General features: G+C 53.3%; 49 protein-coding genes (2 of these 49 only partly in view). 25 read left to right on the forward strand and 24 right to left on the reverse strand.

All coding sequences use genetic code 11. The annotated features are described in order from the left end of the window. A protein-coding gene (gene kefG, locus SBG_RS15930; protein ID WP_015703037.1) for a glutathione-regulated potassium-efflux system ancillary protein KefG crosses the window boundary here: on the reverse strand, positions 1–321 show its 5' portion. It extends 231 nt beyond the left edge of the window; the window shows 321 of its 552 coding nt (coding positions 1–321); it begins with the start codon at positions 319–321; its stop codon lies off the left edge, out of view. Between the two features lie 263 nt (positions 322–584). Here kefG and SBG_RS15935 point away from each other — a divergent pair, with 263 nt between their 5' ends. Continuing rightward, positions 585–2,489, forward strand: a complete 1,905-nt coding sequence (locus tag SBG_RS15935; RefSeq protein ID WP_000634750.1) for an ABC transporter ATP-binding protein — start codon at positions 585–587, stop codon at positions 2,487–2,489. 44 nt (positions 2,490–2,533) lie between these two features. On the opposite strand, the gene SBG_RS15940 is transcribed toward SBG_RS15935, so the two are convergent. Next, on the reverse strand, positions 2,534–2,845 hold the full coding sequence (locus SBG_RS15940; protein WP_000047692.1) for a monooxygenase: 312 nt from the start codon (positions 2,843–2,845) through the stop codon (positions 2,534–2,536). Between the two features lie 197 nt (positions 2,846–3,042). On the opposite strand from SBG_RS15940, the gene SBG_RS15945 reads away from it, so the two are divergent. The 3 genes from SBG_RS15945 to SBG_RS15955 are packed head-to-tail and all read left to right on the forward strand — an operon-like array spanning position 3,043 to position 5,246. Beyond that, positions 3,043–4,107, forward strand: coding sequence for a hydrolase (locus tag SBG_RS15945; RefSeq protein ID WP_001214119.1), 1,065 nt, complete (start codon positions 3,043–3,045; stop codon positions 4,105–4,107). Continuing rightward, positions 4,107–4,325 carry a YheU family protein gene (locus SBG_RS15950; RefSeq protein WP_000586565.1) on the forward strand — a complete coding sequence of 73 codons (219 nt, stop codon included), beginning with the start codon at positions 4,107–4,109 and terminating at the stop codon, positions 4,323–4,325. Before SBG_RS15945 ends, SBG_RS15950 begins: the two co-directional genes overlap by 1 nt. Before the next feature lie 51 nt (positions 4,326–4,376). Then, the gene (locus SBG_RS15955) at positions 4,377–5,246 is read left to right on the forward strand and encodes a phosphoribulokinase (protein ID WP_001274692.1); all 870 of its coding nucleotides are present in this window, start codon (positions 4,377–4,379) and stop codon (positions 5,244–5,246) included. A 43-nt stretch (positions 5,247–5,289) separates the two neighbouring features. Here SBG_RS15955 and SBG_RS15960 read toward each other — a convergent pair whose 3' ends face one another. Further along, entirely contained in the window at positions 5,290–5,694 is a 405-nt protein-coding gene (locus SBG_RS15960; protein WP_001148914.1) for an OsmC family protein, read from the reverse strand. Positions 5,695–5,999: 305 nt separating this feature from the next. On the opposite strand from SBG_RS15960, the gene crp reads away from it, so the two are divergent. Both crp and SBG_RS15970 read left to right on the forward strand, forming a co-directional pair. After that, entirely contained in the window at positions 6,000–6,632 is a 633-nt protein-coding gene (gene crp, locus SBG_RS15965; protein WP_000242758.1) for a cAMP-activated global transcriptional regulator CRP, read from the forward strand. A gap of 48 nt (positions 6,633–6,680) precedes the next feature. Further along, a complete protein-coding gene (locus SBG_RS15970; RefSeq protein ID WP_000269304.1) occupies positions 6,681–8,777 on the forward strand; it encodes a YccS/YhfK family putative transporter in 2,097 nt (698 codons plus the stop codon). 40 nt (positions 8,778–8,817) lie between these two features. Here the strand turns inward: SBG_RS15970 and argD are convergent, their stop codons facing one another. The 5 genes from argD to ppiA form a co-directional block, all read right to left on the reverse strand. Beyond that, positions 8,818–10,035: a bifunctional acetylornithine/succinyldiaminopimelate transaminase gene (gene argD / locus SBG_RS15975; RefSeq protein WP_000190018.1), complete on the reverse strand. Its 1,218-nt coding sequence runs from the start codon at positions 10,033–10,035 to the stop codon at positions 8,818–8,820. 85 nt (positions 10,036–10,120) lie between these two features. After that, positions 10,121–10,684 (reverse strand): aminodeoxychorismate synthase component 2, encoded by a 564-nt coding sequence (gene pabA / locus SBG_RS15980; protein ID WP_000601885.1) that lies wholly within the window; start codon positions 10,682–10,684, stop codon positions 10,121–10,123. 31 nt (positions 10,685–10,715) lie between these two features. Then, positions 10,716–11,318 carry a putative adenosine monophosphate-protein transferase Fic gene (locus SBG_RS15985; protein ID WP_001280610.1) on the reverse strand — a complete coding sequence of 201 codons (603 nt, stop codon included), beginning with the start codon at positions 11,316–11,318 and terminating at the stop codon, positions 10,716–10,718. Next, positions 11,308–11,475, reverse strand: coding sequence for a YhfG family protein (locus SBG_RS15990; RefSeq protein ID WP_000736850.1), 168 nt, complete (start codon positions 11,473–11,475; stop codon positions 11,308–11,310). Before SBG_RS15990 ends, SBG_RS15985 begins: the two co-directional genes overlap by 11 nt. A gap of 107 nt (positions 11,476–11,582) precedes the next feature. Beyond that, positions 11,583–12,155: a peptidylprolyl isomerase A gene (gene ppiA / locus SBG_RS15995; protein ID WP_000920479.1), complete on the reverse strand. Its 573-nt coding sequence runs from the start codon at positions 12,153–12,155 to the stop codon at positions 11,583–11,585. A gap of 274 nt (positions 12,156–12,429) precedes the next feature. Between ppiA and tsgA the strand changes: the two genes are divergently transcribed. From tsgA to SBG_RS16030, 7 genes are all read left to right on the forward strand, one after another. After that, positions 12,430–13,611: an MFS transporter TsgA gene (tsgA, locus tag SBG_RS16000; RefSeq protein WP_000185222.1), complete on the forward strand. Its 1,182-nt coding sequence runs from the start codon at positions 12,430–12,432 to the stop codon at positions 13,609–13,611. Positions 13,612–13,956: 345 nt separating this feature from the next. Further along, positions 13,957–16,500, forward strand: a complete 2,544-nt coding sequence (gene nirB / locus SBG_RS16005) for an NADPH-nitrite reductase large subunit (RefSeq protein ID WP_000049239.1) — start codon at positions 13,957–13,959, stop codon at positions 16,498–16,500. After that, on the forward strand, positions 16,497–16,823 hold the full coding sequence (gene nirD / locus SBG_RS16010) for a nitrite reductase small subunit NirD (RefSeq protein ID WP_000084767.1): 327 nt from the start codon (positions 16,497–16,499) through the stop codon (positions 16,821–16,823). Before nirB ends, nirD begins: the two co-directional genes overlap by 4 nt. 271 nt (positions 16,824–17,094) lie before the next feature. Beyond that, positions 17,095–17,904 carry a nitrite transporter NirC gene (gene nirC / locus SBG_RS16015; RefSeq protein WP_000493582.1) on the forward strand — a complete coding sequence of 270 codons (810 nt, stop codon included), beginning with the start codon at positions 17,095–17,097 and terminating at the stop codon, positions 17,902–17,904. 11 nt (positions 17,905–17,915) lie between these two features. After that, the gene (gene cysG / locus SBG_RS16020) at positions 17,916–19,289 is read left to right on the forward strand and encodes a siroheme synthase CysG (RefSeq protein ID WP_000349910.1); all 1,374 of its coding nucleotides are present in this window, start codon (positions 17,916–17,918) and stop codon (positions 19,287–19,289) included. A 297-nt stretch (positions 19,290–19,586) separates the two neighbouring features. Beyond that, entirely contained in the window at positions 19,587–25,637 is a 6,051-nt protein-coding gene (locus SBG_RS16025; protein WP_001189072.1) for a BigA/YdbA N-terminal beta-barrel domain-containing protein, read from the forward strand. A 194-nt stretch (positions 25,638–25,831) separates the two neighbouring features. Continuing rightward, complete coding sequence (locus tag SBG_RS16030; protein ID WP_000472322.1) at positions 25,832–26,002, forward strand: YhfL family protein; 171 nt, start codon at positions 25,832–25,834, stop codon at positions 26,000–26,002. A 146-nt stretch (positions 26,003–26,148) separates the two neighbouring features. Here the strand turns inward: SBG_RS16030 and trpS are convergent, their stop codons facing one another. From trpS to SBG_RS16090, 12 genes are all read right to left on the reverse strand, one after another. Next, a complete protein-coding gene (trpS, locus tag SBG_RS16035) occupies positions 26,149–27,153 on the reverse strand; it encodes a tryptophan--tRNA ligase (protein ID WP_000165557.1) in 1,005 nt (334 codons plus the stop codon). After that, complete coding sequence (gph, locus tag SBG_RS16040; protein ID WP_001038044.1) at positions 27,146–27,904, reverse strand: phosphoglycolate phosphatase; 759 nt, start codon at positions 27,902–27,904, stop codon at positions 27,146–27,148. The genes trpS and gph overlap by 8 nt, the downstream gene beginning before the upstream one ends. Then, a complete protein-coding gene (gene rpe / locus SBG_RS16045; RefSeq protein ID WP_000816288.1) occupies positions 27,897–28,574 on the reverse strand; it encodes a ribulose-phosphate 3-epimerase in 678 nt (225 codons plus the stop codon). Before rpe ends, gph begins: the two co-directional genes overlap by 8 nt. Before the next feature lie 17 nt (positions 28,575–28,591). Continuing rightward, entirely contained in the window at positions 28,592–29,428 is an 837-nt protein-coding gene (gene dam / locus SBG_RS16050; protein ID WP_000742130.1) for an adenine-specific DNA-methyltransferase, read from the reverse strand. Between the two features lie 180 nt (positions 29,429–29,608). Continuing rightward, complete coding sequence (damX, locus tag SBG_RS16055) at positions 29,609–30,898, reverse strand: cell division protein DamX (RefSeq protein ID WP_000343154.1); 1,290 nt, start codon at positions 30,896–30,898, stop codon at positions 29,609–29,611. 98 nt (positions 30,899–30,996) lie between these two features. After that, a complete protein-coding gene (gene aroB / locus SBG_RS16060; RefSeq protein ID WP_000439831.1) occupies positions 30,997–32,085 on the reverse strand; it encodes a 3-dehydroquinate synthase in 1,089 nt (362 codons plus the stop codon). A gap of 56 nt (positions 32,086–32,141) precedes the next feature. Then, positions 32,142–32,663, reverse strand: coding sequence for a shikimate kinase AroK (aroK, locus tag SBG_RS16065; RefSeq protein WP_000818621.1), 522 nt, complete (start codon positions 32,661–32,663; stop codon positions 32,142–32,144). A gap of 464 nt (positions 32,664–33,127) precedes the next feature. Further along, on the reverse strand, positions 33,128–34,366 hold the full coding sequence (gene hofQ / locus SBG_RS16070) for a DNA uptake porin HofQ (RefSeq protein ID WP_000832847.1): 1,239 nt from the start codon (positions 34,364–34,366) through the stop codon (positions 33,128–33,130). Continuing rightward, positions 34,281–34,682: a HofP DNA utilization family protein gene (locus tag SBG_RS16075; RefSeq protein WP_000646745.1), complete on the reverse strand. Its 402-nt coding sequence runs from the start codon at positions 34,680–34,682 to the stop codon at positions 34,281–34,283. Before SBG_RS16075 ends, hofQ begins: the two co-directional genes overlap by 86 nt. Further along, a complete protein-coding gene (locus SBG_RS16080) occupies positions 34,672–35,145 on the reverse strand; it encodes a HofO family protein (protein ID WP_001022984.1) in 474 nt (157 codons plus the stop codon). Before SBG_RS16080 ends, SBG_RS16075 begins: the two co-directional genes overlap by 11 nt. After that, entirely contained in the window at positions 35,129–35,665 is a 537-nt protein-coding gene (locus SBG_RS16085) for a PilN domain-containing protein (protein WP_000124355.1), read from the reverse strand. Before SBG_RS16085 ends, SBG_RS16080 begins: the two co-directional genes overlap by 17 nt. Further along, positions 35,665–36,444: a hypothetical protein gene (locus SBG_RS16090; protein ID WP_000874756.1), complete on the reverse strand. Its 780-nt coding sequence runs from the start codon at positions 36,442–36,444 to the stop codon at positions 35,665–35,667. Before SBG_RS16090 ends, SBG_RS16085 begins: the two co-directional genes overlap by 1 nt. A gap of 120 nt (positions 36,445–36,564) precedes the next feature. On the opposite strand from SBG_RS16090, the gene mrcA reads away from it, so the two are divergent. Further along, complete coding sequence (mrcA, locus tag SBG_RS16095) at positions 36,565–39,117, forward strand: peptidoglycan glycosyltransferase/peptidoglycan DD-transpeptidase MrcA (RefSeq protein ID WP_000673827.1); 2,553 nt, start codon at positions 36,565–36,567, stop codon at positions 39,115–39,117. A gap of 94 nt (positions 39,118–39,211) precedes the next feature. Here the strand turns inward: mrcA and nudE are convergent, their stop codons facing one another. Then, entirely contained in the window at positions 39,212–39,775 is a 564-nt protein-coding gene (nudE, locus tag SBG_RS16100; protein ID WP_001232295.1) for an ADP compounds hydrolase NudE, read from the reverse strand. Between the two features lie 322 nt (positions 39,776–40,097). On the opposite strand from nudE, the gene igaA reads away from it, so the two are divergent. The 4 genes from igaA to hslO all read left to right on the forward strand — a co-directional run bounded on the left by igaA (position 40,098) and on the right by hslO (position 44,278). Then, positions 40,098–42,230 (forward strand): intracellular growth attenuator protein IgaA, encoded by a 2,133-nt coding sequence (gene igaA, locus SBG_RS16105; protein ID WP_000104103.1) that lies wholly within the window; start codon positions 40,098–40,100, stop codon positions 42,228–42,230. 64 nt (positions 42,231–42,294) lie between these two features. Then, a complete protein-coding gene (gene yrfG, locus SBG_RS16110; RefSeq protein WP_024135130.1) occupies positions 42,295–42,963 on the forward strand; it encodes a GMP/IMP nucleotidase in 669 nt (222 codons plus the stop codon). 10 nt (positions 42,964–42,973) lie between these two features. After that, the gene (hslR, locus tag SBG_RS16115) at positions 42,974–43,375 is read left to right on the forward strand and encodes a ribosome-associated heat shock protein Hsp15 (protein ID WP_000660716.1); all 402 of its coding nucleotides are present in this window, start codon (positions 42,974–42,976) and stop codon (positions 43,373–43,375) included. Between the two features lie 24 nt (positions 43,376–43,399). After that, positions 43,400–44,278, forward strand: coding sequence for an Hsp33 family molecular chaperone HslO (gene hslO, locus SBG_RS16120; RefSeq protein WP_015703040.1), 879 nt, complete (start codon positions 43,400–43,402; stop codon positions 44,276–44,278). Between the two features lie 110 nt (positions 44,279–44,388). Here hslO and SBG_RS16125 read toward each other — a convergent pair whose 3' ends face one another. Next, positions 44,389–46,092 carry a DUF4153 domain-containing protein gene (locus tag SBG_RS16125; protein ID WP_000378657.1) on the reverse strand — a complete coding sequence of 568 codons (1,704 nt, stop codon included), beginning with the start codon at positions 46,090–46,092 and terminating at the stop codon, positions 44,389–44,391. A 379-nt stretch (positions 46,093–46,471) separates the two neighbouring features. Between SBG_RS16125 and pckA the strand changes: the two genes are divergently transcribed. Beyond that, complete coding sequence (gene pckA / locus SBG_RS16130) at positions 46,472–48,091, forward strand: phosphoenolpyruvate carboxykinase (ATP) (RefSeq protein ID WP_001265683.1); 1,620 nt, start codon at positions 46,472–46,474, stop codon at positions 48,089–48,091. 116 nt (positions 48,092–48,207) lie between these two features. Here pckA and envZ read toward each other — a convergent pair whose 3' ends face one another. Continuing rightward, positions 48,208–49,560, reverse strand: coding sequence for a two-component system sensor histidine kinase EnvZ (envZ, locus tag SBG_RS16135; RefSeq protein ID WP_001253814.1), 1,353 nt, complete (start codon positions 49,558–49,560; stop codon positions 48,208–48,210). Next, positions 49,557–50,276, reverse strand: coding sequence for an osmolarity response regulator transcription factor OmpR (gene ompR, locus SBG_RS16140; protein WP_001157751.1), 720 nt, complete (start codon positions 50,274–50,276; stop codon positions 49,557–49,559). The genes envZ and ompR overlap by 4 nt, the downstream gene beginning before the upstream one ends. A gap of 226 nt (positions 50,277–50,502) precedes the next feature. On the opposite strand from ompR, the gene greB reads away from it, so the two are divergent. The 6 genes from greB to SBG_RS16170 form a co-directional block, all read left to right on the forward strand. Next, on the forward strand, positions 50,503–50,976 hold the full coding sequence (greB, locus tag SBG_RS16145) for a transcription elongation factor GreB (protein ID WP_000856698.1): 474 nt from the start codon (positions 50,503–50,505) through the stop codon (positions 50,974–50,976). Positions 50,977–51,075: 99 nt separating this feature from the next. After that, positions 51,076–53,397 (forward strand): Tex family protein, encoded by a 2,322-nt coding sequence (locus SBG_RS16150; RefSeq protein ID WP_000980652.1) that lies wholly within the window; start codon positions 51,076–51,078, stop codon positions 53,395–53,397. A 506-nt stretch (positions 53,398–53,903) separates the two neighbouring features. Beyond that, complete coding sequence (gene feoA, locus SBG_RS16155) at positions 53,904–54,131, forward strand: ferrous iron transporter A (RefSeq protein WP_001160955.1); 228 nt, start codon at positions 53,904–53,906, stop codon at positions 54,129–54,131. Between the two features lie 18 nt (positions 54,132–54,149). Beyond that, a complete protein-coding gene (gene feoB / locus SBG_RS16160) occupies positions 54,150–56,468 on the forward strand; it encodes a Fe(2+) transporter permease subunit FeoB (protein ID WP_000736967.1) in 2,319 nt (772 codons plus the stop codon). Between the two features lie 20 nt (positions 56,469–56,488). Next, complete coding sequence (gene feoC / locus SBG_RS16165; RefSeq protein WP_000157591.1) at positions 56,489–56,725, forward strand: [Fe-S]-dependent transcriptional repressor FeoC; 237 nt, start codon at positions 56,489–56,491, stop codon at positions 56,723–56,725. 223 nt (positions 56,726–56,948) lie between these two features. Then, positions 56,949–57,671, forward strand: the 5' portion of a protein-coding gene (locus SBG_RS16170) for an Rpn family recombination-promoting nuclease/putative transposase (protein WP_001140151.1). Its footprint extends 216 nt past the window's final position; 723 of the gene's 939 nt are visible here — the first part of the coding sequence; it begins with the start codon at positions 56,949–56,951; the stop codon falls past the right edge of the window.

Here is a 57,671-nt window from a genome sequence, read left to right on the forward strand (position 1 = left end):
GCTACGCCAGTATTTTCCCGCCAGTTGGTTTCCTCCCGGCCCGCTGGCGAACCCCCGGCTCAAAACGCGGTCAAACCATTCTTTCAGTAAAGCCGGACAGCTATAGGTGTAAAGGGGATGTTGAAAGACAATGACCTCGTGCGCGCGCAAAAGCGCTTGCTCATAAGGCGTATCGATAAAAAAATCAGGATAGTGCGCATAAAGATCGTGCACCGTCACATTGCTGCACTGCATAGCCGGCTTAAGCAGTACCCGATTAGCAACCGAGTCCTGTGATTCCGGATGGGCATACAACAGCAAGACTTTTGCTGGCTGAGACATCATCCCCCTCCCGGTTATTTTAGATAGATACGCTTCATTCTTCAGGCTGCTTCTACGTTGATGACGTTTGTTCCCCCCAGTCACGTACTCTATGTACGCGCCCGGGATTAATGAGAGATAACCTTGTCCCTCACTAAAGGCCGCCTGAAGGATTTTGTGTATCATTGTTGTTTTGGGCTACCATTGCGCCCCAGCACGGCAAAACAACCGCGCTCTACATTATCATAATGATAAATTAACATAGTCTGAACATACGGCGCCTTATGATTGTTTTTTCTTCGTTACAAATTCGTCGCGGCGTGCGCGTCCTGCTGGACAATGCCTCGGCCACCATCAATCCAGGCCAGAAAGTGGGTCTGGTGGGTAAAAACGGCTGCGGTAAATCGACTCTGCTGGCATTGCTGAAAAATGAAATCAGCGCCGATGCCGGGAATTTTACTGTACCCGGAACCTGGCAATTAGCGTGGGTTAATCAGGAAACGCCCGCATTGCCTCAACCCGCGATTGAGTATGTGATTGACGGCGACCGTGAGTACCGTCACCTGGAAGCGCAGCTCAATGACGCCAACGAACGTAACGACGGACATGCTATCGCCGCCATACATGGCAAGCTGGACGCTATCGACGCCTGGACCGTTCGCTCCCGCGCCGCCAGCCTACTTCACGGTCTCGGCTTCTCTAACGATCAGCTAGACCGTCCGGTCAGCGATTTTTCTGGCGGCTGGCGGATGCGCCTTAACCTGGCACAGGCGCTGATTTGCCGTTCCGATCTCCTGTTGCTCGACGAACCAACCAACCACCTTGATCTCGATGCCGTGATTTGGCTGGAAAAATGGCTGAAGAGTTATCCAGGGACTCTGATTCTGATCTCACACGATCGCGATTTTCTCGACCCGATAGTGGATAAAATTATCCATATCGAACAGCAGACTCTGTTCGAGTACACCGGTAACTACAGTGCGTTTGAAGTACAGCGTGCCACGCGTCTGGCGCAGCAACAGGCGATGTATGAAAGTCAGCAGGAGCGCGTGGCGCATCTGCAAAGTTATATAGACCGTTTCCGCGCCAAAGCAACAAAAGCGAAGCAGGCACAAAGTCGTATCAAAATGCTGGAGCGCATGGAGCTTATCGCCCCGGCCCACGTGGATAACCCGTTCCATTTCAGCTTCCGTACGCCGGAAAGCCTGCCTAACCCACTGCTGAAGATGGAAAAAGTCAGCGCTGGCTATGGTGATCGCATTATTCTGGACGCTATCAAGCTGAACCTGGTCCCCGGCTCGCGCATTGGTCTGCTGGGGCGTAACGGCGCGGGTAAATCAACGTTAATCAAATTACTGGCGGGCGAACTGGCATCGGCCAGTGGGGAAATTGGCCTCGCTAAAGGCATTAAGCTGGGCTACTTCGCCCAGCATCAACTGGAGTATTTACGCGCCGATGAGTCGCCGTTGCAGCATATGGCGCGTCTGGCGCCGCAGGAGTTCGAACAGAAGTTGCGTGATTATCTTGGCGGTTTTGGTTTCCAGGGCGACAAGGTGACGGAAGAGACGCGGCGTTTCTCTGGCGGCGAGAAAGCGCGTCTGGTACTGGCGCTGATTGTCTGGCAGCGACCGAACCTGTTGCTGCTTGATGAACCCACCAACCACCTTGATCTCGACATGCGGCAGGCGCTGACCGAAGCGCTCATTGATTTCGAAGGCGCTCTGGTGGTCGTCTCGCACGACCGTCATCTGATTCGCTCTACTACCGACGACCTCTATCTGGTACACGATAAAAAAGTCGAACCGTTCGATGGCGATTTAGAGGATTATCAGCAGTGGCTGAGCGACGTCCAAAAACAGGAAAGCCAGAGCGACAACGAACCAAAAGAGAACGCGAACAGCGCGCAGGCGCGTAAAGATCAGAAGCGTCGTGAGGCGGAACTGCGCACTCTGACACAACCGTTACGTAAAGAGATCGCTCGTCTGGAAAAAGAGATGGAGAAGCTCAACGCCCAGTTAGCGCAGGCAGAAGAGAAGCTTGGCGACAGCAGCCTGTACGACCCGAGCCGCAAAGCGGAGATGACCGAGTGTCTGCAATTGCAGGCCAGCGTCAAATCCGGGCTGGAGGAGTGCGAGATGGCATGGCTTGAAGCGCAGGAGCAGCTTGAACAGATGCTACAAGAGCGCTAATTTCACTGGCAGGCTTTGCGTATGTAAAGCCTGCTATCCGCTTTTTAGCGGCTAAGGTTGCCGTGATTTATTTTCGTCAGCGCATCATTCACGCCAAATAATTTAAACGTCACCTCATCAACGCCGAGATTTTTCAAACGCGCTGAGTGTTTTTTCATGTAGGCCAGTGCGGTTTCTTCAGATTCAAATAAATAAATACCGCCCGCCTGCTGATTTTGCTCGCTTTCCGTCCAGATCTTCCAGATAAAGCCCGGCTCCTCATTAATTGACTCGGCCAGCCCGAGCAGCTGCCGGGTCATCTCCTCGCCAAACGGGCCGCTAAAGTTAAAATGGATCTGTAAAAGTGTCTTTGACATGTCCTCTCCTTCAGTCACATAACCACCGTACTGCCACACTACCACGATTAATTCAGCCTATGTATGTATTCACGCCATTTCTGTAGGGGATTGCGCACGTATTGATTACCGCCCGGCCTGGCGAAACGCTGTGCAACTTTCGTCCCCCCCTTGCTCAATTGCACCTAAAATCACATATTGACTAATCTGTGAACCTTATGCGCGGTATAGTATTGCTTCCAATATTCAATTGTTCTGGTGCTATGGTTGAGATCACGCCTACAGAAATGACCCCGACTGCCGATGACTCGCATGAATTTATTCCCATGCGCGGTATTCGTAATCGCCATTTACAGACTATGCTTCCGCGTTTGATCCGTCGCAAAGTGAGGTTCAGTGCCCACTGGCAACGGCTGGAATTACCGGACGGCGACTTTGTCGATCTGGCCTGGAGTGAAGATCCAGGCCAGGCGAAGCATAAACCGCGACTGGTCGTCTTTCACGGTCTGGAAGGCAGCCTGAACAGCCCCTATGCTCATGGTCTCATTGAGGCGGCGCAGAAACGCGGCTGGCTGGGCGTGGTGATGCATTTTCGTGGCTGTAGCGGTGAACCAAACCGGCTGAATCGCATCTACCATTCCGGCGAAACGGAAGACGGCGCCTGGTTTCTACGTTGGCTGCAGCGTGAGTTTGGCGCCGTTCCGACAGCCGCCGTAGGCTATTCGCTCGGAGGGAATATGCTGGCGTGCCTGTTGGCGAAAGAAGGCCGTGATATTCCCATCGATGCTGCGGTAATTGTTTCAGCGCCCTTTGTGCTTGAGGCCTGTAGCTATCACATGGAAAAAGGGTTTTCTCGCGTTTATCAACGCTATTTACTCAATCTGTTAAAAGCTAATGCATCACGCAAACTGGCGGCGTATCCGGGGTCGCTACCGGTAAATCTGGCGCAGTTGAAGTCAATGCGCCGCATTCGCGAGTTTGACGATTTGATCACCGCGAAAATTCATGGTTTTGCCGACGCCATCGACTACTATCGTCAGTGTAGCGCTATGCCGTTGCTTAGCCAGATTGCCAAACCAACGCTGATTATTCATGCCAAAGACGATCCGTTCATGGATCATCATGTGATCCCGAATACAGAAGATCTTCCCCCGCACGTGGAGTATCAGCTTACCGAGCACGGCGGACACGTGGGATTTATCAGCGGTACACCGCTGCGTCCCGAAATGTGGCTGGAACGCCGAATTCCTGACTGGCTGACAACATATCTGGAGGCGTCATAATGATTATTCCCTGGCAGGAACTCTCCCCTGACACTCTGGATAATTTGATTGAAAGCTTTGTGTTGCGCGAAGGCACGGATTATGGTGAACATGAACGTTCGCTTGAACAAAAAGTCGCTGATGTAAAACGTCAACTGCAATCTGGCGAGGCCGTTCTGGTATGGTCTGAATTGCATGAAACGGTCAATATTATGCCGAAAAAGCAGTTTCGCGAATAAAACGGCTTTGACGGTAATACATTATAATTAAACCTACATCATGGAGTTACCATGTCTGCCAAACATCCGGTGATCGCAGTAACAGGGTCAAGCGGCGCGGGGACCACCACCACCAGCCTCGCGTTTCGTAAAATTTTCGCGCAGTTAAATCTGCATGCCGCCGAGGTGGAAGGCGACAGTTTTCATCGTTACACCCGCCCGGAAATGGACATGGCGATCCGCAAAGCGCGTGACGCCGGACGGCATATCAGCTATTTCGGGCCTGAAGCCAATGATTTCAGCCTGCTGGAACGCACCTTCATTGAGTACGGGCAGACGGGAAAAGGCCAGTCACGTAAATACCTGCATACCTATGATGAAGCCGTACCGTGGAACCAGGTTCCCGGCACGTTTACGCCCTGGCAGCCGCTTCCTGAACCTACCGATGTCCTGTTTTATGAAGGGTTGCACGGCGGCGTCGTGACCCCGCAGCATGATGTCGCATGTCATGTTGATCTCCTGGTTGGCGTAGTACCTATTGTCAACCTGGAGTGGATTCAAAAATTGATTCGCGACACCAGCGAGCGCGGGCACTCTCGTGAGGCGGTGATGGATTCCGTGGTTCGATCCATGGACGACTACATCAATTACATTACGCCGCAGTTTTCACGTACCCATATTAACTTTCAGCGCGTACCGACCGTCGACACGTCAAATCCGTTCTCCGCAAAAGGCATTCCATCGCTGGATGAAAGTTTTGTGGTGATTCATTTCCGTAATCTGGAAGGGATCGATTTCCCCTGGCTGCTGGCGATGCTCCAGGGCTCGTTCATTTCTCATATTAATACCTTAGTGGTGCCGGGCGGCAAAATGGGACTGGCGATGGAGCTGATTATGTTGCCGCTGGTGCAGCGCTTAATGGAAGGCAAAAAAATCGAATAAAGTCAGTTTTTGCCGGATGCGCAACGCCATCCGGCAACGATAATTACGCCGCAATCACTTCATAAGAATGGGTAATATTGACTGCTTTTTCCAGCATCAGCGCCACCGAGCAGTATTTTTCGGCGGAAAGATCGACCGCACGGGCAACGGCAGCCTCTTTCAGCGAGCGGCCGGTAACGATGAAATGCAAATTAATATGCGTGAACAGCCTCGGCGCCTCTTCCCGGCGCTCAGAGGTCAGCTTCACTTCGCAGTTGGTGACATCCTGACGGCCCTTCTGCAGGATCGATACGACATCAATAGCGCTACATCCGCCTGCCGCCATCAAGACCATCTCCATCGGACTCGGCGCTTTGTCACCGGAGTTACCATCCATTAAAATCTGGTGGCCGGAGGAGGACTCACCAAGGAAAGTTAGTCCTTCAACCCACTTTACACGCGCTTGCATATTCGTAACTCCAATGTTTCAATTTTCCTGAAAGATTACGCGCATACGACAAAACTCGCAATGGAAGGCGACCTGGGTCATGCTGAAGCGAGACACCAGGAGACACACGGCGAAAGCTATGCTAAAACAGACAAGATGCTACAGTAATACATTGACGTACTGCATGTATGCAGAGGACATCACATTACAGGCTACAGTCTATTTTCGTAGCCCTCTTCCCAGGTAGCGGGAAGCATATTTTTGCAACCCCAGAGACAGTGCCTTTTCTGGCTCTGGAGACAGCTTATAACAGAGGATAACCGCGCATGGTGCTTGGCAAACCGCAAACAGACCCGACTCTTGAATGGTTCTTGTCTCATTGCCACATTCATAAGTACCCGTCAAAGAGCACGCTGATTCACCAGGGTGAAAAAGCAGAAACGCTGTACTACATCGTTAAAGGCTCCGTGGCAGTGCTGATCAAAGATGAGGAAGGGAAAGAAATGATTCTTTCTTATCTGAATCAGGGTGATTTTATTGGTGAATTGGGCCTGTTTGAAGAAGGCCAGGAACGCAGCGCCTGGGTACGTGCAAAAACCGCATGTGAAGTCGCTGAAATTTCCTACAAAAAATTTCGCCAATTAATCCAGGTAAACCCGGATATTCTGATGCGCCTCTCTTCCCAGATGGCTCGTCGCTTACAAGTCACCTCAGAAAAAGTAGGTAACCTCGCCTTCCTCGATGTCACAGGGCGGATCGCGCAGACGCTGCTGAATCTGGCGAAACAGCCCGATGCCATGACGCACCCGGACGGGATGCAGATCAAAATCACCCGTCAGGAAATTGGTCAGATCGTCGGCTGTTCCCGCGAAACCGTTGGCCGTATTTTGAAGATGCTGGAAGATCAAAACCTGATCTCCGCACATGGCAAGACCATCGTCGTCTACGGTACCCGTTAATTCCGTCAGAATGGCGCGTGTTACCATGCGCCATTTTTGTTTGCATCGATGTGGCGAAGACTGATTTATCACCCAGAGATTAATTACGCACTACGGCAAACGCTGGTGCTGTGCCTGCCTGTGGCTGTCGGTTTATTAATCGGCCAGTTGCACCTGGGATTACTCTTTTCTCTTGTTCCCGCCTGCTGCAATATTGCAGGCCTGGATACACCGCACAAACGCTTTTTTAAGCGTCTGATTATTGGCGCGTCGCTGTTCGCCGGATGCAGTCTGGCAACACAGCTCTTGCTGGCGGAGTCTGTCCCCCTGCCATTGATTCTGACCGGGCTCACGCTGGTACTTGGCGTGACGGCGGAAATTAGTCCGCTTCATGCGCGGCTACTGCCAGCATCACTGATTGCCGCCATCTTTACCCTGAGCCTTGCTGGATACATGCCGGTCTGGGAGCCGTTGCTTATTTATGCGCTGGGCACGTTATGGTATGGCGTATTTAACTGGTTGTGGTTCTGGCTATGGCGCGAACAGCCGCTACGCGAGTCGTTAAGTTTGTTATATCGTGAACTGGCCGATTACTGCGAAGCAAAATATAGCCTGCTTACCCAACATATTGACCCGGAAAAAGCGCTACCTCCCTTGCTGGTTCGCCAGCAAAAAGCGGTGGATCTGATTACTCAGTGTTACCAACAAATGCATATGCTTTCGGCGCACAATAATCACGATTACAAGCGCCTGTTGCGGGCTTTTCAGGAAGCAATGGATTTGCAGGAACACATTTCCGTCAGCCTGCATCAACCGGAGGAGGTGCAGAAACTGGTAGAACGTAGCCATGCAGAAGAGGTCATTCGCTGGAATGCGCAAACGGTCGCCGCCCGCCTGCGTGTGCTGGCTGATGACATCCTTTATCATCGCCTGCCAACACGCTTCTCCATGGAAAAACAGATTGGCGCGCTGGAAAAGATAGCCAATCAACATCCTGAAAACCCGGTAGGCCAGTTCTGTTATTGGCACTTCAGCCGAATTGCCCGCGTATTGCGAACCCAGCGCCCGCTTTACGCTCGCGATCTGATGGCTGATAAACAACGTCGCCTGCCGCTGCTTCCGGCGCTAAAAAATTATTTGTCGCTTAAATCGCCGGCGCTACGCAACGCTGGACGCATCAGTGTGATGATGAGTATCGCCAGCCTGATGGGGAGCGCGTTGCACCTACCCAAACCGTACTGGATCCTGATGACGGTATTGTTTGTTACCCAAAACGGTTATGGCGCGACACGCGTACGTATATTACACCGTTCAGTCGGAACGCTGGTCGGCCTGGTGATTGCCGGCGTCACGCTGCACTTACACATTCCCGAAAGCATTACACTGACGGTCATGCTGGTACTGACACTGGCAAGCTATCTGATTATTCGTAAAAACTACGGCTGGGCGACGGTTGGCTTTACGGTGACGGCGGTATACACCATCCAGTTGCTGACGTTAAACGGCGAGCAGTTCATTGTGCCGCGCTTTATCGATACGCTTATTGGCTGTCTCATCGCCTTTGGCGGCATGGTCTGGCTATGGCCGCAATGGCAAAGCGGGCTATTACGTAAAAACGCCCATGATGCGCTGGAGGCCGATCAAGAAGCTATCCGGCTGATCCTCAGTAATGATCCGCAGGCAACCCCGCTCGCTTATCAAAGAATGCGGGTCAACCAGGCGCATAATACATTATTCAACTCATTAAATCAGGCCATGCAGGAACCAGGATTCAACACCCATTATTTGTCGGATATGAAGCTGTGGGTGACACATAGCCAGTTTATCGTGGAGCATATCAATGCCATGACGACGCTGGCGCGGGAGCATACCATGCTGACGCCGGATCTGGCGCAGCGCTATCTGGAATCATGCGAGATTGCGATTCAACGTTGCCAGCAGCGACTGGAGTACGACGGGCCAGGCAGCTCTGGCGACGTCAATATTCTGGAGTCGCCGGAAATGCCGTCACAGGGCTTATTGAGCACTCTGGAGCAGCACTTACAGCGCATCATTGGTCATCTGAACACCATGCACACCATTTCGTCAATGGCCTGGCGTCAGCGGCCACATCACGGAATATGGTTAAGCCGCCGGTTGCGGGATAGCACAACACTTAAATCGTAGGTCGGACAAAATGCTCGCGCCGCCATCCGGCGATTCGTAATCAGGCAACCACTTTCGCTACCGCCTGCGCAAAGCGCTGCATCCCTTCATCAATATCCGCTTCTTCCACCACCAATGACGGCGCAATACGTATCACGTCAGGCCCGGCATTGAGCACCATCACTCCAGCCTCGGCGCCTGCGTACAGAAAATCACGAGCCCGGCCTTTATACTCCGTCTTCAGTTCCGCGCCAATTAACAGTCCCATACCGCGAATATCACTGAAAATAGCAAATTGCTCGTCAAGAGCCTGCAAATGTTGCACAAACCGCTGCCGTTTAGCCTGAACGCCTTTCAGCACTTCCGGTGTATTAATAATATCAAACGCCGCGCCAGCAACCGCACAGGCTAACGGATTTCCGCCATAGGTTGAGCCGTGGGAACCGACATGGAAGGCCGAGGCAATCTCCTGAGTGGTCAGCATGGCGCTCACTGGAAAACCACCGCCTAACGCTTTAGCGCTGGTGAGGATATCCGGCGTGACGCCATAGTGCATATAGGCAAACAGCGAGCCGGTGCGCCCCATTCCGCACTGTACTTCATCAAACACCAACAACGCCTGATGACGATCGCACAACTCACGCAGCCCCTGTAGAAACGCCGGCGTTGCGGCGGTCACGCCTCCTTCGCCCTGAATCGGCTCGACGACTACTGCACAAGTATGATCGTCCATGACAGCGTCTACCGCATGAAGATCGTTGAAGGGAACGTGAATGATGTCGGCGGGTTTCGGACCAAAACCGTCAGAATATTTCGGTTGCCCCCCGACAGAGACAGTAAACAAGGAACGGCCATGAAAGGCGTTATGGAAGGCAATGATTTTCGTTTTGAACGGGCTATGGCGCACGCAGGCATAATGACGCGCCAGCTTAAAAGCGGTTTCGTTCGCTTCAGTGCCGGAGTTCATAAACAGTACGCGCTCGGCAAAAGTAGTGTCAATCAGCTTACGACCCAGGCAAAGAGCCGGTTCATTAGTAAAAACGTTACTGGTATGCCACAAGGTTTCCCCCTGAGACTTAAGCGCCTCAACCAATGCCGGATGGCAGTGGCCCAGCGCCGTTACCGCAATACCACCGGCAAAATCGATATACTCTTTGCCCTGCTGGTCCCATACGCGGCTGCCTTTACCCTTGACCGGAATAAAATCTGCCGGTGCATACACAGGCAGAATCACTTCATCAAAAGTTGCGCGCGTAATAGCCGTTTGTTCAGTTGCCATATTATTACCACCCGGTTAAGCAGAAATTTCAGTGAAATTATAATCACAAAATATGAATAAAAAATCACTCAATGACAACCATTAATCAACGTTGAAGAAAATTTTCCAGTAACGCGTGTCCCTGTTCGCTAAGAATACTTTCCGGATGAAACTGTACGCCTTCCAGATCCCACTGGCGATGGCGAATCCCCATGATCTCCTGCGTTTCGCTCCAGGCCGTGATCTCAAAGCAAGCAGGCAGCGTAACAGGATCGACAATCAGCGAGTGGTAACGTGTCACAGTTAATGGACTGGGCACCCCCTGAAACACGCCCTGACCATTATGCGCAATGGGCGATGTTTTGCCGTGCATCACTTTCGCTGCCCGCACCACCGACGCGCCAAAGGCCTGCGCTATCGCCTGATGACCAAGGCAAACGCCCAGCATCGGAATACGTCCGGCATAATGGCGTATTACCGCCAGAGAGATACCGGCCTCATCTGGCGTACAGGGTCCGGGAGAGATAACGATTTTTTGCGGACTCAGGGCGTCAATCTGCGTCAGCGTCAACGCATCATTGCGTCTGACCTGCACTTCCGCGCCCAGTTCACAAAAATACTGGTAGAGGTTCCATGTAAAGGAATCATAGTTGTCAATAAGCAGGATCATGGCGGCTCCGGAACAAAAGAACCGCGCTATTTTACTCCGTTTCGCGCGCTTCGCTTACCGCTTTCTGAAAAATCGACTGCAAGGCGGAGAGATCACCCATCGCGCCGCTTTGGTTCGCCTGACTCCACGTGTCAACTGCAATGCCTTGCCAACTCAGCGCGTAGCCGGCATGGAGCGCCAGTTGTTCAAAGAAAATGCGTTGCGCCAACCCACTACCCAGACGGAACGGGTGGAGTACGTTAATTTCACAATAGTAATGCGCCAGCCGCTCGACAAACTTTTCATGTGGCAGACCGACCAGGTAGCCCTCCGCTTCCAGATCCTGCATCAGAGCATTACCCTCTTTTTCGATATAGGCAAAGTGGCAAAAACGAGTATCTCCCTGGTAGATATCCATTTCCCGCAGTTGCCCTGCCCAGTCGAAAATATCCTGATAAAGCTGGCGATGAATCGCGCACAGATGGGGCAAACCGCGTACCAGCGGTCCCAGTTCAATCGTGGCGGCGCGCAGCGCAGTCATTTCATATGCCGCTTGCGCCAGTCGCTGGGCCTGATGAATCCCCAGCCGATTACGCATCACATCCAGCCCTGGGTAGAGATACGGATCACGCCCTGCGCCAAATTTATCGCTCATAGTGCCTCCGGAGTTCGTCAAGACGCACCAGCGCTTCTTCGGCGGTCAGGGTCACTAAGGGGCTTTCAACACCTTCGAGACGGCGGCTCTGCTGAAAATTAACATTGCGCCGCTGTTCCCAAAAGCGTGACTTTTGTTTATCGGTAAGTTTCTTCACCTGGCCTCCCTGAATATGCCTGTACTTGCCACAAGTATAAGCAGCAATTTCAGGTTACGCTGAGACAAGGAGAAAATGCGGGCGACTCGCACCCGCACAGACATATTTTACGGCAGGACTTTTGCGGAAAGGATAACGATAGGTTTTGTCGGCACATTCTGATAAGGCCCGACATCGTGCGTCTGCACCTGCGAGATTTTATCGGCGACATCCATTCCTTTTACTACTTTACCAAATACCGCATAGCCAAAGTCGCGCTGGCCGTGGTCAAGAAAGGCATTATCCGCAACGTTAATAAAGAACTGGCTGGTGGCGCTGTCTTTATCTGCGGTACGCGCCATCGCAATCGTGCCGCGAGTATTACGCAGACCGTTATCAGCTTCATTCTTAATTGGCGGATTCGGTTTCTTCTGCTGCATCTGCTCGTTAAAACCGCCGCCCTGAATCATAAAGCCAGGAATTACACGATGAAACGTGGTGTTGTTATAGAAACCGCTGTTGACGTAATCGACAAAGTTTTTCACAGAAACCGGCGCTTTTTGGCTATTCAGTTCCAGCTCAATATTCCCGGCGGAGGTGGTTAACAGCACATGAGGATCACCTTTTGCCGCCAACGCTGCGGGAGAAAGAGCAGAGAGCGCGAAAACAGCTGCGACAGCCGCCAGAGTCGATTTGAGCATGAAATTTCCTTAACGAGAGCAGAAATAAAGCAAGTGAAGTGATTCTAAAGAGCCTTCCAGGGTCAGGCCAGCCCTTTACCTAATTTTACGTATCTGAAACAAATGTAACGTCAGAACGCTACGACGCATTCGCAATATAACGTGATCAGAATCACATTAAAAAATGTAACGATTGCTACGTTTGCTAATAATTATTTAAATGCGTCACTAAAGCGCCTAAAATCTGCCCGCTTAACGCGCCTTCCACGCGCTTCACTTCGACTCAAGGCCAGACATGACTAACAGCAATCGCATTAAGCTCACATGGATCAGCTTTCTTTCCTACGCCCTGACCGGGGCGCTGGTGATTGTCACCGGGATGGTGATGGGAAACATTGCAGACTATTTTCACCTGCCTGTTTCCAGTATGAGTAACACTTTTACTTTTCTGAATGCCGGGATTTTGATCTCGATTTTCCTCAATGCCTGGCTGATGGAGATCGTCCCGCTGAAAACGCAACTGCGCTTTGGCTTTGTGCTGATGGTCCTGGCCGTCGCTGGCCTGATGCTCAGCCATAGTCTGGCGCTGTTCTCTGCGGCAATGTTTGTGCTGGGGCTGGTGAGCGGGATCACCATGTCGATTGGCACCTTCCTGATTACGCAACTGTATGAAGGACGTCAGCGTGGTTCCCGCCTGCTGTTTACCGACTCCTTCTTCAGCATGGCGGGGATGATTTTCCCGATGGTCGCCGCCTTCCTGCTGGCGCGCAGCATTGAATGGTACTGGGTTTATGCCTGCATTGGCCTGGTTTATCTGGCCATCTTCATTCTGAGCTTCGGCTGCGAGTTCCCGGCACTGGGTAAACATGCGCCTGCCAGCAAAACCCCGGCAGTCAAAGAAAAATGGGGCATCGGCGTGTTGTTTCTCTCCGTCGCCGCGCTGTGTTACATCCTCGGTCAGCTGGGTTTTATCTCCTGGGTGCCGGAATACGCCAAAGGTCTCGGTATGAGCCTGAATGATGCCGGGGCGCTGGTCAGCGATTTCTGGATGTCCTATATGTTCGGCATGTGGGCGTTCAGCTTTATCCTACGCTTTTTTGATCTGCAACGTATCCTGACGGTGCTGGCGGGGATGGCGGCTGTGCTGATGTATCTGTTTATTACCGGTACTCAGGCGCATATGCCGTGGTTTATTTTGACCCTGGGTTTCTTCTCCAGCGCGATATATACCTCCATCATTACGCTGGGATCACAGCAAACAAAAGTGGCCTCGCCTAAGCTGGTCAACTTTATTCTGACCTGCGGTACTATCGGTACCATGCTGACCTTTGTGGTCACCGGACCGATTGTGGCGCATAGCGGCCCGCAGGCGGCGCTCCTCACCGCTAACGGCCTGTATGCGGTGGTATTTGTGATGTGCTTTGCGTTGGGCTTTGTGTCCCGTCATCGCCAGCATAGCGCACCGGCTGCACATTGATAATGATTGCCGGATGGCGACACGATGCGTCTTATCCGGCCTACGGTTGACAAGTATGGGCCGGATAAGGCGAAACCGCCATCCGGCTTTTTCTGTGCTTCCCCCTCCTACCTTTGATGTCGATCGTAACATCTTTAGAGGTAGTACTTTTTCGTCAAAACCCCTTCGTTTTGTATGTTATTTGCACAAACCTGAAAAACCTGACAATTCCACTACTTATAAAAATCCTGACAAATCAGCCATATACCTATTAAGGGGTATATAAAGGTGAATTTGATTTACATCAATAAGCGGGGTTGCTGAATCGTTAAGGTAGGCGGTAATAGAAAAGAAATCGAGGCAAAAATGAGCAAAGTCAGACTCGCTATTATCGGTAATGGTATGGTCGGCCACCGCTTTATTGAGGATCTCCTTGATAAATCCGACGCTAGCCTGTTCGACATTACCGTGTTCTGTGAAGAACCCCGTAAAGCCTATGACCGTGTCCACCTGTCATCCTACTTCTCTCACCACACCGCGGAAGAGCTCTCTCTGGTGCGTGAAGGATTTTACGAGAAGCACGGCGTGAAGGTACTGGTTGGCGAACGCGCAATTACCATTAACCGTCAGGAGAAAGTGATTCACTCCAGCGCGGGTCGTACCGTTTATTATGACAAGCTGATCATGGCGACCGGCTCTTATCCGTGGATCCCGCCGATTAAAGGCTCCGAAACCCAGGATTGCTTCGTTTACCGTACCATTGAAGACCTCAACGCTATCGAAGCCTGCGCCCGTCGCAGCAAGCGCGGGGCGGTGGTCGGCGGCGGTCTGCTGGGGCTGGAAGCCGCTGGCGCGCTGAAAAACCTCGGCGTGGAAACGCACGTTATTGAATTTGCGCCAATGCTGATGGCAGAACAGCTGGATCAGATGGGCGGCGAACAGTTGCGCCGTAAAATCGAAAGCATGGGCGTGCGCGTGCACACCAGCAAAAATACCCAGGAAATCGTTCAGGCAGGCAACGAATCGCGTAAAACGATGCGTTTTGCCGACGGTAGCGAGCTGGAAGTCGATTTCATCGTCTTCTCTACCGGTATTCGCCCCCGCGACAAGCTGGCGACCCAGTGCGGTCTGGCCGTCGCGCAGCGCGGCGGGATCGTGATTAACGACACCTGCCAGACCTCTGACCCGGATATCTACGCTATCGGCGAGTGCGCCAGTTGGAACAACCGCGTTTACGGTCTGGTCGCACCAGGCTATAAAATGGCCCAGGTCGCCGTTGACCACATCCTCGGCAGCGTGAACGCCTTTGAAGGGGCGGACCTGAGCGCCAAGCTGAAGCTGCTCGGCGTTGACGTCGGCGGGATTGGCGACGCGCATGGCCGCACGCCCGGCGCACGTAGCTATGTTTACCTCGACGAAAGCAAAGAAGTCTACAAACGCCTGATCGTAAGCAAAGATAACAAAACCCTGCTCGGCGCGGTGCTGGTCGGCGATACCAGCGACTACGGCAACCTGCTGCAACTGGTGCTAAACGCTATCGAACTGCCGGAAAACCCGGACTCATTGATTCTGCCAGCACACGCGGGCAGCGGCAAACCGTCTATCGGCGTAGATAAACTGCCGGAAAGCGCGCAGATTTGTTCCTGCTTCGACGTCACCAAAGGCGACCTGATCGCCGCCATCAATAAAGGCTGCCATACCGTGGCGGCGCTGAAAGCAGAAACCAAAGCCGGTACCGGCTGCGGCGGCTGTATCCCACTGGTGACCCAGGTACTTAACGCAGAGCTGGCGAAGCAAGGTATCGAAGTCAACAACAACCTGTGCGAGCACTTTGCTTATTCTCGCCAGGAATTGTTCCACTTGATCCGCGTCGAAGGCATCAAAACTTTTGAGGAGCTACTGGCGAAACACGGTAAAGGCTACGGCTGCGAAGTGTGTAAGCCGACCGTCGGCTCGCTGCTGGCGTCGTGCTGGAACGAATACATCCTTAAGCCGCAGCACACGCCGCTACAGGATACCAACGATAACTTCCTGGCGAATATTCAGAAAGATGGTACCTACTCGGTGATCCCGCGCTCGGCGGGCGGTGAAATTACGCCGGAAGGTCTGGTGGCCGTGGGTCGTATCGCCCGCGAGTTTAACCTGTACACCAAAATTACCGGCTCTCAACGTATCGGCCTGTTTGGCGCGCAAAAAGATGATCTGCCGGAAATCTGGCGTCAACTGATTGAAGCGGGCTTCGAAACTGGCCATGCGTACGCCAAAGCGCTACGGATGGCGAAAACCTGCGTTGGTAGCACCTGGTGCCGCTATGGGGTTGGCGATAGCGTGGGCTTCGGCGTTGAGCTGGAAAACCGCTATAAAGGCATCCGTACCCCGCACAAAATGAAGTTTGGCGTCTCCGGCTGTACCCGTGAATGCGCGGAGGCGCAGGGTAAGGACGTAGGTATCATCGCTACCGAAAAAGGCTGGAACCTGTACGTGTGCGGTAACGGCGGGATGAAACCTCGCCACGCAGATCTGCTGGCCGCCGATCTTGACCGTGAAACGCTGATCAAATACCTCGACCGTTTCATGATGTTCTACATCCGTACCGCCGACAAACTGACCCGTACCGCGCCGTGGTTAGATAACCTGGAAGGCGGCATTGATTATCTGAAGTCGGTCATTATCGATGACAAGCTGGGCCTGAACGCTCATCTGGAAGAAGAGATGGCGCGTCTGCGTGAAGCGGTTATCTGCGAGTGGACCGAAACGGTGAATACGCCGTCCGCACAGGTTCGTTTCAAACACTTTATCAACAGCGATCAACGTGACCCGAACGTGCAGATGGTTCCTGAGCGCGAGCAGCATCGTCCGGCCACGCCGTATGAACGTATTCCGGTAACTCTGGTGGAGGAAAACGCATGAGCCAGTGGAAAGACATCTGCAAAGTCGATGACATCCTGCCCGAAACCGGCGTTTGCGCGCTATTAGGCGACGAGCAGGTCGCGATTTTCCGCCCGTATCACAGCGATCAGGTGTTTGCGATCAGCAACATCGACCCATTCTTTGCGTCGAGCGTGCTGTCGCGCGGCCTGATTGCCGAGCATCAGGGCGAACTGTGGGTAGCGAGCCCCCTGAAAAAACAGCGTTTTCGCCTGAGCGACGGCCTGTGCATGGAAGATGAACAGTTCTCCGTGAAACATTATGAAGCCCGCGTGAAAGACGGCATCGTGCAGTTACGCGGTTAATAATTTTTTGGGAGGCATAACGCCTCCCCTTTTTTGTATTTTTTTCATTTTAATTGTTATCACAAAATCATTTGTGCTGCATCGCGGCGGCAACTGAGCCACCAGGAGCATAATTCACTATGTAACTGGGGTGAGCGACAAATCTGTCAGGAACAGATTTGAACGTCGCGGAGCGACGGCCCGTAAGGGCGAGTCTCAGGATGAGACGAGTAACTCAGCAGCCAACAAAGAGGCAGTGCAAAGGATGAAGTGAGAAAAGGATAATCAACACATGTTCACAGACACTATTAATAAGTGTGCGGCTAACGCTGCGCGCATCTCACGCCTGTCGGCAGCAAATCCTCTGGGTTTCTGGGTAAGCTCGGCCATGGCAGGGGCTTATGTCGGTCTCGGCATCATCCTGATTTTTACCCTCGGCAATCTGCTCGACCCCGCTGTGCGCCCGCTGGTAATGGGGGCAACCTTTGGTATTGCCTTAACACTGGTAATTATCGCCGGCTCCGAACTGTTTACCGGCCACACCATGTTCCTGACGTTGGGTGTCAAAGCGGGCACTATCAGCCAGGGACAAATGTGGGCGATTCTGCCGCAAACCTGGCTTGGCAACCTGGTGGGTTCGGTCTTCGTGGCGCTGCTGTACAGCTGGGGCGGTGGTAGTCTGCTGCCGGTGGATACCAGCCTCGTACATACCGTCGCCCTGGCAAAAACCACTGCGCCCGCCAGCGTCCTGTTCTTTAAAGGGGCGCTGTGTAACTGGCTGGTTTGCCTCGCCATCTGGATGGCGATTCGTACCGAAGGCGCGGCGAAGTTTCTGGCGATCTGGTGGTGTCTGCTGGCGTTTATTGCCTCCGGCTATGAGCACTCTGTCGCGAATATGACCCTGTTTGCGCTCTCCTGGTTTGGACATCACAGTGAGGCCTACACCCTTTCCGGAATCGGCCACAATCTGCTGTGGGTCACTCTGGGCAATACTTTGTCCGGTGCCGTGTTCATGGGATTAGGTTATTGGTATGCTACGCCAAAAGCGGAGCGCCCGGCTCCGCAAAAAAACAGCCAAATAAAGGTTACAGCCAACCATTAAGGGGTAATGTCGTGGATCATTTGCCTATTTTTTGTCAATTACGCGACCGCGACTGCCTGCTCGTCGGCGGCGGCGATGTCGCAGAACGCAAAGCACGGTTACTACTGGAAGCAGGCGCCCGTTTAACCGTTAACGCGCTGGCGTTTATTCCGCAGTTCACCGTGTGGGCAAATGAAGGCATGCTAACGCTGGTTGAGGGGCCCTTTGACGAGTCCCTGCTTGACCCCTGCTGGCTGGTGATTGCCGCGACCGATGACGATGCGGTTAACCAGCGCGTCAGCGAAGCGGCGGAAGCACGGCGCATTTTCTGTAATGTCGTCGATGCTCCCAAGGCCGCCAGCTTTATTATGCCCTCTATTATCGACCGCTCGCCGCTGATGGTCGCTGTCTCCTCTGGCGGCACCTCGCCAGTGCTCGCTCGTCTGTTACGTGAGAAGCTGGAATCTTTGCTGCCACAGCATCTCGGTCAGGTTGCGCGCTATGCAGGCCAACTCCGCGCCCGGGTGAAAAAACAGTTCTCTACCATGAGTGAACGCCGTCGCTTCTGGGAGAAGTTTTTCGTCAACGACCGGCTGGCGCAGTCGCTGGCGAATACCGATGAGAAGGCCGTTAACGAGACTACCGAGCAACTGTTTAGCGAACCACTGGATCACCGTGGCGAAGTGGTACTGGTCGGCGCCGGGCCGGGCGATGCCGGACTGCTCACGCTGAAAGGGTTACAACAGATTCAGCAGGCGGACATCGTGGTTTACGATCGCCTCGTCTCCGACGAGATTATGAACCTGGTCCGTCGCGACGCCGATCGGGTATTTGTGGGCAAACGCGCGGGCTACCACTGCGTCCCCCAGGAAGAAATCAATCAGATCCTGCTACGTGAAGCGCAAAAAGGTAAACGCGTGGTGCGTCTGAAAGGCGGCGATCCGTTTATCTTTGGCCGCGGCGGCGAAGAACTGGAAACGCTGTGTCATGCCGGTATCCCGTTCTCGGTGGTGCCCGGGATTACCGCCGCTTCCGGCTGTTCAGCTTATTCCGGTATCCCCCTTACCCACCGCGACTATGCGCAAAGCGTGCGGCTGGTAACGGGTCACCTGAAAACCGGCGGTGAACTGGACTGGGGAAACCTGGCCGCAGAAAAACAGACGCTGGTGTTCTACATGGGGTTAAACCAGGCCGCCACGATTCAGGAAAAACTGATCGCCTTCGGTATGCAGGCAGATATGCCGGTCGCGCTGGTGGAAAACGGTACCGCCGTGAAACAACGCGTAGTCAGCGGCGAGTTGTCGCAGCTCGGAGTTCTGGCAAAACAGGTTGCCAGCCCGGCGCTGATTATCGTGGGTCGTGTCGTTGGTCTGCGCGATAAACTAAATTGGTTCTCGAATCATTGATTAAATAAATGCCCTGACATTCAGGGCATTTATTATTTATCTGATAAGTTATTTTTTCTTACGTTACAATTAAATCACATTAAATTAATTTAACCAGTTTATCTGTATTTAGATAATCCTTATAAAAATCGCCAGATATTTCTCATATATCCCTTCATTGATAATCATCACAAATAATAGCTGACGCACTGCTCCCCGCGGTGGTATTGGGGAAATGAACTCTAAAATATAAACTACCCCTGAAATTATTATCCCCTCTCACCTTTTTCGTACCCTTCTTATATTAAGGATTTATTTATGCAAAGGAAAAAGCTGCTGGCTATTGGTATTGCCCTTGCCTTACAAACATCTTATTACCCTGCGATGGCGGCAGAAAATACCGATGATAATGAAAAATGCCCAACCAATATCGCCGAATTATCTAAATCTGAACGTGAAAAGCTCCCGGCAGCCTGTCTGCTCGTTAACAATAAAGATGACAATCATTGGGCATTGGCGGCGGGCGGCGTTGCAGTACTGGCTGCGGGCGTCGCACTCGGTGTACATAATAGCGATACTGACGGTAACGCACACAACAATAACCACAATCCGGTACCCGACAATGGCGGCGATGTCACCCCGACGCCACCTGACGATGGTGGCGATGTCACCCCGACGCCGCCTGACGATGGTGGCGATGTCACCCCGACGCCGCCTGATGATGGCGGCGATGTCACCCCGACGCCGCCTGACGATGGCGGCGATGTCACCCCGACGCCGCCTGACGATGGTGGCGATGTCACCCCGACGCCGCCTGACGATGGTGGCGATGATACGCCCGATGACGGCGGCGACACACCAACACCACCGGATGACACCTCCGTCACCACCTATAGCAACGGCGTCACGCTGGACAGAGGCCAGGATACTCTTCACTTCGACGATCTGGTGCTGGATAACGGCAAACACCTTGGCGCAGCCACGCTGAGCTATAGCGAACAGGATTCACAGTGGCAGCTCGCTACGGAAGACGGCAAAACGCTAAACGTTTCCGACTGGAACGTGACCGACGCCAATGCCGCCGTGCTGGAAGGTACTCAGGAGAACGGCCTCTACTGGAAGTATGATTCTCAGGGTTATCTCATTCTGGCAGACGAAGGCACCCAGGTCGTTACCGGTGATGACGCCTCTCATTCCGCCCAACAGGATCTGACGCTCAGCGGCGAGGGCAAAACGGGCATCATCCTTTCCGGGGACCGTACCCAAAATACGTTAAACGGCAATACCTCCATCAGTGATGGCGCGGTGGGTATCGTGATTTCCGGCGACGACACGCGTAACAGCATTGCGGGTAAGTCGACGATTGACGGCGGGATCGGCGCGCTGATCTCCGGCGATGACAGCCAGACAAAGATATCCGGCGGCATCAACGTTAGCGGCGGCGGTACCGGTTTGGTTATCGATGGTGAAAATATTACTATCGATAACCAGGGCGACTCCACCCTTACCGGCGCAAACACAGTGGGTTCTCTGGTGATTGGCAATAATGCCCATGTGATCAACGATGGCGTGTTAAACGTCGCAGACGGCGCCACGGGGGGCAAAATTGTTGGTAATGATGCCACAGTCTATAACATCGGTGATTCAACGGTGAGCGGCGCGAACACCACCGGGCTGGATATCGAGGGCGACCGCGCCACCATTGACAGCAAAGGTAAGCAAATCGTCTCCGATAACGCCACTGGCATCGATATTGAAGGTGATGATGCACAAGCCACCGTTTCCGGCGGTATCGACGTCACTGGCGGCGGCAAAGGCATGGTTATTAAGGGCAACAATGCCAGAATAGACAATACCGGCACCACCACGATCAGCGGCCAGGGCTCTGCGGGCATGGTGATTAGCGGTGAGAACGCCCGCCTCAACAATGACGGTGAACTATACGTTTCCGACGGCGGAACGGGCACCCTGATTAGCGGCAATGATGCGGTGGTGGACAACACTGGCCATGCCATCGTTGACGGCACGGGTTCCATCGGCCTGGCGATTAAAGGCGATAACGCACTGGTCGTCAGTGAAGGCGATCAGACCATCTCTGCGGGCGGTACAGGGATGCAAATCGACGGTAGTGATGCGCACGTCACCATTACCGGCGATATTGCGGTTGATGGCGCAGGCTCAGCCAGCACGGTTATCAATGGCGACAACGCAAACCTGATGCAGGCGGGCGATCTGCTTGTGACTAACGGTGCGCAGGGCATTGCCCTCGACGGCGAAAACAGCAGAGTCAGAAACACGGGTAATGCCACCGTGCTTAATGCCGACTCCGCAGGATTTACCATCGCCGGTAAACACAACACCTTTGATAACAAAGGTAACATTGCCGTTTCGCAAAACGGTACCGGCGCCAAAATTAACGGCGAAGACTCCACTGTTACCCTTGGCGGCGACATCACGGTGACGGCAGAGAAAGACGGTAATGACCAGTTCCGTGGCGCCACGGGGGTGGATATCTCCGGCGATAACAACACCACGACCATTACGGGTAACGTCAATATTGACGCCCACTTCGAGTCGGGTGATAAAGTAAACGCCAGCGATACGCTCAACGGCATTATCGTTGACGGCAACAACAACAATGTCACGCTTGACGGTACGCTCTCGCTTGATATGAGTGACCGTACCTCTGCTGATAGTATTGATACCTTTGGACTAGACGTGACGGGTGCAGGCAATACGGTCAATATTGAGCATGGTATTCAACTTAAATACAGCAGTACCGGAGATAGTTGGTCGCTGGTTTCGGGTATTAACATTGATGGCGCCAGCACCGTTACGCTCAGCGGAGATTCTTTGCTTGAACTTTCGAATATTCCCGGTGGCGGCCAGATACTGGCGGACATCCGCAATGGCGGGCAGTTGATCCTCAACGAAGACTCAACGCTTACCATCAACAAACAGATGAGCACCTCGAATTTTTACGACGATTACGCGATCCTGATGGCGGAAGGAGAGGGTTCCGTCATTAAGAACGAGGGCTCTATTACTAATAACGGAACCACGGCGCTGATGCATGCCGACAATGGCGCGCGCGTCGAAAATAGCGGCGACATCACCTCTTACACTCGCTCCGGCGGTATTGCCAGCAATGATGCCGTTATTGCCGCATCCGGTAAAAACACTACCGCAAATAATACCGCAGGCGGTAGCATCACGTTACTTTCGGAACATCACCCGGCTTCTTCGGACGGTATTGCAAAATTCCCGCTGGAGTGGGTCACGAACACCTACTATGCCCTGTTGGCCTATAACTATGGCGACGTCAGCAATGACGCCGGGGCGACGATTTCACTGTATGGCGCTGGCGTATATGGCGTATCGGCCTCAAAAGGCAATGCGCTAAATGCGGGCGATATCTATCTTGACGGATTTGTGCCCACGCTTGACGATGCGGGCAATATCACCGATAAAACTTACTGGTCGCCCTCTCTGCTCTATATGACCAGCGCAGCGATGGTTGCTGGTTCTACCGACAGTGGCCAGGGCGATGCCACCGCAATCAATACCGGCACTATTACCGTCAATAACGCTGGCTTCGGCATGATGGCGCTCAACGGCGGCACCGCGATAAACCAGGGCACCATCACCTTAACCGCCGACGAGGGCGTGACAAAAAGCGCGGAAAACCAACTGGTGGGCATGGTGGCGTTAAACGGCGGCACCGTGTTGAACGACACTACCGGGGTTATCAATATTGACGCCGCTTATGGCAAACCGTTCTATACCGACACCAGCAGCTTCGTAATTAACTATGGCACGATTTGTATCGGTGGCACTTGCCAGGATAGTGCCAGCTATAACCCCACCGACAGTAACGTCGCCGTTGCACTGCAGGACGGTGACGTCATTACCGCAGCAGGCGAAACGCTAAGCAACAAAGACGTCGTTACCGACCCAATGGCAACGGAAACTGTCCATGCCACCAACGCCGGTACGGTCAGCGGCGGCAAGCTCCTTGTTAATCAATACGGTGATGTCACCAATGAATCCACCGGCAATATCAGCACCGTAGATATTGCGGAAGGCGGCATCTACACCAACAACGGGACTACCGCTACCGTATCGGTTGATGGCGGCGTATTTAACAACACAGGGACTGTCACCGGGCTGACAGGGACCACCGTTGCCGGCTCGGTCATAAACAACAGCGGCACCATGGCCAGCGTTGAGCAGTGGACCAGTACCATGTACAACACCGGCATTGTTACCACCTGGAAAGGCGCGTCCGCTACCGCAGTGTTAAATAACAATGCCGGCGGGGTTATCAATACCCTAAAATTTACCGCTGCGGCAACGGTGAATAACTCAGGGGTAATTAAAAGCGGCTCTGTGGATAAAGGCGGTACCCTCAATAACCTCGAAGGCGGCGTCATCACGCTGGCAGACAACGGCTTGTGGTCAGGAACACTCAACAACTGGGGCACCATTAACGGCGATGCGGATATTGCCACCACGGGTAGCGGCCACACATTATATAACGGTGCCACCGGCGTCATTAATGGTCAAATCACCACCGCGAAAAACAGCGGCGGCAGTAAAGCGATTAACGACGGCACCATCAACATTGATAAAACCGGCAATGTGGCGATGTCGGCACACGGCAGCGCGAAGATGGTCAATAACGGCACCATCAATGTGGGGACCGAAGGTACCTCGCAAACCGGCATGGTCGGGATGCAACTGGAGTCCGACGCTAAATCTGACGGGGTGATCGAAAATAACGGTACCATTAATATCTATGCCAGCAATTCTTATGCTTTCAGCCAGTTGGGTAGCAACGGCCATATCGTTAACAACGGTACGGTCTATATTGATGACAGCGTAACGGGATCTGGCTTTATCAAGCAAACCGGAAAAACGGTTGAAGGCAGCGGCGAAGGCGGCGACGGTACAGAAGTACATTATGTTAATTACACCGCGCCGACAGAACCGACGGTTGATGATGGCTCGGCTGTCGTTAACACCAGTGAGGCGGCGGCATCGCAGGGAAGTAATGATCTCTCCGGTTACGTCGTCGGTACCAGCGCCAACGGTAGCAGCGGTAAGCTGATGGTCAGCAACGCCAGCATGAACGGCGTGGAGATCAACACTGGCTTTGCCGCCAGTACCGCCGACACCACCGTCACCTTTGATAACGTGGTGGAAGGCAGCAACCTCTCTGATGCCAGCGCGATTCAGTCCACCTCCGTGGTGTGGAACGCCCAGGGAAGCCAGGATAGCGACGGCAACGTCGATGTCACCATGACTAAAAACGCCTATGCGGATGTGGCAACCGACAGCAGCGTTTCTGATGTGGCACAGGCACTGGATGCGGGTTATACCAATAACGAGCTGTACACCAGCCTCAACGTTGGTACCACCGCTGAGTTGAATAACGCTCTGAAACAGGTCAGCGGCGCTCAGGCGACCACCGTGTTCCGCGAAGCCCGCGTATTAAGCAACCGCTTTACCATGCTGGCCGACGCGGCCCCGCAGATTAAAGACGGCCTGGCGTTTAACGTCGTGGCGAAAGGCGACCCGCGCGCCGAGCTGGGTAACGATACCCAGTACGACATGCTGGCGCTGCGTCAGAAAGTGGATTTCACCGAAAACCAGAACCTGACGCTGGAATACGGTATTGCCCGTCTGGACGGCGACGGTTCGCAGAAAGCCGGAGACAACGGCCTGACTGGCGGTTACAGCCAGTTCTTTGGCCTGAAGCACAGCATAACGTTTGATGAAGGCCTGGCCTGGAATAACAGCCTGCGTTATGACGTGCACAATCTCGACAGCAGCCGTTCGGTCTCTTATGGCGATGTAAGCAAAGTGGCCGACTCCGATGCTCGTCAGCAGTACATGGAGTTCCGCAGCGAAGGGGCAAAAACCTTCACGCTGATGGACAACGCGCTGAAAGTCACACCGTATGCCGGGGTGAAATTCCGCCACACGCTGGAAGGCGGCTACAAAGAGCGCAGTGCAGGTGATTTCAATCTGTCGATGAACTCTGGCAGCGAAACGGCGGTAGATTCCATTGTCGGTCTGAAGCTGGATTATATGAATGACAATGGCTGGAGCGCTAACGCCACGTTCGAAGGCGGCCCGAACCTGAGCTACAGCAAAAGCCAACGTACTGCCTCCCTCCAGGGCGCGGCAGGCCAGTCTTTCAGCGTGGATGACGGGCAGAAAGGCGGCGACGTGAACAGTATGGCGACAGTAGGCGTGAAGTACAGCAGCAGCGACGCCTCGCTACAGCTTGACGCTTACCAGTGGAAAGAGGACGACATTAGCGATAAAGGCTTTATGCTGAGCGTTAAGAAAACGTTCCGTTAAATACACGAAAATATATCGCACGCTCACAGGCCGCTTATTATTAAGCGGCCTTTTTTAAACCATAATTTCGGGAAAAGATGAAGTCCTTATTTGGACTACCTGTATGGTTTATTAATTGCTATCGTAACGTGCGCTAAATAAATTTTACGTTTATTTCATAAAATACTATTCGTTTTCTCAACAAGGATTTTGGCATGTTCAAATTTGTAAAAATTGCCGTTGTGGCAGGGGTTCTGGCGTCTTTGACCGCTTGTACAGGGCATATTGAAAACAAAAAAAACAACTGTAGCTACGATTACCTGCTGCACCCAGCAATTTCTATTTCTAAAATTATTGGTGGTTGCGGTCCAGCTGCCGATCAATAATAGAAACGTATTGCGCAGATACAAAAAAACCGGGAAATTCCCGGTTTTTTTACAGACCTGATAAATGATACAGCGCAGGTGTCTTATCCAACTTACGCTCTTTGGTAGGCCCGATAAACTAGCGTCATCGGGCAAAGCAATAACCGTTACGGTTTCGCCACAAAGCCAATAGCTTCGTAGACCGCTTTCAGCGTTTCTGCCGCACGCGCGCTGGCTTTTTCGGCCCCGTCTTTCATTACCTTCTGCAAGAAAGCGTCATCATTGCGGAAACGGTGATAGCGCTCCTGCAAGTCAGACAGCATTCCGGAAACCGCTTCCGCCACTTCACCTTTCAAATGGCCATACATTTTTCCTTCAAACTGTTTTTCCAGCTCAGGAATGCTTTGACCGGTCACGGCAGAAAGAATATCCAGTAGGTTAGAGACACCAGCCTTTTCTTTCACATCGTAACGCACTACCGGCGGCTCGTCGGAATCAGTTACCGCTCGTTTGATTTTCTTCACCACCGCTTTGGGATCTTCCAGCAGACCAATCACGTTATTGCGGTTGTCGTCCGATTTGGACATTTTTTTCGTCGGCTCCAGCAGCGACATCACGCGCGCCCCGGATTTTGGAATAAACGGCTCCGGCACTTTGAAAATATCGCCATACAATGCGTTAAAACGCTGGGCGATATCACGGCTGAGCTCCAGATGCTGCTTCTGATCTTCACCCACGGGCACCAGATTGGTCTGGTACAACAGGATATCCGCCGCCATCAGGACCGGATAATCAAACAGACCGGCGTTAATGTTTTCCGCATAGCGTGCAGACTTATCTTTAAACTGCGTCATGCGGCTAAGCTCGCCGAAATAGGTATAGCAGTTCAGCGCCCAGCCAAGTTGCGCATGTTCCGGTACATGGGACTGAACAAAGATAGTGCTCTTTTCAGGATCGATACCACATGCCAGATACAGCGCGAGCGTATCCAGCGTCGCCTTACGTAGCTGCTGCGCATCCTGACGGACAGTAATGGCATGTTGGTCGACAATGCAGTAGATGCAATGGTAGTCATCCTGCATATTTACCCACTGACGCAATGCGCCCATATAGTTGCCAATGGTCAATTCACCTGAGGGCTGTGCGCCACTAAAAACGATGGGCTTAGTCATTTTTTATTTCCTGATTATCGCTATGCGGAAGCCCAAGTGCGGGCAGAAGATCGTTAAAACTGTCATAAATGACATCCGGCTCGCTAAGGGCAATCGCTTCACCATAATTGTAGCCGTACGTCAGGCCAACCGAAGGGCAGCCGGCTGCTTTTGCAGCCTGAATATCATTACGCGAATCGCCGACGAAAAGCATCTGTTCCGGTGTAATACCCAGTCGGCTTGCTACCAGTAACAACGGCTCCGGATGCGGCTTCTTATTTTGCACATCATCGCCGCCGATAACTACGCTAAAGTATTTGGCGATATCAAGCCATTCCAGCAACGGCGCGACAAACGGCGTCGGCTTATTGGTCACCAGGCCTAATGGCAATCCACTGGCGTGTAGCGCGCCCAACGTGTCAGCGACGTGCGGAAATAAAAAGGTGCCCTCTTCCGCCACCTCGCCATAGTACCTGTCGAATAACTTACGCAGAAGGCGCACCTGCTCCCCGACAGGAATATCTTCATCAATGGGCGGTTTACCCATCGTCTTACGCAAGGCGTCGCGCTCCTCGCGAGCCCAGGCTAGCGCACGCTCCATCAATACATCCGCGCCGTTACCAATCCAGGTAATCACACGCTCCTCACCGGCGACAGGCAGTTCCAGCGCATATAGCGCCATATCAACCGCCCCGGCAAGACCCGGCGCGCTATCCACCAGCGTACCGTCAAGATCAAAAGCGACGCCCCGAATATTTTGCAACTTATTCATGACTTACCTTTGCCAGTTCACTACGCATTTCATCAATCACTTTTTTGTAGTCAGGCTTATCGAAGATTGCCGATCCCGCGACAAACATGTCCGCGCCTGCCGCGGCGATCTCGCCGATATTATTCACCTTCACGCCACCGTCCACTTCCAGACGAATATCGTAACCGGACTCATCAATCCGGCGGCGAACTTCGCGCAGCTTATCCAGCGTCTGCGGAATAAAAGACTGACCGCCGAAGCCCGGGTTTACGGACATCAGCAGGATGACATCCAGTTTGTCCATGACGTAATCGAGATAGCTCAGCGGCGTCGCCGGGTTGAACACCAGTCCCGCCTGACAACCGTGCTCTTTAATTAGCTGTAATGTGCGATCAACATGTTCAGAAGCTTCCGGGTGAAAGGTAATGATGCTTGCGCCAGCGGCGGCAAAGTCGGGCACGATACGGTCGACTGGCTTCACCATCAGATGCACGTCAATCGGTGCCGTAATTCCGTATTGACGCAGGGATTTCAGCACCATCGGGCCGATAGTCAGGTTCGGAACATAGTGATTGTCCATGACATCAAAATGTACGACATCAGCGCCGGCTGCCAGCGCTTTTGCGGTGTCTTCGCCCAGGCGGGCAAAATCAGCCGACAGAATTGAGGGGGCAATCAAATACTGCTTCATCCGCTTCTCCTTGAGAATTATTTTTTTGCGGGTGAAACGACTCCTGGTTGGTACAAAGCCAGCAGTTCGTCCACCTTTTTACGTGTGCCGCCGTTGCTGCTTATACTGCGTCGAACTTTGACAACATGCAATTTTGCGAGTTGATACCACTCGCGCGTTAGTGCCGTATCATGGTTGGAAATGAGCACTGGTATCCGGTTACTGACCAGATTCTCAGCGATTTCTGCCAGATGCGCTTGTTGCGTCAGGCTAAAGCTATTCGTGTGATACGCCGTGAAATTAGCCGTGGCGGACAACGGCGCGTAAGGCGGATCGCAATAGACTACCGACGACGTGTCCGCACGCGCCATACTGTCTGCGTAGGATTCGCAGTAAAAGAATGCATTCTGCGCTTTTTCTGCAAAGTGGTACAACTCCGCTTCCGGGAAGTAGGGCTTTTTATAACGACCGAACGGGACATTAAATTCGCCGCGTAAGTTATAACGACAGAGTCCGTTATAGCCGTAGCGATTCAGATATAAAAACAGCACCGCCCGACGAAAAGGGTCCTGACAAGCATTGAACTCCTCGCGGAGCTGGTAATAGACTTCGGCCTGGTTGGTTTCAGGCATAAACAGCTCACGCGAAGCCTGTACGTACTCGTCGGTACGTAACTTCACAATGTTATAGAGGCTAATAAGGTCGCTGTTGATATCGGCGAGGATATAACGCGAAAAATCGGTATTAAGAAATACCGATCCGGCACCCACGAAGGGTTCAACCAGACACTCACCTTTTGGCAAATGCCGTTTGATGTCATCAAGCAGAGGATATTTCCCCCCTGCCCACTTCAAAAAAGCGCGATTTTTTTTCATGCTGACTAACTAATTACACCTTCTCCGGCTGTGGAGAAAGCTCCGACAGCATCCTGCGCTTTAGGCTGTGCCGCGTTGCTTTACGGCGCATTTGGCGGTAACAAATGCGCCCCTCGCGCTTGTCCTGAACAAGAATAGCTGTCAGCGACACTCACAGGCAATTGCAGGACACAGCCTGGATTATTTCAGATCGGCCTGAACCTGATGCAACGGTTTTGCCCACGGGTTTTTTGCCTGCACGTCAGCAGGTAATGTGGACACTGCACGTTTAGCATCTTCCTTCGATGCATACACCCCGGTTACCAGCACATACCACGGTTGTCCATTACGCGTCGTCTCGTATACCACATAATTTTTCAGGTTCTCTTTCTTCGCCCAACCATTCAGGTTGTTATAGTTTGAAGAACTACTGAGCTGCAACGTATAGTGGCTGGATGGCGCGCTTTTTAACTCGCCAACATTGCCTGCGCTTTTCCCGCCGCCTGCGACAGGCGTCGTAGAGGCTTGCGCGGGTTTCGCAGTTTGTACCGGCGCGGCGTTTGCTGTCGCTTTCGGCGCAGCCGCTGGCGCAGGGGCTGTGGTAGCCGCTTTCGGCGTCGCGGCTGGCGCTGCCGGTTCCGTACGTTTCACCGGTGCAGCAGGTTTCTTCGGCTCAGCGGTCGTCGTTTTCGCCGTTGCCTGCGGTTTCTTAGGTTCAATGACGGCCTGCTTACGTTCCGGGCGCGTGGTATGACGTTCGGCAGGTTCGCTAGCTGCCGCCTGACGCGACACACTACCATTACGAACCGGCGCGACGGTTGCAGGCTCGGTCGGCAATGTAGAGTTCACCGCAACGTTGTTCATCTGCTCCGGATTCTGCGTCAGAGCGTTATTCAGATCGCCCTGTACTTCCACGCGCTGCTGACCGTCAGTAACGACAGGCGACTGTCCCTGCGTCGGCGTTGAAGAAATCGGCGGCAATGAAATATCCTGCGACGTAGTGCCTACCGTTTGTTCAGCGGAAGTCGTACCCGGCGCTGGCTGGGTCGCATTCGCCTGATCGGCAGCGTTACCAGAAAGATCGATACTCTTTTCACCAGAAGCCGATGGCTCGCCGGAAGAGGTTGAGGGGGCTTTCAGCGCAGAACCGATACCGATAATCAACAGCAGCAGCACCAGCACGCCAACGCCCATCATCATATACTGGCGAGAGGCTGGCTTATGGACCGCTTTTTTACGCTTACGCGGACGACGTTCTACACGCGCCTCGTCCACCGTATCGTCTTCATCGGATTCGTACTCTTCTTCGACTTCAGGTTCTTCATTACGCGCCTGACGCGCACGCGTCGGACGGCGCTCGTCGGCGTCCAGATCAACGTCATCGAAGTTGATCTGCGGCTCATTATCACGTTCTGAAGATTGACGAGAACGACCAGTCCGACGATCGCTGGGATCGGGTTTCAGCTCGTCTTCTGGTTTGAATTCATCCATTTAACACCCCACTCAAAGGTTAATGCTGACAACATTGCACATAACCTGAAGCTAAAAAACTGATATCTACAGCGATATCAGTCTGACCTTTCTTGTTGTTACGCCTGCTGGCAGTCAGCAATGGCGCTAAGAACGACTTCGTGCGACACTCCGCCGCGGACTTCGCTTTTCCCTATGGCCAGGGGAAGCACTAAACGCAGTTCTCCCGCCAACACTTTTTTATCTCGCAGCATGTGCGGCAAATAGGCCTGAGCGGACATCTCGCGAGGGCCGTTGACAGGCAGTCCGGCTCGTTTAAGCAGAGCAATGATGCGCTGCGTATCGGCAGAGTTAAACTGTCCCAGACGCTCAGATGTGCGCGCCGCCATCACGATACCTGCAGCAACGGCTTCGCCATGTAACCAATTGCCATACCCCATTTCTGCTTCAATGGCGTGGCCAAAGGTATGTCCAAGATTCAGTAAAGCACGTAAGCCTGCTTCACGCTCGTCGGCGGCAACAACTTCCGCTTTCAGCTCACAACAACGACGAATACAGTATGCCATTGCCGGGCCGTCCAGACGCAGTAACGCTTCCAGATTATCCTCAAGCCAGTTAAAGAAGTTAGCGTCAAGTATGATGCCGTACTTGATCACCTCTGCCAGCCCCGACGCCAGTTCGCGTGCGGGGAGCGTTTTCAGGCAATCAAGATCGACGACCACGGAGACAGGTTGGTAAAACGCGCCAATCATGTTTTTACCAAGGGGATGGTTGACGGCGGTTTTCCCGCCAACGGACGAGTCAACCTGCGACAGTAGAGTGGTCGGCACCTGAATGAAGCGAACACCTCGCTGGTAGCTGGCCGCCGCGAAACCGGTGAGATCGCCAATCACGCCGCCGCCAAGCGCGACCAGCGTGGTATCACGACCATGCGGCTTTTGCAGTAACGCCGTAAACACCGTATCCAGCACCGCCAGGCTCTTATACTGTTCGCCGTCCGGGAGAATCACGCTGTCTACGTTAACGCCCGCCCGTTCAAGTACGCCACGTACCTTATCCAGATAAAGCGGTGCCAGGGTTTCATTGGTCACTAACATGACCTGATCGCCCGACGTCAGCGGTAAGAATGAAGCTGGTTCGTTAAACAAACCAGCCGCGATGGTGATCGGGTAACTACGTTCCCCGAGAGTGACTGTAATCCTCTCCATGACGCGACATCCACCTTAGTTACTTGTACCCGCTTACCCAGCGTATTCTGCTTGAATTAGTTGCTTTCCAGCATATGAATAATCTGGTTTGCCACAACCTTAGCACTTTGATCATCGGTGCGAATGGTGACATCAGCAATCTCTTCATACAGCGGATTGCGTTCGTTAGCCAGCGCTTCCAGAACTTCACGAGGCGGCGCCTCCACCTGCAACAGCGGGCGCTTTTTATCACGTTGCGTGCGCGCCAGTTGTTTTTCGATGGTCGTTTCAAGGTAAACCACGACGCCACGTGCGGAGAGACGGTTACGCGTTTCACGCGATTTTACAGAGCCACCGCCGGTTGCCAGCACAATACCCTGTTTTTCCGTCAATTCGTTGATAACTTTTTCTTCACGATTACGGAAGCCGTCTTCACCTTCAACATCGAAGACCCAGCCCACATCAGCTCCGGTTCGTTTCTCAATCTCTTGATCAGAATCGTAAAATTCCATATTGAGTTGTTGAGCTAACTGGCGCCCAATAGTGCTTTTTCCGGCACCCATAGGCCCAACCAGAAAGATATTGCGTTTCTCTGCCATTTTTTCGGTACTACTAAGACTATTCGTTAATGGTAAACCCGCTTCACAGACACCCAGCGCAGCAGGACATGAACTGAAACCTCATAAGATATTGCGAGAGTCAGACTGAAAATTATCTCAATACTCAAGCGGGTTTGGCAACTGAATAAATCACCAAGCCTGATTGTTGCAAAACCCGAGTTAGCATTGCCGGATGGTGGCCAGAACAACATATCCGACCTACAAATTGTTATAATTTCAAACAATTGTGTGCAATCCGCAGAACCAGGAAGTCTGCCTCAGCGGACATTCCGCCGTTTATCATCGGTCTTATGCACACCTTCGGCAAGGCAAAGCGCATTCATCAATGCGTAAGCAACGAAAAGCACGACTCTCAAATCGGTACTCCTTGTATGCTAAATACCTCCGCACGTCAAATGCCTGAGACACGTTCAGTGCAAAAACAGCGCTTTTTTATGCATAAATTATTCTGTCGCCACCAGTCTGGGGGTAATAAACACCACCAGCTCACGTCGCTCATCTTCTTTGCCATCATGGCGAAAGAGCTGGCCAAGCCAGGGAATATCCCCCAACATCGGCACGCTATCGCTTCCCGATTTATTTTTTCGCGAGAAAATCCCCCCCAGCGCCAGAGTCTCGCCGCTTTTCACCTCTACCTGCGTTTCAATTTCCTGTTTATCTATCGCCAGCACTTCGCCGTCAGCCTGTTGTAGCACTTGACCGGGGACATTCTGGCTGATACGCAGCTTCAGGCGAATACGCCCTTTTGACAAAACGGTAGGTGTGACCTCCATCCCCAGCACCGCTTCTTTAAATTCAACAGATGTCGCGCCGCTTTCACCACTGGAGACCTGATAAGGTATTTCACTGCCTTGCTTAATACTGGCTGGCTGCAAATGCGAAGCCAGCAGCCGGGGACTGGCAATGATATCCAGCTGCTGCTTTTGTTCCAGGGCTGATAGTTCTAAATCCAGCAGGCGCCCGTTAATGCGCCCAATGTTGAACCCTACGCGTGAAGTGGCGGCGGCGACCGATAAATCGCTGGAAAGCGTCGTCACGTCGCCCACCGCTCCCGCTTGCGGCGCGTCAGCCAGCGTCCACTTCACCCCCAGTTCCCGCAGACTCTTTTCGTTAATAGTGACGATATGCGCCGCCAGTTCAACCTGCGCCACCGGAAGATCCATTTGCGCGACCCATTTTTCCATCTCTGCCAGAACCGCACGGTTATCGCGTAGCAACAATCGGTTAGTGCGTTTATCCACCATGATGGTTCCCTTCGCGCTCAAAAGTTTTTCGCCTGCTTTGGCTAGCTCTGCGGCGTCAGCGTACTGCAGACCAATACTGCGGTTTTCCAGAGGTAAATTAGCCTGACGCCGTAACCGCTCGGAATCCTGGCGCGCACGATTTTCGTTTTGCCAGGCCTGCGAATGAACATAGAGGATAGTCCCCTCCTGCCGCAGTACCAGCCCCGCACTGCTCACTACCGTTTGTAACGCTTGTTTCCACGGAACCTCTGTCAAATGCAGCGATAGCGTACCGCTGACATCCGGCGACACCACCAGGTTTTGACGTTCCTGTTCGGCTAAGGCCTGTAAAACCTGCACGACAGGTACGTCATCAACGATCAGTGTTACTTTTGCCGCTTTTCCCGCCTGCGCGGCGGGTATCAAGACCATCAGTATTACTGCTATCCATCGCTTCATTGCTTTTTCCCTGACGTAGCCACTGCCATTGCGGCGGCGCACACTTTTCACCCATTGTTAACGTTAAGGCGTGCGCCGTCAGGCGAACAATCGTCCAGCCGTTTTCCAGCGTCTGCCCCTCTTCTACTCGCCGCCATTTTTGCTGGCTATCCTGAAGGATGCCTATCCATCGCGCCTCTTTACGTACTACGCCCTGATACCGCCACTGCGGAAGCTCCGCTATCCGGCAGCGATCTTCCGGTGGACGAAAGGGATCGCGCATTCCGGTCAACGTCAGCAGACAAACACAGACCAATACACTGCGGTTAGCCTTCATTGGCCAGGCGCTCCAGTTGCAGCGTCATCAATAATGCTCCCTCTTCTATTCGCAATGAGAACTGACGTACGCCCATCTCGCTTTCCGCCAGCCGGGAAAATAGCGGCGGCACCGCCTCCCAGGCGACTTTCAACGCCATTTCACCGCCCTGCGCCGACGGCTGCCAGTGCAGCAAACGCAGGGAAGGCGACTGGAAATCTAACGGTGAAAAAGGACGCGCGCCTTTCGTTATTTGTTCAATAAAGGGGCCATCCGCAGCGGTTAAACGACGCAGGATACGCCATTGTTGTTGGACGGTGTCGCGCTGCTGGCGTAACCGCGCCTGTTGCATATCCAACGTCTGCCAGCCGGGATAGCACAGCAATAGCGCTGCCGTCAGCGATAGACACACCACGCCAGCGCCCCAACAGAAAACCCGATCACGGCGAGACATTCCGCACCAGATATCAAAGAGTATGTTCATGTGCAGCGTTCCTTAACTGGTAATGAAACTGCCAGCGCCCTTGTGCGTCCTGCCGCGTTGTGCCTGTGCGGCTTAGCGGAAAACGGGCGTAATGACGCAGCGATGTCTCAAGCATTCTCAGGTCGTCAAATGTGTTCGCCATCCCTTCCAGCTCTAGTGTTCCTTGCTGGTAATGCAAACTTGTCAGCCATGCCTGCTCAGGTAACAGATTGGCAAGCCCGGTCAGGATAGGCTGCCAGCATTGGGTTTGCTCACGCTGCGCCTGGGATTGTAATCGCGCCTGATGCTGCCGCTGACGCTGCTGTAACCGTGGCATGTTCGCCGCCAGAGCCGTCGCGCGTCCGTTTTCCGCTGCCAGCAACAGATCGTTAACCTTCTCTTCCTGCAAAAAAACTGACCTGCCGATCATCGCGAGACTGACTATCAGTAGCAGAGATGCGCCCCATATCACACACCACAGCTGTAGACGCGCCACGTAACGTTGATGCCGCCAGGGAAGCAAATTAATGGAACGTGCCATCAGCGAATCTCTCCCATCGCTAAACCGATCGCAATCGCAAAGCGGTGACCGTCAGACGGCACCGGCGGTTGGCGAACGGTCACGGCGCACCAGGGGTCGAATTCACCTTCAGCGCATAATGCGATATGTTCCGGCATCACGGATAACATTGCGGCAAGGTCATGTAGTGTTGCCGCCTCTCGTGTTGATTTACGCCCCCACGCATAGCGCGTCGCCCACAGCCACTGACGCTCATCACGCCAGGCCAGACATTGCCGTCCCGGCGGTAGAAAAGTCAGTAACCGCTGTAATGCGCTGGCATCGGGCGTTACAGCGGCGATCCGCACATTGATCATGGGTGCCAGCATCAGCAGCGTAGAAATATCTTTGCTTTGCGCGGCGGTAACACTGAACGCCGGACTCAGCGCATCGTCCTGAAAATCGAAGCGTAATAAGTCCGGATCCATATCCAGCTCACGCGCCACCGTTTGCGAAAGCCATACGGCTTGTTCGCGTTCGCGCAGGCGCATCGGCGGATGGGGAAAAGCACGTTGGAGTGTCCGATGTGCGGGAAAAGAGAGGTGAATACGATGACGTAGCGGCAGTTCGCGGCTCCAGGGCCGTAGTACATCAGCCAATGGTTGCAGGTCAGGAATCCCCCCTTCGGCCGTGGAGACGTTCATCAGCGGCAGCCGCCACCAGCGTTGTAGAGACCAGCCCGATGCGCCGCGAACAATAGCCACCGCGAGCGCTTCTTGCTGCTGAATATGCAATCCTATTTGCCAGGTTTTAAAAGCCATAACGACCGATCTCCTTATCACCCGTCGCGTTAACGGGTATATCAATGCGTCTGGCTTGCCTTTATACTACCGCGCGTTTGTTTATAAACTGCCCAAATGACACTAAATGGGAAATCTCCAGTGAAGTTCGTAAAGTATTTATTAATCCTTGCAGTATGTTGCATCCTGCTGGGAGCAGGCTCGATTTATGGCCTTTATCGCTATATTGAGCCGCAGCTGCCTGACGTCGCGACATTGAAAGATGTGCGTTTGCAAATTCCGATGCAGGTTTACAGCGCGGATGGCGAACTTATCGCGCAATATGGCGAAAAACGCCGTATTCCCGTTACGCTCGATCAAATTCCACCAGAAATGATCAATGCTTTTATTGCGACCGAAGATAGCCGCTTTTATGAGCATCACGGTGTTGACCCGGTAGGTATTTTCCGCGCGGCCAGCGTCGCGCTCTTCTCCGGTCACGCATCGCAAGGGGCAAGTACCATTACCCAGCAGTTGGCGCGAAACTTCTTCCTCAGCCCGGAACGCACGCTGATGCGCAAGATCAAGGAAGCTTTTCTGGCGATTCGTATTGAACAGTTGCTGAATAAAAATGAGATTCTTGAACTCTATCTGAACAAGATTTATCTCGGCTACCGCGCCTATGGCGTTGGCGCAGCGGCGCAGGTCTATTTTGGCAAGACGGTCGATCAACTAACGCTGAGCGAAATGGCGGTTATCGCCGGACTGCCTAAAGCGCCCTCCACCTTTAACCCGCTCTATTCAATGGATCGGGCGACAGCACGCCGTAATGTGGTGCTCTCGCGTATGTTAAGCGAGGGATATATTACTCAGTCGCAGTACGATCAGGCCCGTAGCGAACCTATCGACGCCAATTACCACGCGCCGGAAATCGCCTTTTCCGCCCCTTATCTGTCGGAAATGGTGCGTCAGGAGATGTATAACCGTTATGGCGAAAGCGCGTATGAAGACGGTTATCGTATTTACACAACCATCACCCGCAAAGTGCAGCAGGCCGCGCAACAAGCGGTACGTAATAACGTACTGGACTACGACATGCGCCACGGCTATCGAGGCCCGGCGAATGTGCTGTGGAAAGTGGGCGAAACGGCGTGGGACAGCAAAAAAATTACCGATACACTGAAAGCGTTGCCGACCTACGGCCCGCTGCTTCCCGCCGTGGTCACCAGCGCCACCCCACAGGAAGCGACCGCGACGCTTGCCGATGGCACGTCCGTTTCGCTCCGTATGGAAGGAATGCGTTGGGCGCGGCCTTACCGCTCGGATACACAGCAAGGGCCAACGCCGCGTAAAGTGACTGATGTTGTCCAGACAGGCCAACAAATCTGGGTTCGTCAGGTGGATAATGACTGGTGGCTGGCGCAAGTGCCGGAAGTGAACTCCGCGCTGGTTTCCCTTAACCCGCAAACCGGCGCGGTGCTGGCGCTGGTTGGCGGTTTCGATTTTAACCAGAGTAAATTTAACCGCGCGACACAAGCGCTGCGTCAGGTGGGGTCGAATATCAAGCCGTTCCTCTACACCGCCGCAATGGATAAAGGGCTTACCCTCGCCAGTATGCTCAACGATGTGCCGATTTCCCGCTGGGATGCCGGAGCAGGTTCAGACTGGCGCCCGAAAAACTCCCCACCGCAGTATGCCGGGCCGATTCGTTTACGCCAGGGGCTGGGACAGTCGAAAAACGTAGTGATGGTACGCGCAATGCGTGCAATGGGCGTCGACTATGCAGCGGAGTATCTGCAACGCTTCGGCTTCCCGGCGCAGAATATCGTGCATACTGAATCGCTGGCACTGGGATCTGCTTCCTTTACGCCTATGCAGGTTGCACGCGGTTATGCAGTAATGGCGAATGGCGGTTTCCTGATAGATCCGTATTTCATCAGTAAGATTGAGAACGATCAGGGCGGTGTGATCTTCGAAGCTAAGCCGAAAATCGCCTGCCCGGAGTGCGATATCCCGGTCATTTACGGCGATACGCAGAAATCCAATGTACTGGAAAACACCAACGTAGAAGAAGTCGCGGTGTCGCAAGAGCAGCAAAACAGCGCCGTACCGATGCCTAAACTGGAACAGGCAAACCAGGCGCTGGTGGCGCAAAACGGTACGCAAGAATACGCGCCGCATGTGATCAATACGCCGCTGGCGTTTCTGATCAAAAGCGCTCTGAACACCAATATTTTTGGTGAACCCGGCTGGATGGGGACTGGCTGGCGCGCAGCGCGTGACCTTAAACGCCGCGATATTGGCGGCAAAACCGGGACGACCAACAGCTCAAAAGACGCATGGTTCTCCGGCTATGGCCCTGGCGTCGTGACTTCCGTCTGGATCGGTTTTGACGATCACCGTCGCGATTTAGGCCGCACTACCGCCTCCGGCGCGATCAAAGATCAGATTTCCGGCTATGAAGGCGGCGCGAAGAGTGCGCAACCGGCATGGGACGCCTATATGAAAGCCGTGCTGGAAGGTGTGCCGGAACAGCCGCTTACGCCGCCGCCGGGGATCGTCACGGTGAATATTGACCGCAGTACCGGCCAACTGGCGAACGGCGGCAATAGCCGTGAAGAGTATTTCATTGAAGGCACGCAGCCGACACAGCAGGCGGTGCATGAGGTAGGCACCACCATTATTGATAATGGTGAATCGCACGAACTGTTCTGATCAAAAAAGGCGCTCCGGCGCCTTTTTATTTTGTTTGCCGGATGGCGGCATACAATGAGAGACACTTTCCGTAGGCCTGATCAGCGCAGCGCCATCAGGCCATCCGACCCTGCGATTTCAGCCACTCGCGCACCAGAAACAGCGCACTGACGTTACGGGCTTCGTTGAAATCGGGTTCTTCCAGCAGCTCCATGATATGCGCCAGCGGCCAGCGTACCTGCGGCAACGGTTCAGGTTCATCGCCTTCCAGCGATTCTGGATAGAGATCTTCGGCCACCACAATATTCATTTTGCTGGAAAAATAAGAAGGCGCCATGCTCAGTTTTTTTAAGAATGTCAGATTATGCGCACCAAATCCGACCTCTTCTTTTAGCTCCCGGTTCGCCGCTTCAAAAACGGTCTCGCCTGGGTCAATCAATCCTTTAGAGAAGCCAAGCTCATAGGATTCGGTGCCCACCGCATATTCTCGAATAAGAATCAGATGCTCATCAATGATCGGCACAATCATTACCGCCTCACGGGTTGATGGTCGCATACGTTCATACACGCGACGCACGCCGTTGCTGAACTCCAGATCCACACTTTCTACGTTAAACAGCCGGGATTGGGCGACAGTTTCCACTTTCAGAATGGTGGGTTTTTGTAATGATTTGCGCATTATGAGAATCTTTGCCGTGAAATCTGTGGTCATTGTGCGACATACCGCACGGTTTCGGCAATGTGAATTGCCGTTTATTTACATTTATGTAACGTAATAAAAATTAATTCTTATTTCAAATTAAAAGTCAATAGGTTGAAATAACTCCAGGAATTTGCTGATATTCCGTTTTTGGTGGTATTGCTATGATTTGCCTTCACTGGGATGCGCTTTACAATGCTCAAGTTCAACTCCACGCTTGCCGATAGCCAACCACAGAAAAATGTTTATTGGACAGGGTGCGACTGACCACGCCTGACAGACTTAGTAAGATGGGGAAAGCATGAGCACCATTCTGATTTTTATAGCTGCTTTGCTGGCCTGCTCTCTACTGGCAGTATGGCGGTTCAGGGTAAAGTCCAGACGAGGAAGTTTACCGTGGATCAACGCCTTCCAGGACGCGCAAACGCGTAAACTGTCGCCTGAAGAGCGCAGCGCGGTGGAAAACTATCTCGATAACCTTAGCCAGATTCAGCAAGTTCCGGGGCCGACAGGCGCCAGTGCTGCGCCCATCTCGCTGACGCTGAACGCGGAAAGCAACAGTGTCGTGATACTGACTCACTCCATCACCCGCTACGGCATTACCACCGACGATCCCAATAAATGGCGTTACTATCTCGACTCTATTGAAGTCCATCTGCCGCCTTTTTGGGAACAGTACATCAATGATGAAAACAACGTTGAGCTGATCCTCACAGATACGCTGCCGCTGGTGATCTCTTTGAACGGCCATACCCTGCAAGAATATATGCAGGAGTCGCGCGGTTACGCCCTGCAAAATACCGCCTCTACGCAAGCGTCGATTCGCGGCGAAGAGAGCGAGCAGATAGAGTTGTTAAATATCCGTCAGGAGACGCACGAAGAATATGCGCTCAGCCGTCCGGCAGGTTTGCGCGAAGCGTTATTAATTGTCGCCTCCTTTTTCTTGTTCTTTTTCTGTCTGATAACGCCCGATGTTTTTGTGCCGTGGATGGCAGGCGGCGCGAGTTTACTGCTGGCCGCCGGGCTTTGGGGACTTTTTGCGCCGCCGTCGAAAAGCGCGCTGCGGGAAATTCACTGTTTGCGAGGTACTCCCCGCCGTTGGGGGCTGTTCGGGGAAAATAATCAGGAACAAATCAACAATATTTCCCTGGGTATTATCGATCTCATTTACCCTGCCCACTGGCAGCCCTACATCGCACAGGATCTTGGGCAACAAACGGATATCGATATTTACCTCGATCGCCACGTCGCCCGTCAGGGACGGTTTTTATCCCTGCATGACGAGGTAAAAAATTTCCCGCTACAACACTGGCTACGCAGCACCGTCATCGCTATTGGCTCGCTGCTGGTACTGTTTATGCTGCTGTTCTGGATCCCGCTGGATATGCCAATCAAGTTCACGCTATCGTGGATGAAAGGCGCGCAAACCATCGAAGCGACCACGGTAAAGCAGCTTGAAGAGGCTGGCGTGCGGGTGGGCGATACACTGCACCTGAGCGGCAAAGGAATGTGCAATATCCATTCCAGTGCAACCTGGAGTGGCCAGTCGAACTCACCATTTATGCCGTTTGATTGCTCGCAAATCATCTGGAATGACGCCCCCGCGCTACCGCTACCGGAATCAGATCTGGTGAATAAAGCGATGGCGTTAAGCCAGGCGGTAAATCGTCAGCTCCATCCGAAGCCTGAAGACGACTCACGTGTCAGCGCATCTTTACGCTCCGCAATTCAGAAGTCAGGCATGGTACTGTTAGATGACTTTGGCGATATCGTGCTGAAAACTGCAGATCTTTGCGCTGCGGAAGACGAGTGTGTGCGCCTGAAGAATGCTCTGGTTAACCTCGGCAACAGTAAGGACTGGAACGCGCTGGTGAAACGCGCGAACGCCGGTAAACTGGACGGCGTTAATGTGCTGCTACGCCCCGTAAGTGCGGAATCGCTGGAAAATCTGGTTACCACCTCAACGGCGCCGTTTATCTCCCGCGAAACTGCACGTGCAGCCCAGGCGCTGAACAGCCCCGCCCCCGGCGGATTCCTGATCGTCAGCGATGAAGGTAGCGAACTGGTCGATCAGGCCTGGCCGTCAACCTCTCTGTACGACTACCCCGCTCAGGAGCAATGGAGCGCCTTCCAGCGCCTGGCGCAAACGCTAATGCAAACGCCGTTTAGCGCCGAGGGTATTGTCACCAGCGTTTATACGGATGCCAATGGGACGCAGCATATCGGCCTGCACCGCATTCCCGATAAATCCGGCTGGTGGCGTTATCTCGGCACCACGTTGCTGATGCTGGCCATGATAATCAGTACCCTCTATAACGGCGTTCAGGCATTCAGACGCTATCAGCGCCACCGCACCCGTATGGCGGACATTCAGGAATACTATGAAAACTGCCTCAACCCCAGGTTAACCGTCTCTCCGGAAAATCTCATCTGATAACGCCGCCGCGCGACAGGGTGTGCTACCCTGTCGCGCAAATTGCGTTACCCTGGAGTTCCCCATGCATATTGATATTGACTGGCAAAATGTGGATACCGTTTTGCTGGATATGGACGGCACGCTGCTCGACCTCGCATTCGATAACTATTTCTGGCAAAAACTGGTGCCGGAAACCTATGGCGCGCAACAGGGTATTTCGCCACAAGAGGCGCAGGAATATATTCGACAGCAGTATCATGCCGTGCAGCATACGCTAAACTGGTACTGTCTGGATTACTGGAGTGAGCGTCTGGGCCTGGATATCTGCGCCATGACGACGGCGCAAGGGCCGCGCGCCGTTTTACGTGACGATACCGTGCCGTTTCTGAATGCGTTAAAAGCCAGTGGAAAACGTCGGATTCTGCTCACCAATGCGCATCCACATAACCTGGCGGTGAAGCTGGAGCATACCGGTCTGGCCTCACACCTTGATTTATTACTTTCCACCCACACATTTGGTTATCCCAAAGAGGATCAGCGGTTATGGCGCGCTGTCACTGAGGAAACGGGAATAAGCGCAGAGAAAACGCTGTTTATCGATGACAGCGAACCGATTCTCGACGCCGCCGCCCGGTTTGGTATTCGCTACTGTCTTGGCGTGACGAATCCCGATTCCGGCCTGGCGGAAAAGCAATATACGCGCCATCCGTCCCTGAACGACTACCGCCGTCTGATCCCCTCGCTGATGTGAAGGAGACGCCATGAAAGAGAAGTCCTCCGTTGAGGTCAGGCTGGATAAATGGCTGTGGGCCGCGCGTTTTTATAAAACCCGCGCGCTGGCCCGCGAGATGATTGATGGCGGTAAGGTACATTACAACGGCCAGCGCAGTAAGCCGAGCAAAATCGTCGAGCTGAACGCCACCCTTACCCTGCGTCAGGGAAATGACGAACGGACAGTGATCGTTAAAGCCATCACCGAACAGCGCCGTCCGGCCAGCGAAGCCGTCGCTCTGTATGAAGAGACGGCGGAAAGCGTGGAAAAACGCGAAAAAATGGCGCTGGCGCGTAAGCTTAACGCCCTGACCATGCCGCATCCGGACAGGCGACCGGACAAAAAAGAACGCCGCGACCTGTTACGATTTAAACACGGTGACAGCGAGTAACTGTCACCCGCAAGAGAGATGATTATGCCGCAACATGACCAATTACATCGTTATCTGTTTGAAAACTTTGCCGTACGCGGCGAGCTGGTGACCGTTTCGGAAACCCTGCAACAGATCCTCGACAATCATAACTATCCACAGCCGGTAAAAACCGTACTGGCCGAACTGCTGGTCGCCACCAGCTTGCTCACCGCGACGCTGAAATTTGCTGGTGATATTACCGTACAGCTACAGGGGGATGGTCCGCTAAGTCTGGCGGTAATTAATGGCAACAATCAGCAGCAGATGCGTGGCGTGGCTCGTATCCAGGGTGACATCCCTGACAAGGCGGATCTAAAAACACTGGTAGGCAACGGCTATCTGGTGATCACCATTACGCCGGAAGAAGGCGAGCGCTATCAGGGTGTAGTCGGTCTGGAAGGCGATACTCTGGCGGCGTGCCTGGAGGATTACTTCCTGCGATCTGAGCAGTTACCGACGCGCCTGTTTATCCGTACCGGCGATGTTGACGGTCAACCTGCGGCAGGTGGCATGTTACTTCAGGTGATGCCTGCGCAAAACGCGCAGGCGGAAGACTTTGACCATCTGGCCATGTTGACGGAAACCATTAAAAGCGAAGAGCTGCTGACACTTCCGGCGAACGATGTGCTGTGGCGTTTGTATCACGAAGAAGAAGTTACGCTCTACGATCCGCAGGATGTTGAGTTCAAATGCACCTGTTCACGCGAACGTTGCGCAGGCGCACTGAAAACGTTGCCAGATGAAGAAGTGGACAGCATTCTGGCGGAAGACGGCGAAATCGATATGCACTGCGATTATTGTGGCAATCACTACCTGTTCAACGCCATGGATATCGCTGAGATCCGTAATAACGCCTCCCCTGCCGATCCGCAGGTGCATTAATCACCTCTTATCCGGCGTGATTATTGCCTGATGGCGCTGTGCTTATCTGGCCTACAGCATCCCGTTCCGTAGGCCGGATAAGGCATTTATGCCGCCATCCGGCAAAAAGCTTACTCGTTGTAGTAATGCACATCCAGCCGCTTACCATCAACAATGATATCGCGCCAGGCTTTGGGGGCAGCGTCTAACCGATGCCCGGTAATCGCGTGCAAAAGTTGCGTCTTAGAAAACCCGTCCGGCAGCCGAGCGTTCGCTATTAGCGTCCATTTTTTATTCTTAACACCATAGATCTGGCTCTCGCCAACGGTAAAGTTATACAGCACCTGCTCAGGCTGATCGTCACCGTTAAGATCCTGACTCACCAGCACGCAGGCATCCGGTTCAAGGCAGGACGAATAAGTCTGTTCTTTTGCAGATGCCCAGAATGCGGCATCCGGTTTCTGACTACCGGGCGCTATCATCACTGTCTGCGCTAAATCTTTCGCCGTCGGGGAGACCTTATCCCCCTGCAAAAGCGCCGTCAGCTCCCGTTTTCGCTTTCTGTCCTGAATAAACGTCTCGTCATCCTGCAATGATTTCAGCGCCTCACGTCCTGCTTTACCGCCATGAGCCAGCATATACAGGCTAACCTGATCAGCTGTGATTTTACCGCTGTGATAACGCGCCATGTGGCTGTTGACGCTAATACGCCAGACATCAAGTACAGGCGAGGCCAGCAACAGCAATATCGTCAGCATCAGTAAGGACACGCTCAGTATCACTTTTCCTTGCCATTCACCAGGATCGCGCCCGCGGCGTAACAGACTAAGCAGGTAACCAAAAGACCATACCAGTAATACCAGCACCGTCAGCGCGCCATACAGGCGATCCGGCGTCCAGCCGTATTGCTGAATGCGTACCCATAATGCCCAGCCCGCTATCAATACATATAGTGGCGCAACGCAAAGCGAGGCGCTAATCATGCTACGTAGAACGCGCGGATAAGGGAGTTCGCGCCTCTGCGGTTCGCTGACGATCGCCACGAGTAACAGCAACATCAGCGTCAGCGTAGATAGCAGCCCCGCAGCGGAAACACGTGCGGAAATCGCCTCTACGCCGGTAAAGGGTAACGTCACAATAAACAGCAGAGCCAACAGTGAGACGACAGGGAGTAACCCCGTGGCTATCAATGCCAGCAGCTTTTGCACCGCCGCGACAAGGCGCGACTGCGTACGGGCGAGAATGACCGCCAGCGCGGTAATCAACCCGATAGTCACATAAGCAAAGCCATCAGTTTCAAAGAAAAGGGTGCTGAAAAAGGTGATACCCACCAGCTTAAATAGCGCGCTCCAGAGCAGAAGAACCAGCCAGAACAGCCCATTAGCGACCACGACGATAAACACGGTCAGTACGTTATGCCATAACCGCGTATAAAATTGGGGATAACGCGCCGAACCGGTTGGCGAATGCAGTTGGTATTGAATCCAGGGCAAAACCAGCATCGCCATCAACACCAGCCGGAGACCATACTGCCACAAGAGATCGAACTGGCGCCATTTATCCACCGACTCAACCTGCCATTTCAGCCAACCGCTCATTGCCAGTACCACAATAAAAATCAGCGCCAGCCAGGCCCATAGCGCGCCCTGTTTAAAAGAGACCACGGTAAGCAATAGCGTTGCCGACAGTGCTATTGTCGCGGGCATACCATAGAACAGCCAGTCGCTATTTTGCGGTACCAGCCAGGCCATCAGCAAATAGCACAATCCCCCTTGTAGAAAACCAGTGAGCATCATCCCCCAGCGGGTTGAACGCGAAAGTTCTACACTGTCCATGTTGTTATCCCAAATAAAGAGAAAGGGTAATTATCGCATCTTCTCTATCGGGCAAGTGCTGCCTGACATAATTTCAGAAAAAAACGCAGAGAGGTGAATCGATATTGTGAGTGCAGGAGTTACGTAATTTTCTTACGTGAATGCGATTACCGTCACATTATGTCGGTCAAAAACACTTCCTTTTAACGTTTTAAGAACATTTTCCACAACAAAAGTGGGTTTCCTGCCATAATAAGTGCCGCTGCGTGACAGGAGTCACAGTGTTTTTCGTCAATCGTGATTTTTTCCAGATACGTAAATCTATGAGCCTTGTCGCGGTTAACCAACCTCAAAAAACCTTACTATTTACGGTAATACATATTGGCTAAGGAGCAGTGATATGCGCGTTAACAATTTAACCCCGCAAGATCTCAAGGCTTATGGTATCAATGACGTCCAGGATATCGTTTACAATCCCAGCTACGACATTCTTTATCAGGAAGAACTTAATCCTGATCTGGAAGGCTATGAGCGTGGTGTGTTAACAAATCTGGGCGCCGTTGCCGTTGATACCGGTATTTTTACCGGTCGTTCGCCTAAGGATAAGTATATTGTTCGCGACGACACCACGCGTGATACGCTCTGGTGGTCCGATAAGGGTAAAGGTAAAAATGATAATAAACCGCTTTCCCAGGAAACCTGGCAACACCTGAAAAATCTGGTGACGCATCAGCTTTCCGGTAAACGCTTATTCATTGTTGACGCCTTCTGCGGCGCAAATGCCGATACACGCCTTTCCGTACGCTTTATTACAGAAGTCGCCTGGCAAGCCCATTTCGTTAAAAACATGTTCATTCGCCCAACGGACGAAGAGCTGGTGGATTTCAAACCTGACTTTATCGTCATGAACGGCGCCAAATGCACCAACCCGCAGTGGAAAGAGCAAGGGCTGAACTCGGAAAACTTTGTGGCGTTCAACCTGACTGAACGTATTCAGCTCATTGGTGGCACCTGGTACGGCGGCGAAATGAAAAAAGGGATGTTCTCGGTTATGAACTACCTGCTGCCGCTGAAAGGTATCGCCTCAATGCACTGCTCCGCCAACGTGGGTGAAAAAGGCGATGTCGCGGTCTTCTTCGGCCTTTCCGGTACCGGAAAAACCACTTTGTCCACCGACCCGAAACGCCGTCTGATTGGCGATGATGAGCATGGCTGGGATGACGACGGCGTGTTCAACTTTGAAGGCGGCTGCTACGCCAAAACCATCAAACTGTCGAAAGAAGCGGAGCCAGAAATTTATCATGCGATTCGCCGTGATGCGTTGCTGGAAAACGTCACCGTGCGCGAAGACGGCACCGTTGATTTCGACGATGGTTCCAAAACCGAAAACACTCGTGTCTCTTATCCGATCTATCACATCGAGAATATCGTTAAGCCCGTGTCCAAAGCCGGTCACGCCACCAAGGTTATCTTCCTGACAGCGGACGCTTTCGGCGTATTGCCGCCAGTTTCCCGTTTAACCGCTAACCAGACGCAGTACCACTTCCTGTCGGGTTTCACTGCTAAACTGGCCGGCACCGAACGCGGCGTCACCGAACCGACGCCTACCTTCTCCGCCTGCTTTGGCGCCGCGTTCCTGACGCTGCACCCGACGCAGTATGCTGAGGTGCTGGTGAAACGTATGCAGGCGGCGGGCGCGCAGGCTTATCTGGTTAACACCGGCTGGAATGGCACCGGCAAACGTATCTCCATTAAAGATACGCGCGCGATTATCGACGCCATTTTGAATGGCTCTCTCGATAATGCGGAAACCTTCCGTCTGCCGCTGTTCGATCTGGCGATCCCGACCGCGCTGCCGGGCGTGGATACCCGCATTCTCGACCCGCGTAATACCTACGCGTCACCGGAACAGTGGCAGGAAAAAGCCACCGCGCTGGCGAAATTGTTCATTGAGAACTTCGAGAAGTACACGGATACCCCGGCAGGCGAAGCGCTGGTGAGCGCAGGGCCGAAGCTGTAAGGCCTATGCCGGATGGCAACGTTGACTTATCCGGCCTGCGACATGCCAGGTCTGATAAGCGTCCTGCCGTCCGGTATTGACGTTGAAAAAGAAAGGGAGGCTGATGCCTCCCTTTCTTATGCCTCTTTTGTTGCCCCCTGGACGCGAGTCACAGGAACCGGTAGCCAGGCGCGAATCGACAACCCACCACGCTCGCTGGTGCCAATCTCCAGCATACCGTTGTGATTATCGATAATACGTTGCACAATCGCCAGCCCCAGCCCGGTACCGCTGGTGCTGCGGGCGCTGTCGCCGCGAACAAAAGGCTGGAACAGATGTTTACGCTGCTCCGGCTTGATGCCCGGACCATCATCTTCTACCTGGAACCAGGCGCGGTTCGGCTCGGTACCGCTGCTAACCTTAATCCAGCCGTTGCCATAACGGGCAGCATTGACCACCATATTCGCCACCGCGCGCTTGATGGAGAGCGGGTGCATTTTCACCTGAATGCAGCCTGCCTGAAGCGCCGTATTAATCTCACGCTCATAGCCGCTTTCCGCCGCAATCACCTCACCCAGTACAGAGTTGAGATCCGCCATTTCCATCGGCATTTCCTGGCCGGTACGCAGATAGTCAATAAACTGCTCGATAATGGCGTTACACTCTTCGATGTCTTTATTGATCGACTCCGCGAGATAACCATCTTCCTCCCCCATCATCTCCGTCGCCAGACGAATACGCGTCAGCGGCGTGCGCAAGTCGTGGCTGACGCCGGCCATCAACAGAGTACGGTCATCAGCCAGTTGTTTCACGCCAGCCGCCATATGGTTAAACGCGCGGGTAACAGAGCGCACCTCAGAGGCGCCATATTCTCGTAGCGGCGGGGGAATAATCCCCTTCCCAACCTGTAAGGCGGCATGTTCAAGATCCACTAATGGTCGGTTCTGTATGCGGATAAACAACCAGGCGCCGCCTATCGCCAGCAGCATGATCGCCAGCGTGTAGCGGAATAGCGGAGAAAAGTCGCCCTGATGAATCTCGGTCAGCGGCACGCGCACCCAGATATTGGGCGACAGCCAGGTTTTCAGCCACACGACGGGCGAGCTTTTGTTGACCTCAACGCGCACTTCCGTTGGGCCGCCTAATTGCTGCGCCATCTGGTGGCTTAAAAATTCGTAGTGTTGCGCCCAACGCAGCCCGGCCTCTTCAGCGGCTTCATTGGTATAGAGAGAAATGCCCAGTTCGCGATAGATTTCCCGCCGAAACGCAGGAGGCACAACTAATTGCGTACCGTCCTCCAGTTGCAGCTTATCGGTCATCAGCATACGGACTTCATAAGCCAGAACCTTATTAAACTGCTGGAGGCTCGGTAAGATCGCGAAGTTCAGCACCACCAGGTAGGTCGTCACCAGGCTAACGAACAGCAAGGTGACGATGAGCAACAGCGTGCGGGCAAATGAACTTCGCGGCGAGAAGCGCATTCGCCTCATGCTTTAGAACCGTCCGGTACGAAGACGTAGCCCAGACCCCATACAGTCTGAATATAACGCGGATGTGCCGGATCTTCCTCCACCATACGGCGTAAACGGGAGATCTGAACGTCGATGGAACGCTCCATCGCGGAATACTCGCGACCACGAGCCAGGTTCATCAACTTATCGCGAGAGAGCGGCTCACGCGGATGGCTAACCAGCGCTTTCAGTACCGCAAATTCGCCGCTGGTTAACGGCATCGGCTCATCTTCACGGAACATCTCGCGAGTGCCGAGATTCAATTTAAACTTCCCGAACGCAATAACGGCCTCCTCCTGCGACGGCGCGCCGGGCAACTCATTGGCCTGACGGCGCAGCACCGCGCGGATACGCGCCAGCAGTTCGCGCGGGTTAAACGGCTTAGGAATGTAGTCATCGGCGCCAATTTCCAGACCGACAATACGGTCAACCTCTTCCCCCTTCGCCGTGACCATAATGATCGGCATCGGATTACTTTGACTACGCAGGCGACGGCAAATCGACAGACCATCTTCACCTGGCAGCATTAAATCCAGTACCATGAGATGGAAAGATTCACGGGTCAACAGACGATCCATCTGCTCGGCGTTAGCGACGCTTCGAACCTGGAAGCCCTGCTCGGTCAGATAACGTTCCAGTAGCGCCCGCAGACGCATATCGTCATCAACCACCAGAATCTTATAATTCTCTTGCATTGTCTGTACTCCCAAAGGTTCGCAACAAATGTAAGTGTGTATTCTTAAAAAAGCTCACGTGAGTCACCAGTGAATTCTGGTATGAATTTCAGGCTAAATTGTTACAAAGCATATTTAACAGCAGTTTAAATATACAATTCATCGGCACACACATTATTTATTCTGTCGGGACGATCACGTTATACCCGGTGTGCGCAATATCCGACAGCAAAGGTAAATTAACGAGATGAAAACGCCCCTCATCACCCGCGAAGGGTACGAAACGCTCAAACAAGAGCTCAATTATCTCTGGCGTGAAGAGCGTCCGGAAGTCACCAAAAAAGTGACCTGGGCTGCGAGCCTTGGCGACCGCAGCGAGAATGCCGACTATCAGTATAATAAAAAGCGCCTGCGAGAGATCGACAGACGTGTCAGATATCTGACCAAATGCATGGAAAATCTCAAAATCGTTGACTATTCCCCCCAGCAGGAGGGAAAAGTTTTCTTCGGCGCCTGGGTAGAAATCGAAAATGACGACGGCAATACCCTGAAGTTCCGCATTGTCGGTTACGATGAAATTTTCGGACGTAAGGATTACATCTCTATCGACTCGCCGATGGCGCGGGCGCTGCTGAAAAAAGAAGTGGGCGATCTGGCCGTGGTCAACACGCCTGTCGGAGAGGCAAACTGGTACGTCAACGCGATCGAATACGTCAAATAAGACAAGAAGAATCCTAAGCCCCCCGCTGATGGCTGGCATTTTTGTCAGCCAATCCGTATAACTATTCCCTGATTTTTATCCTGAAGACGAAGCTAACCCATGATGAATGACTCTTTCTGCCGCATTATTGCGGGTGAAATCCAGGCACATGCCGGGCAGGTTGAAGCTGCCGTTCGCCTGCTTGACGAAGGGAACACTGTGCCGTTTATCGCACGTTATCGTAAAGAAATCACCGGCGGTCTGGATGACACGCAACTGCGTAACCTGGAAACACGTCTGGGATATCTGCGTGAACTGGAAGACAGACGTCAGGCCATCCTCAAATCCATTTCCGAACAAGGCAAACTGACTGATGAGCTGGCTAGCGCCATCAACGGTACGTTAAGTAAGACCGAGCTCGAAGATCTCTACCTGCCCTATAAGCCTAAACGCCGTACCCGTGGACAAATCGCCATTGAAGCCGGCCTTGAGCCGCTGGCCGACCTGCTGTGGAGCGAGCCGTCCCACGATCCTGACGTGGAAGCGGCAAAGTATATTGATGCCGACAAAGGCGTGGCGGACACGAAAGCCGCGCTCGACGGCGCGCGCTACATACTGATGGAACGCCTGGCTGAAGATGCCGCATTGCTGGCAAAAGTGCGCGATTACCTGTGGAAGAATGCCCATCTGGTTGCCACGGTCGTAAGCGGCAAAGAGGAAGAAGGCGCCAAATTCCGCGACTATTTCGATCATCATGAACCCATCGCCAGCGTCCCATCTCACCGTGCGCTGGCCATGTTCCGCGGTCGTAACGAAGGCATACTACAACTTTCACTCAATGCCGACCCGCAGTTTGATGAGCCGCCGAAAGAGAGTCACTGCGAGCAGATTATTATCGATCACCTCGGCCTGCGTTTGAACAACGCCCCGGCGGATAGCTGGCGCAAAGGCGTGATAAGCTGGACGTGGCGCATCAAGGTTTTAATGCACCTCGAAACCGAGCTGATGGGTACCGTACGCGAACGTGCGGAAGACGAAGCCATTAACGTGTTTGCCCGTAATCTGCATGACCTGCTGATGGCGGCGCCTGCAGGCCTGCGTGCGACCATGGGGCTTGACCCGGGCCTGCGTACTGGCGTAAAAGTCGCTGTCGTTGACGGCACAGGTAAGCTGGTGGCGACCGATACCATTTATCCGCATACCGGTCAGGCAGCCAAAGCCGCTACCGTTATCGCCGCACTGTGCGAAAAACACAACGTGGAGTTGGTGGCTATCGGCAACGGTACCGCCTCGCGCGAAACCGAACGCTTCTATCTCGACGTGCAAAAACAGTTTCCGAAAGTGACCGCACAAAAAGTGATCGTCAGCGAAGCGGGAGCCTCCGTCTATTCCGCTTCGGAGCTGGCTGCACAGGAGTTTCCGGATCTGGATGTATCTCTGCGCGGCGCGGTGTCTATTGCTCGCCGTCTACAGGACCCGCTGGCCGAACTGGTAAAAATCGATCCGAAATCGATCGGCGTCGGCCAGTATCAGCACGACGTCAGCCAGACCCAGCTGGCCCGAAAACTGGACGCGGTAGTAGAAGACTGCGTAAACGCCGTCGGCGTCGATTTGAATACCGCCTCCGTGCCACTATTGACCCGCGTGGCGGGCTTAACGCGCATGATGGCGCAGAACATCGTCGCCTGGCGCGATGAGAACGGTCAGTTCCAGAACCGCCAGCAACTGCTGAAGGTGAGCCGTCTGGGGCCGAAAGCGTTTGAACAGTGCGCGGGCTTCCTGCGTATTAACCACGGCGACAACCCTCTTGACGCCTCTACTGTCCACCCGGAAGCCTATCCGGTTGTCGAACGTATTCTGGCGGCGACACAACAAGCGCTCAACGATCTGATGGGCAACGGCAGTGCGCTACGTAACCTGAAAGCCGCTGACTTCACCGATGAAAAATTCGGCGTCCCGACCGTCACTGATATCATCAAAGAGCTGGAAAAACCAGGCCGCGATCCCCGTCCGGAGTTTAAAACCGCGCAGTTCGCCGACGGTGTGGAAACCATGAACGACCTGCTACCGGGCATGATTCTGGAAGGGGCGGTGACTAACGTCACCAACTTCGGCGCGTTTGTCGATATCGGCGTCCATCAGGATGGCCTGGTCCACATCTCTTCCCTGTCGACTAAATTCGTCGACGATCCGCATACCGTGGTGAAAGCAGGCGACATTGTGAAGGTGAAAGTGCTGGAGGTTGACCTGCCGCGTAAACGTATCGCGCTGACGATGCGTCTGGACGAGCAGCCCGGCGACACCCATGCCCGCCGCGGCAGCGGTAATGACCGCGCTCAGGGTAGTCGACCGGCGGCAAAACCGCGTGGTCGCGACGTCCAGCCAGCCGGGAATAGCGCTATGATGGACGCGCTGGCCGCCGCAATGGGAAAAAAACGCTAATCGTCTGCAAGCCGGATAAGGCGTTTACGCTGCCATCCGGCACACGCGCAGTGCTTATCAGGCCTGGCGACGTTCTCAACCCACAGGCCGGATACATCATCATCCGGCCTGCATTTTACAATACTGCTGGCCTTTTCCTTTTTAATTAACAATTAAATCTTACCCATTAGAATCTGTTAATTAATTTTCTTCTGCTATCTGCACTATTAATTATCACTTTATTAACAGATGAAACCTTAATTAAACATTAAAAAGGGTGAATATTGGCGTACCAGAGGCATTTGCAAAAAGGCAAATAAATATTGAGCCATGTCAACATCGGCGTAAATTATCGCTCAATTGTACATTCCGTCACATTTTAATCGTTGAAGATAGAAACCATTCTCATTATCATTGTGTTGTTGATTATTTACTCTTTCCTTCGTTGGCTAAACATCGGGTCTCCTGCCGCCCCTCTGAGCGCCGCATGAGGTATACATCCAGTTAGCAAGAAACAAGTAGGTCGTATGCAATTCACTCCTGACACTGCGTGGAAAATCACCGGCTTTGCGCGTGAAATCAGCCCGGCGTATCGTCAAAAGCTGCTTTCGCTCGGCATGTTGCCCGGCTCTTCATTTAATGTCGTCCGCGTCGCGCCCTTAGGCGATCCGATCCATATCGAAACACGACGCGTGAGTCTGGTATTACGTAAAAAGGACTTGGCGTTAATAGAAGTAGAAGCGGTTTCCTGTTAATACAGTGAGTCTATAAAAATGAAAAAATTAACCATTGGTTTAATTGGTAATCCTAATTCCGGCAAGACCACCTTATTCAACCAACTCACCGGCGCGCGCCAGCGCGTGGGGAACTGGGCAGGCGTCACCGTCGAACGTAAAGAGGGCCAGTTTGCAACCACTGACCATCAGGTCACGCTGGTAGATTTACCTGGTACCTATTCGCTGACGACCATTTCGTCGCAAACCTCTCTCGACGAACAGATTGCCTGTCATTACATCCTGAGCGGCGACGCCGACCTGTTGATAAACGTTGTGGACGCGTCCAATCTGGAGCGCAACCTCTATTTGACGCTACAACTGCTGGAATTAGGTATCCCATGCATCGTCGCGCTCAACATGCTGGATATCGCCGAAAAACAGCAGGTTCGTATTGATGTCGACGCGCTGTCCACGCGTCTTGGCTGTCCTGTCGTACCGCTGGTATCCACGCGCGGTCGCGGTATTGAAGCGCTAAAACTGGCCATTGATCGTCACAAGGCTAACGATAATGTAGAGCTGGTGCATTATGCCCAGCCGCTGCTGCGCGAAGCGGATTTCCTGGCCGACGCAATGGCCCAGGAAATGCCTTTACAACAACGTCGCTGGCTGGGTCTGCAAATGCTGGAAGGCGATATCTACAGCCGCGCTTACGCGGGCGAGGCGGCGCAAAATCTGAATACCTCGCTTGCACGCCTCAAGGATGAAATGGACGATCCGGCGCTGCATATCGCCGACGCCCGTTACCAGTGTATCGCCGCTATTTGTGATGTGGTCAGCAATACCCTGACAGCCGAACCTAGCCGCTTTACCACGGCGGTAGATAAAATTATCCTCAACCGCTTCCTCGGGTTACCGATTTTTCTGTTCGTGATGTACCTGATGTTCTTGCTCGCCATTAACATCGGCGGCGCATTGCAACCGTTGTTTGATGCCGGTTCCGTCGCCATTTTTATCCACGGTATTCAATGGCTTGGATACACCCTGCACTTCCCGGATTGGTTAACCATCTTCCTGGCGCAAGGTCTGGGCGGTGGGATCAATACCGTTCTGCCGCTGGTGCCGCAGATCGGGATGATGTACCTGTTCCTCTCCTTCCTTGAAGACTCCGGTTATATGGCGCGCGCGGCCTTCGTCATGGATCGCCTGATGCAGGCACTGGGGCTGCCAGGCAAATCGTTCGTACCGCTGATTGTCGGCTTCGGCTGTAACGTCCCTTCCGTGATGGGTGCCCGCACGCTTGACGCTCCGCGCGAACGCCTGATGACCATCATGATGGCACCGTTTATGTCCTGTGGCGCACGCCTGGCGATTTTCGCCGTCTTTGCTGCCGCCTTCTTCGGGCAAAACGGCGCGCTGGCGGTCTTCTCGCTGTACGTGCTGGGCATTGTTATGGCGGTATTAACCGGCCTGATGCTGAAACATACCATCATGCGCGGCGAAGCCTCTCCGTTTGTAATGGAGCTGCCGGTTTACCACGTACCGCATATCAAGAGCCTTATCATCCAGACGTGGCAGCGCCTGAAAGGGTTTGTGCTGCGCGCCGGTAAGGTCATCATCATTGTCAGTATCTTCCTGAGTGCCTTTAACAGCTTCTCGCTAAGCGGAAAAATCGTCGATAACATCAATGATTCCGCCCTCGCCTCCGTAAGCCGGGTAATCACGCCCGTCTTTAAGCCGATCGGCGTCCATGAGGATAACTGGCAAGCGACTGTGGGTCTGTTTACGGGCGCCATGGCAAAAGAAGTTGTTGTCGGTACGCTGAATACGCTCTATACCGCAGAAAATATTCAGGATGAAGCGTTTAACCCCGCCGATTTCCATCTCGGCGACGAATTGCTCGGCGCGGTTGACGATACCTGGCAGAGCCTGAAGGATACCTTTAGCCTGAGCGTACTGGCCAACCCTATCGAAGCCAGTAAAGGCGACGGCGAGATGGCGACCGGAGCAATGGGCGTGATGGACCAAAAATTCGGCAGCGCCGCGGCGGCGTACAGTTACCTGATTTTCGTCCTGCTCTACGTACCGTGTATTTCGGTGATGGGCGCCATCGCCCGCGAGTCCAGCCGCGGCTGGATGGGCTTCTCAATCTTGTGGGGGCTGAATATCGCTTATTCGCTCGCAACGCTGTTTTATCAGGTCACAAGCTTCAGTCAACACCCGACATACAGCCTGATCTGCATCCTGGCGGTGATCCTCTTTAACATTATTGTGTTAAGCCTGTTGCGCCGCGCCCGCAGCCGTGTGGACATTGAACTGCTGGCAACCCGCAAAAACATCAACTCGTGTTGTTCGGGCACGACGGGCAACTGTCACTAAGGGATATAAGGGATATAAAAATGGCTTCACTGATACAGGTTCGCGATCTACTGGCGCTACGGGGACGCATGGAGGCCACGCAGATAAGCCATACCCTGCACGCCCCGCAGCCTATGATCGACGCCATGCTGAATCAACTGGAGATCATGGGTAAGGCAGTGCGTATTCCACAGGAAGCTGACGGTTGTCTTTCTGGCAGTTGTAAAAGCTGTCCGGAGGGTAAAGCCTGCCTGCGCGAGTGGTGGGCCTTACGTTAACCTTCGCCGGGTAGCAGTCTGCCCGGCTTTGATTGCGCTTGTTATTGCCCGGTACGCGCTGCGCTGCCGGGCAATTTTGCGTAATGCCTTCAACAAACATGAAAGCGTTACCACCGTCCGCATTTATCTCCCTGTGCGCCTCGCAAGAGCAGTAATCTCCTGCTGCAATCCCCCCGGTCAGCGCGTAGTGTCACGCCATCAAATTTCACCGGTAACGGACCGAATGGCGAAATCAACAACCACCACACCGCATGATGCAGTATTCAAACAGTTTTTATGCCACCCCGATACTGCACGGGATTTTTTGGAAATCTATCTCCCGTCGACATTACGTCAAATCTGCAATCTGAATACATTACGGCTGGAGTCCGGTAGCTTTATTGAAGAGGATTTACGCCCCCATTATTCCGATATCCTTTGGTCGCTGGAAACAAGTGAAGGTGAAGGTTACATTTATGTGGTTATTGAACATCAGAGTACGCCGGACGCACATATGGCATTTCGGCTAATGCGTTACGCAATGGCGGCAATGCAACGACACCTGGAGGCCGGGCATAAAACGTTACCACTGGTGGTGCCAATGCTGTTTTACCACGGTAACCGAAGCCCGTATCCGTTCTCATTATGCTGGCTGGATGAGTTTGCCGACCCGGTGATGGCGCGTAAGCTATACGCTACCGCCTTTCCGCTGGTCGATATTACGGTCGTGCCCGACGACGAGATTATGCGGCACCGCCGCATCGCGCTGCTGGAGCTCATACAAAAACACATCCGCCAGCGTGATCTGATGGGACTTGTCGAACAACTGGTCGCCCTATTGATTAAGGGATACGCTAATGACACCCAGCTTCAAAGTCTGTTTAATTATATGATGCACACTGGCGACGCCGCACGCTTCAACACGTTTATCCGCCAGGTGGCTATGCGTATCCCGCAGCATAAGGAG

Origin of the sequence: Salmonella bongori NCTC 12419, from assembly GCF_000252995.1 — a bacterium.
Classification (GTDB): Bacteria; Pseudomonadota; Gammaproteobacteria; order Enterobacterales; family Enterobacteriaceae; genus Salmonella; species Salmonella bongori.

Coding starts and splice junctions, on each gene's coding strand:
- SBG_RS15935 (WP_000634750.1), top strand. CDS start 585: ATGATTGTTTTTTCTTCGTTACAAATTCGTCGCGGCGTGCGCGTCCTG.
- SBG_RS15940 (WP_000047692.1), bottom strand. CDS start 2,845: ATGTCAAAGACACTTTTACAGATCCATTTTAACTTTAGCGGCCCGTTT.
- SBG_RS15945 (WP_001214119.1), top strand. CDS start 3,043: ATGCGCGGTATAGTATTGCTTCCAATATTCAATTGTTCTGGTGCTATG.
- SBG_RS15950 (WP_000586565.1), top strand. CDS start 4,107: ATGATTATTCCCTGGCAGGAACTCTCCCCTGACACTCTGGATAATTTG.
- SBG_RS15955 (WP_001274692.1), top strand. CDS start 4,377: ATGTCTGCCAAACATCCGGTGATCGCAGTAACAGGGTCAAGCGGCGCG.
- SBG_RS15960 (WP_001148914.1), bottom strand. CDS start 5,694: ATGCAAGCGCGTGTAAAGTGGGTTGAAGGACTAACTTTCCTTGGTGAG.
- crp (WP_000242758.1), top strand. CDS start 6,000: ATGGTGCTTGGCAAACCGCAAACAGACCCGACTCTTGAATGGTTCTTG.
- SBG_RS15970 (WP_000269304.1), top strand. CDS start 6,681: ATGTGGCGAAGACTGATTTATCACCCAGAGATTAATTACGCACTACGG.
- argD (WP_000190018.1), bottom strand. CDS start 10,035: ATGGCAACTGAACAAACGGCTATTACGCGCGCAACTTTTGATGAAGTG.
- pabA (WP_000601885.1), bottom strand. CDS start 10,684: ATGATCCTGCTTATTGACAACTATGATTCCTTTACATGGAACCTCTAC.
- SBG_RS15985 (WP_001280610.1), bottom strand. CDS start 11,318: ATGAGCGATAAATTTGGCGCAGGGCGTGATCCGTATCTCTACCCAGGG.
- ppiA (WP_000920479.1), bottom strand. CDS start 12,155: ATGCTCAAATCGACTCTGGCGGCTGTCGCAGCTGTTTTCGCGCTCTCT.
- tsgA (WP_000185222.1), top strand. CDS start 12,430: ATGACTAACAGCAATCGCATTAAGCTCACATGGATCAGCTTTCTTTCC.
- nirB (WP_000049239.1), top strand. CDS start 13,957: ATGAGCAAAGTCAGACTCGCTATTATCGGTAATGGTATGGTCGGCCAC.
- nirD (WP_000084767.1), top strand. CDS start 16,497: ATGAGCCAGTGGAAAGACATCTGCAAAGTCGATGACATCCTGCCCGAA.
- nirC (WP_000493582.1), top strand. CDS start 17,095: ATGTTCACAGACACTATTAATAAGTGTGCGGCTAACGCTGCGCGCATC.
- SBG_RS16025 (WP_001189072.1), top strand. CDS start 19,587: ATGCAAAGGAAAAAGCTGCTGGCTATTGGTATTGCCCTTGCCTTACAA.
- SBG_RS16030 (WP_000472322.1), top strand. CDS start 25,832: ATGTTCAAATTTGTAAAAATTGCCGTTGTGGCAGGGGTTCTGGCGTCT.
- trpS (WP_000165557.1), bottom strand. CDS start 27,153: ATGACTAAGCCCATCGTTTTTAGTGGCGCACAGCCCTCAGGTGAATTG.
- gph (WP_001038044.1), bottom strand. CDS start 27,904: ATGAATAAGTTGCAAAATATTCGGGGCGTCGCTTTTGATCTTGACGGT.
- rpe (WP_000816288.1), bottom strand. CDS start 28,574: ATGAAGCAGTATTTGATTGCCCCCTCAATTCTGTCGGCTGATTTTGCC.
- dam (WP_000742130.1), bottom strand. CDS start 29,428: ATGAAAAAAAATCGCGCTTTTTTGAAGTGGGCAGGGGGGAAATATCCT.
- damX (WP_000343154.1), bottom strand. CDS start 30,898: ATGGATGAATTCAAACCAGAAGACGAGCTGAAACCCGATCCCAGCGAT.
- aroB (WP_000439831.1), bottom strand. CDS start 32,085: ATGGAGAGGATTACAGTCACTCTCGGGGAACGTAGTTACCCGATCACC.
- aroK (WP_000818621.1), bottom strand. CDS start 32,663: ATGGCAGAGAAACGCAATATCTTTCTGGTTGGGCCTATGGGTGCCGGA.
- hofQ (WP_000832847.1), bottom strand. CDS start 34,366: ATGAAGCGATGGATAGCAGTAATACTGATGGTCTTGATACCCGCCGCG.
- SBG_RS16075 (WP_000646745.1), bottom strand. CDS start 34,682: ATGAAGGCTAACCGCAGTGTATTGGTCTGTGTTTGTCTGCTGACGTTG.
- SBG_RS16080 (WP_001022984.1), bottom strand. CDS start 35,145: ATGAACATACTCTTTGATATCTGGTGCGGAATGTCTCGCCGTGATCGG.
- SBG_RS16085 (WP_000124355.1), bottom strand. CDS start 35,665: ATGGCACGTTCCATTAATTTGCTTCCCTGGCGGCATCAACGTTACGTG.
- SBG_RS16090 (WP_000874756.1), bottom strand. CDS start 36,444: ATGGCTTTTAAAACCTGGCAAATAGGATTGCATATTCAGCAGCAAGAA.
- nudE (WP_001232295.1), bottom strand. CDS start 39,775: ATGCGCAAATCATTACAAAAACCCACCATTCTGAAAGTGGAAACTGTC.
- igaA (WP_000104103.1), top strand. CDS start 40,098: ATGAGCACCATTCTGATTTTTATAGCTGCTTTGCTGGCCTGCTCTCTA.
- yrfG (WP_024135130.1), top strand. CDS start 42,295: ATGCATATTGATATTGACTGGCAAAATGTGGATACCGTTTTGCTGGAT.
- hslR (WP_000660716.1), top strand. CDS start 42,974: ATGAAAGAGAAGTCCTCCGTTGAGGTCAGGCTGGATAAATGGCTGTGG.
- hslO (WP_015703040.1), top strand. CDS start 43,400: ATGCCGCAACATGACCAATTACATCGTTATCTGTTTGAAAACTTTGCC.
- SBG_RS16125 (WP_000378657.1), bottom strand. CDS start 46,092: ATGGACAGTGTAGAACTTTCGCGTTCAACCCGCTGGGGGATGATGCTC.
- pckA (WP_001265683.1), top strand. CDS start 46,472: ATGCGCGTTAACAATTTAACCCCGCAAGATCTCAAGGCTTATGGTATC.
- envZ (WP_001253814.1), bottom strand. CDS start 49,560: ATGAGGCGAATGCGCTTCTCGCCGCGAAGTTCATTTGCCCGCACGCTG.
- ompR (WP_001157751.1), bottom strand. CDS start 50,276: ATGCAAGAGAATTATAAGATTCTGGTGGTTGATGACGATATGCGTCTG.
- greB (WP_000856698.1), top strand. CDS start 50,503: ATGAAAACGCCCCTCATCACCCGCGAAGGGTACGAAACGCTCAAACAA.
- SBG_RS16150 (WP_000980652.1), top strand. CDS start 51,076: ATGATGAATGACTCTTTCTGCCGCATTATTGCGGGTGAAATCCAGGCA.
- feoA (WP_001160955.1), top strand. CDS start 53,904: ATGCAATTCACTCCTGACACTGCGTGGAAAATCACCGGCTTTGCGCGT.
- feoB (WP_000736967.1), top strand. CDS start 54,150: ATGAAAAAATTAACCATTGGTTTAATTGGTAATCCTAATTCCGGCAAG.
- feoC (WP_000157591.1), top strand. CDS start 56,489: ATGGCTTCACTGATACAGGTTCGCGATCTACTGGCGCTACGGGGACGC.